General features: G+C 50.8%; 53 protein-coding genes and 3 tRNA genes (1 of these 56 running past the window's edge). 41 read left to right on the top strand and 15 right to left on the bottom strand.

Annotation, left to right across the window (positions count from 1 at the left end):
• Positions 1–429, top strand: partial view of a phosphoenolpyruvate carboxykinase (ATP) gene (gene pckA / locus CFK45_RS00290; protein ID WP_096084869.1) — the 3' end only. It extends 1,188 nt beyond the left edge of the window; only the last 429 of its 1,617 coding nucleotides appear in the window; its start codon lies beyond the left edge, outside the window; it ends in the stop codon at positions 427–429.
• Positions 430–608: 179 nt separating this feature from the next.
• Positions 609–1,727, top strand: a complete 1,119-nt coding sequence (locus tag CFK45_RS00285) for a class I SAM-dependent RNA methyltransferase (RefSeq protein WP_143247435.1) — start codon at positions 609–611, stop codon at positions 1,725–1,727.
• Positions 1,728–1,758: 31 nt separating this feature from the next.
• Here the strand turns inward: CFK45_RS00285 and CFK45_RS00280 are convergent, their stop codons facing one another.
• Positions 1,759–2,079, bottom strand: coding sequence for a hypothetical protein (locus CFK45_RS00280; protein WP_239923483.1), 321 nt, complete (start codon positions 2,077–2,079; stop codon positions 1,759–1,761).
• Between the two features lie 3 nt (positions 2,080–2,082).
• Positions 2,083–3,453: an SLC13 family permease gene (locus tag CFK45_RS00275; RefSeq protein ID WP_096084408.1), complete on the bottom strand. Its 1,371-nt coding sequence runs from the start codon at positions 3,451–3,453 to the stop codon at positions 2,083–2,085.
• Positions 3,454–3,690: 237 nt separating this feature from the next.
• Between CFK45_RS00275 and CFK45_RS00270 the strand changes: the two genes are divergently transcribed.
• The gene (locus CFK45_RS00270; protein WP_096084407.1) at positions 3,691–4,293 is read left to right on the top strand and encodes an IMPACT family protein; all 603 of its coding nucleotides are present in this window, start codon (positions 3,691–3,693) and stop codon (positions 4,291–4,293) included.
• Positions 4,294–4,396: 103 nt separating this feature from the next.
• The gene (locus CFK45_RS00265; protein ID WP_096084406.1) at positions 4,397–4,969 is read left to right on the top strand and encodes a hypothetical protein; all 573 of its coding nucleotides are present in this window, start codon (positions 4,397–4,399) and stop codon (positions 4,967–4,969) included.
• A gap of 211 nt (positions 4,970–5,180) precedes the next feature.
• On the opposite strand, the gene CFK45_RS00260 is transcribed toward CFK45_RS00265, so the two are convergent.
• Entirely contained in the window at positions 5,181–6,284 is a 1,104-nt protein-coding gene (locus CFK45_RS00260; protein ID WP_096084405.1) for a phosphoribosylaminoimidazolesuccinocarboxamide synthase, read from the bottom strand.
• Positions 6,285–6,477: 193 nt separating this feature from the next.
• Between CFK45_RS00260 and CFK45_RS00255 the strand changes: the two genes are divergently transcribed.
• Entirely contained in the window at positions 6,478–7,491 is a 1,014-nt protein-coding gene (locus CFK45_RS00255) for a lytic murein transglycosylase (protein ID WP_158224557.1), read from the top strand.
• Between the two features lie 303 nt (positions 7,492–7,794).
• Here CFK45_RS00255 and gltA read toward each other — a convergent pair whose 3' ends face one another.
• Positions 7,795–9,108, bottom strand: coding sequence for a citrate synthase (gene gltA, locus CFK45_RS00250; protein WP_096084403.1), 1,314 nt, complete (start codon positions 9,106–9,108; stop codon positions 7,795–7,797).
• A 476-nt stretch (positions 9,109–9,584) separates the two neighbouring features.
• Here gltA and sdhC point away from each other — a divergent pair, with 476 nt between their 5' ends.
• From sdhC to sucD, 9 genes are all read left to right on the top strand, one after another.
• Positions 9,585–10,094, top strand: a complete 510-nt coding sequence (gene sdhC, locus CFK45_RS00245) for a succinate dehydrogenase, cytochrome b556 subunit (protein ID WP_349677391.1) — start codon at positions 9,585–9,587, stop codon at positions 10,092–10,094.
• Positions 10,088–10,456 carry a succinate dehydrogenase, hydrophobic membrane anchor protein gene (gene sdhD, locus CFK45_RS00240; protein WP_096084402.1) on the top strand — a complete coding sequence of 123 codons (369 nt, stop codon included), beginning with the start codon at positions 10,088–10,090 and terminating at the stop codon, positions 10,454–10,456. Before sdhC ends, sdhD begins: the two co-directional genes overlap by 7 nt.
• Positions 10,457–10,459: 3 nt before the next feature.
• Positions 10,460–12,232: a succinate dehydrogenase flavoprotein subunit gene (gene sdhA, locus CFK45_RS00235; protein WP_096084401.1), complete on the top strand. Its 1,773-nt coding sequence runs from the start codon at positions 10,460–10,462 to the stop codon at positions 12,230–12,232.
• A 20-nt stretch (positions 12,233–12,252) separates the two neighbouring features.
• Positions 12,253–12,957 (top strand): succinate dehydrogenase iron-sulfur subunit, encoded by a 705-nt coding sequence (locus CFK45_RS00230; protein WP_096084400.1) that lies wholly within the window; start codon positions 12,253–12,255, stop codon positions 12,955–12,957.
• Between the two features lie 383 nt (positions 12,958–13,340).
• Positions 13,341–16,181 carry a 2-oxoglutarate dehydrogenase E1 component gene (locus CFK45_RS00225; RefSeq protein WP_096084399.1) on the top strand — a complete coding sequence of 947 codons (2,841 nt, stop codon included), beginning with the start codon at positions 13,341–13,343 and terminating at the stop codon, positions 16,179–16,181.
• Between the two features lie 53 nt (positions 16,182–16,234).
• Positions 16,235–17,470 carry a 2-oxoglutarate dehydrogenase complex dihydrolipoyllysine-residue succinyltransferase gene (odhB, locus tag CFK45_RS00220; RefSeq protein ID WP_096084398.1) on the top strand — a complete coding sequence of 412 codons (1,236 nt, stop codon included), beginning with the start codon at positions 16,235–16,237 and terminating at the stop codon, positions 17,468–17,470.
• 47 nt (positions 17,471–17,517) lie between these two features.
• Complete coding sequence (lpdA, locus tag CFK45_RS00215; RefSeq protein ID WP_096084397.1) at positions 17,518–18,969, top strand: dihydrolipoyl dehydrogenase; 1,452 nt, start codon at positions 17,518–17,520, stop codon at positions 18,967–18,969.
• Between the two features lie 231 nt (positions 18,970–19,200).
• The gene (gene sucC / locus CFK45_RS00210; protein WP_096084396.1) at positions 19,201–20,364 is read left to right on the top strand and encodes an ADP-forming succinate--CoA ligase subunit beta; all 1,164 of its coding nucleotides are present in this window, start codon (positions 19,201–19,203) and stop codon (positions 20,362–20,364) included.
• A gap of 2 nt (positions 20,365–20,366) precedes the next feature.
• Positions 20,367–21,239: a succinate--CoA ligase subunit alpha gene (gene sucD / locus CFK45_RS00205; protein WP_096084395.1), complete on the top strand. Its 873-nt coding sequence runs from the start codon at positions 20,367–20,369 to the stop codon at positions 21,237–21,239.
• Between the two features lie 127 nt (positions 21,240–21,366).
• On the opposite strand, the gene CFK45_RS00200 is transcribed toward sucD, so the two are convergent.
• From CFK45_RS00200 to CFK45_RS00180, 4 genes are all read right to left on the bottom strand, one after another.
• The gene (locus CFK45_RS00200) at positions 21,367–21,693 is read right to left on the bottom strand and encodes a hypothetical protein (RefSeq protein ID WP_096084394.1); all 327 of its coding nucleotides are present in this window, start codon (positions 21,691–21,693) and stop codon (positions 21,367–21,369) included.
• 280 nt (positions 21,694–21,973) lie between these two features.
• Positions 21,974–22,049 (bottom strand) — tRNA-Asn (locus CFK45_RS00190).
• 123 nt (positions 22,050–22,172) lie between these two features.
• A tRNA-Val gene (locus CFK45_RS00185) sits at positions 22,173–22,249 on the bottom strand.
• 78 nt (positions 22,250–22,327) lie between these two features.
• Positions 22,328–24,835, bottom strand: a complete 2,508-nt coding sequence (locus tag CFK45_RS00180; RefSeq protein WP_239923482.1) for an SLBB domain-containing protein — start codon at positions 24,833–24,835, stop codon at positions 22,328–22,330.
• A 235-nt stretch (positions 24,836–25,070) separates the two neighbouring features.
• Here CFK45_RS00180 and thrS point away from each other — a divergent pair, with 235 nt between their 5' ends.
• The 10 genes from thrS (at position 25,071) to CFK45_RS00125 (ending at position 34,066) form a co-directional block, all read left to right on the top strand.
• On the top strand, positions 25,071–27,008 hold the full coding sequence (gene thrS, locus CFK45_RS00175; RefSeq protein ID WP_096084391.1) for a threonine--tRNA ligase: 1,938 nt from the start codon (positions 25,071–25,073) through the stop codon (positions 27,006–27,008).
• Positions 27,009–27,056: 48 nt separating this feature from the next.
• A complete protein-coding gene (gene infC, locus CFK45_RS00170) occupies positions 27,057–27,629 on the top strand; it encodes a translation initiation factor IF-3 (RefSeq protein ID WP_479686145.1) in 573 nt (190 codons plus the stop codon).
• Positions 27,630–27,787: 158 nt separating this feature from the next.
• Complete coding sequence (gene rpmI, locus CFK45_RS00165) at positions 27,788–27,985, top strand: 50S ribosomal protein L35 (protein WP_096084389.1); 198 nt, start codon at positions 27,788–27,790, stop codon at positions 27,983–27,985.
• Between the two features lie 32 nt (positions 27,986–28,017).
• Positions 28,018–28,377, top strand: a complete 360-nt coding sequence (gene rplT / locus CFK45_RS00160) for a 50S ribosomal protein L20 (RefSeq protein ID WP_096084388.1) — start codon at positions 28,018–28,020, stop codon at positions 28,375–28,377.
• Between the two features lie 126 nt (positions 28,378–28,503).
• Complete coding sequence (pheS, locus tag CFK45_RS00155) at positions 28,504–29,517, top strand: phenylalanine--tRNA ligase subunit alpha (protein ID WP_096084387.1); 1,014 nt, start codon at positions 28,504–28,506, stop codon at positions 29,515–29,517.
• Positions 29,518–29,579: 62 nt separating this feature from the next.
• Positions 29,580–31,955, top strand: a complete 2,376-nt coding sequence (gene pheT, locus CFK45_RS00150; RefSeq protein WP_096084386.1) for a phenylalanine--tRNA ligase subunit beta — start codon at positions 29,580–29,582, stop codon at positions 31,953–31,955.
• Positions 31,939–32,265 carry an integration host factor subunit alpha gene (gene ihfA / locus CFK45_RS00145; RefSeq protein WP_096084385.1) on the top strand — a complete coding sequence of 109 codons (327 nt, stop codon included), beginning with the start codon at positions 31,939–31,941 and terminating at the stop codon, positions 32,263–32,265. The genes pheT and ihfA overlap by 17 nt, the downstream gene beginning before the upstream one ends.
• Positions 32,246–32,602, top strand: a complete 357-nt coding sequence (locus CFK45_RS00140) for a MerR family transcriptional regulator (RefSeq protein WP_096084384.1) — start codon at positions 32,246–32,248, stop codon at positions 32,600–32,602. Before ihfA ends, CFK45_RS00140 begins: the two co-directional genes overlap by 20 nt.
• Positions 32,603–32,673: 71 nt before the next feature.
• Positions 32,674–32,750 (top strand) — tRNA-Pro (locus CFK45_RS00135).
• Between the two features lie 932 nt (positions 32,751–33,682).
• Positions 33,683–34,066, top strand: a complete 384-nt coding sequence (locus CFK45_RS00125) for a DUF2195 family protein (RefSeq protein WP_096084383.1) — start codon at positions 33,683–33,685, stop codon at positions 34,064–34,066.
• A gap of 114 nt (positions 34,067–34,180) precedes the next feature.
• Here the strand turns inward: CFK45_RS00125 and CFK45_RS00120 are convergent, their stop codons facing one another.
• Positions 34,181–35,806, bottom strand: coding sequence for a methyl-accepting chemotaxis protein (locus CFK45_RS00120; protein ID WP_096084382.1), 1,626 nt, complete (start codon positions 35,804–35,806; stop codon positions 34,181–34,183).
• A 213-nt stretch (positions 35,807–36,019) separates the two neighbouring features.
• Between CFK45_RS00120 and CFK45_RS00115 the strand changes: the two genes are divergently transcribed.
• Positions 36,020–36,529, top strand: a complete 510-nt coding sequence (locus CFK45_RS00115) for a VF530 family protein (protein WP_096084381.1) — start codon at positions 36,020–36,022, stop codon at positions 36,527–36,529.
• 85 nt (positions 36,530–36,614) lie between these two features.
• On the opposite strand, the gene CFK45_RS00110 is transcribed toward CFK45_RS00115, so the two are convergent.
• The 4 genes from CFK45_RS00110 to CFK45_RS00095 form a co-directional block, all read right to left on the bottom strand.
• A complete protein-coding gene (locus CFK45_RS00110; RefSeq protein WP_096084380.1) occupies positions 36,615–38,183 on the bottom strand; it encodes a hypothetical protein in 1,569 nt (522 codons plus the stop codon).
• A gap of 21 nt (positions 38,184–38,204) precedes the next feature.
• Positions 38,205–39,809 (bottom strand): hypothetical protein, encoded by a 1,605-nt coding sequence (locus CFK45_RS00105; protein WP_096084379.1) that lies wholly within the window; start codon positions 39,807–39,809, stop codon positions 38,205–38,207.
• A 115-nt stretch (positions 39,810–39,924) separates the two neighbouring features.
• Positions 39,925–40,887 (bottom strand): LysR family transcriptional regulator, encoded by a 963-nt coding sequence (locus CFK45_RS00100; protein WP_096084378.1) that lies wholly within the window; start codon positions 40,885–40,887, stop codon positions 39,925–39,927.
• A 217-nt stretch (positions 40,888–41,104) separates the two neighbouring features.
• The gene (locus tag CFK45_RS00095) at positions 41,105–41,428 is read right to left on the bottom strand and encodes a hypothetical protein (RefSeq protein ID WP_096084377.1); all 324 of its coding nucleotides are present in this window, start codon (positions 41,426–41,428) and stop codon (positions 41,105–41,107) included.
• 172 nt (positions 41,429–41,600) lie between these two features.
• On the opposite strand from CFK45_RS00095, the gene CFK45_RS00090 reads away from it, so the two are divergent.
• The 15 genes from CFK45_RS00090 to CFK45_RS00020 all read left to right on the top strand — a co-directional run bounded on the left by CFK45_RS00090 (position 41,601) and on the right by CFK45_RS00020 (position 54,735).
• Positions 41,601–42,356 carry a hypothetical protein gene (locus tag CFK45_RS00090; RefSeq protein ID WP_096084376.1) on the top strand — a complete coding sequence of 252 codons (756 nt, stop codon included), beginning with the start codon at positions 41,601–41,603 and terminating at the stop codon, positions 42,354–42,356.
• Positions 42,357–42,460: 104 nt separating this feature from the next.
• Complete coding sequence (locus CFK45_RS00085; protein ID WP_096084375.1) at positions 42,461–43,324, top strand: protein-tyrosine phosphatase family protein; 864 nt, start codon at positions 42,461–42,463, stop codon at positions 43,322–43,324.
• Between the two features lie 67 nt (positions 43,325–43,391).
• Positions 43,392–43,601, top strand: coding sequence for a hypothetical protein (locus CFK45_RS00080; protein WP_143247434.1), 210 nt, complete (start codon positions 43,392–43,394; stop codon positions 43,599–43,601).
• A 501-nt stretch (positions 43,602–44,102) separates the two neighbouring features.
• Positions 44,103–44,594 carry an Hcp family type VI secretion system effector gene (locus tag CFK45_RS00075; protein WP_096084373.1) on the top strand — a complete coding sequence of 164 codons (492 nt, stop codon included), beginning with the start codon at positions 44,103–44,105 and terminating at the stop codon, positions 44,592–44,594.
• Between the two features lie 134 nt (positions 44,595–44,728).
• The gene (locus CFK45_RS00070) at positions 44,729–46,732 is read left to right on the top strand and encodes a type VI secretion system Vgr family protein (protein WP_096084372.1); all 2,004 of its coding nucleotides are present in this window, start codon (positions 44,729–44,731) and stop codon (positions 46,730–46,732) included.
• A complete protein-coding gene (locus tag CFK45_RS00065) occupies positions 46,732–47,253 on the top strand; it encodes a DUF6484 domain-containing protein (protein WP_096084371.1) in 522 nt (173 codons plus the stop codon). Before CFK45_RS00070 ends, CFK45_RS00065 begins: the two co-directional genes overlap by 1 nt.
• Positions 47,254–47,282: 29 nt before the next feature.
• A complete protein-coding gene (locus CFK45_RS00060) occupies positions 47,283–48,260 on the top strand; it encodes a DUF2169 family type VI secretion system accessory protein (RefSeq protein ID WP_096084370.1) in 978 nt (325 codons plus the stop codon).
• The gene (locus tag CFK45_RS00055) at positions 48,254–49,267 is read left to right on the top strand and encodes a hypothetical protein (protein WP_143247433.1); all 1,014 of its coding nucleotides are present in this window, start codon (positions 48,254–48,256) and stop codon (positions 49,265–49,267) included. Before CFK45_RS00060 ends, CFK45_RS00055 begins: the two co-directional genes overlap by 7 nt.
• A gap of 51 nt (positions 49,268–49,318) precedes the next feature.
• Entirely contained in the window at positions 49,319–50,557 is a 1,239-nt protein-coding gene (locus tag CFK45_RS00050) for a TIGR02270 family protein (protein ID WP_143247432.1), read from the top strand.
• A gap of 313 nt (positions 50,558–50,870) precedes the next feature.
• The gene (locus tag CFK45_RS00045; protein ID WP_096084367.1) at positions 50,871–51,164 is read left to right on the top strand and encodes a hypothetical protein; all 294 of its coding nucleotides are present in this window, start codon (positions 50,871–50,873) and stop codon (positions 51,162–51,164) included.
• A complete protein-coding gene (locus CFK45_RS00040; protein ID WP_096084366.1) occupies positions 51,136–51,405 on the top strand; it encodes a BrnA antitoxin family protein in 270 nt (89 codons plus the stop codon). Before CFK45_RS00045 ends, CFK45_RS00040 begins: the two co-directional genes overlap by 29 nt.
• A gap of 94 nt (positions 51,406–51,499) precedes the next feature.
• Positions 51,500–51,736 carry a hypothetical protein gene (locus CFK45_RS00035; RefSeq protein WP_143247431.1) on the top strand — a complete coding sequence of 79 codons (237 nt, stop codon included), beginning with the start codon at positions 51,500–51,502 and terminating at the stop codon, positions 51,734–51,736.
• On the top strand, positions 51,733–52,707 hold the full coding sequence (locus CFK45_RS00030; protein WP_096084364.1) for an HlyD family secretion protein: 975 nt from the start codon (positions 51,733–51,735) through the stop codon (positions 52,705–52,707). The genes CFK45_RS00035 and CFK45_RS00030 overlap by 4 nt, the downstream gene beginning before the upstream one ends.
• Positions 52,697–53,623, top strand: coding sequence for an ABC transporter ATP-binding protein (locus tag CFK45_RS00025; protein ID WP_239923481.1), 927 nt, complete (start codon positions 52,697–52,699; stop codon positions 53,621–53,623). The genes CFK45_RS00030 and CFK45_RS00025 overlap by 11 nt, the downstream gene beginning before the upstream one ends.
• Positions 53,620–54,735: an ABC transporter permease gene (locus CFK45_RS00020; RefSeq protein WP_239923479.1), complete on the top strand. Its 1,116-nt coding sequence runs from the start codon at positions 53,620–53,622 to the stop codon at positions 54,733–54,735. Before CFK45_RS00025 ends, CFK45_RS00020 begins: the two co-directional genes overlap by 4 nt.
• 55 nt (positions 54,736–54,790) lie before the next feature.
• Here the strand turns inward: CFK45_RS00020 and CFK45_RS00015 are convergent, their stop codons facing one another.
• Positions 54,791–55,681 (bottom strand): U32 family peptidase, encoded by an 891-nt coding sequence (locus tag CFK45_RS00015; protein WP_096084362.1) that lies wholly within the window; start codon positions 55,679–55,681, stop codon positions 54,791–54,793.
• Positions 55,678–56,673, bottom strand: coding sequence for a ubiquinone anaerobic biosynthesis protein UbiU (ubiU, locus tag CFK45_RS00010; RefSeq protein ID WP_096084361.1), 996 nt, complete (start codon positions 56,671–56,673; stop codon positions 55,678–55,680). Before ubiU ends, CFK45_RS00015 begins: the two co-directional genes overlap by 4 nt.
• Before the next feature lie 114 nt (positions 56,674–56,787).
• On the opposite strand from ubiU, the gene ubiT reads away from it, so the two are divergent.
• A complete protein-coding gene (gene ubiT, locus CFK45_RS00005) occupies positions 56,788–57,405 on the top strand; it encodes a ubiquinone anaerobic biosynthesis accessory factor UbiT (RefSeq protein WP_096084360.1) in 618 nt (205 codons plus the stop codon).
• Positions 57,406–57,671 lie beyond the last annotated feature (266 nt).

Below are 57,671 nucleotides of genomic sequence, written 5' to 3'. Positions count from 1 at the left end.
CCCGTACCGACTTTTTCTGCGTGTTTTGGCAAAGCGTTTTTGACCTTACACCCGGTGAAATATGGCGACGAGCTGGTTGCGCGTATGGATGCTGTCGGCGCCCAGGCGTATTTGGTCAACACCGGCTGGAACGGCACGGGTAAGCGCATTTCAATCAAACAGACACGGGCAATTATCGATGCAATCTTAAACGGCGATATTGAGCGCGCCGACTGTGAGCGCCTGCCGGTGTTTGGGCTTGAATTCCCGCGCAGTTTACCAGGCTGTGATTCCGAGTTGCTCGATCCGCGCGCCACGTACAGCAGCGATGCTAAGTGGCAGGAAAAGGCCGAAGACTTAGCTGCGCGTTTTATTGAGAACTTTGAAAAGTTTTGCGATAACGACGAAGGTCGCGCGCTGCGCGAGGCGGGGCCTAAGTTGCAGCGCTAAGTTTTTTTGTTTAGATCGGCAAGCACAGCGGCGTGGCCTCGCTCGCGGCTGTGCTTGTTATCGAAACTCTGCCCCATTAAAAGTCTGAAATTCTGAGCTCAAGTCGCTATTATGGCCGCTTTTTCCTGCGGAGCTGAAGCTTGAAAGTCGGTGAGTTATTTGAGGCACAAGTTAGAGATATGACTTCTGCCGGTCAGGGGGTTGTGGCCCACCCAAGTGGGGCAACGGTGTTTGCAGCCGGTGTTTGGCTGAGCGAACAGGCTGTTTTCCGTATTACCCGCATTAAAGGTCGCGTCGGTTTCGCCGAGCTGGTTGAGCTTAAGCGCGCGTGCGAGAGCCGCCGTCAGGCCCCGTGTTCGTACCACGGCCACCAGCGCGGTGCCTGTGGTGCTTGCCCCTGGATGTTTGTCGATTACGACGCTCAATTGCTGGCCAAGCAGCGCCGTGTAGAAAACAATATACAGCGCATTGCTCCGGAACTAACGGTTTCGACGATTTGGCCATCGGCGGATGAATTTGGTTGGCGCAACCGGGTGCAGTTCAAAACGGATGGCAAAAAGCTTGGTTTTGTCAGTGCCAGCAGTCAAACCCTGGTGGATGTTGATCGCTGCCCGGTGCTCACCGAAGCCAACCAGCAAACGCTGTTGAAGCTGCGCGCAATGTTGCCAAATTCGAACTGGAAAGCGCCGTCCAGAAAACAGCCGTGGAGCACCATCGATGTCGAGCAGCGCGGGGGGCTAGACGGCGCCTCGCTGAATCAGCGCCTGCCGTTTCAGCAGGCCAATAGTCAACAAAATACGGCGATGCGAGCGTGGTTGCACAATAAAATTGCAGCGATGCGTGAGCGGGGGCAGGCCGACAGTGCGCTGGAATTGTTTTGTGGCAGCGGCAACTTTACCGAGGCAATTGCGGCGGCGGGCGTGGCCAATATTCACGCGCTTGAAGCTTCAGAGCAGGCGGTGGCCGAACTCAGCCAGAAAAATATTCCCGGCGTGCAAGCTGAGGTGGCGGATTTGTTCAGCGAGCAGAGCTTTGAGTCATTGATGAAAAAGCACAAACAAACCGACATGCTTGTGCTCGACCCACCGCGCGATGGTTTGAAACAAAAACAGGGCCTATTTGATAAGCGGGCGCGCTTTAAAGCCGTTTTTTATATCAGTTGTGACCTGGCGACGTTCTGTCGCGACGCGCGAGCTTTTGTCGCGGCCGGCTACCAGCTGCAGGAGCTGCAGCCTGTCGATCAATTCCCGCAAACGCCCCACGTTGAGTTGCTGGCTCACTTTGTTGCAAGGCGTTAGCGCAACAATAAAATACCTGGCATGTGCTTGTTTAGGGTAAGCCGCCTTGGTATTTTTCCTTAAGCGGTTGCTGCAGCTCGGCAAATTCTTCGACGGTGCCGTCTTCGGCCTGGTGGAATTGCTCGTCGACATTGCGCGCGCTGGTTAGACCGCCGTCGCGCTCTATCGAGCGCAAAAAGCTTTCAAAACCTTTGCCTGCGTGAAAGTAACCGCCCGGTGTTAGTATGTAGCGGGCGACCAGCGCATCGCAGTCGCGGCACTGAACAAAAACCTTTTGTTTTTCATCGCGAACAAGAATATTGCGCAGGTTGCGGCTTTTGCACTGTTGGCATTTTTGAATGTGGATTTCCATAATTTACGCTCCTATTAACGCAACCCAATAGGGGCGGCCAAATAAAATGACGGCGGCTACCCCAACGACGGTCATAATTCCGCCAGCGAGCATCATATCCTTGCCGCGCACCGCTTGTGAACTAAAAGCGATCGCGTTTGGTGGGGTAGTGACCGGCAGTGCCATAGCCATTGAGCAGGTCATAGCCAGGGACACGACCAGAGCAACGATCAGGCCGGTGCTAATATCCAGCGACATCACCAGCGGGATGACCAGGCCTGCGGTTGCGGTATTGCTCATCACCGTCGACATAACGGCTGCGAGCAAAACACCGACAAGCATAATCGTAACCGGCTCGGAGGGCAGGCTGCTGACAATCACACTGTCGAGCCCGCTTGATTTGAGCGCAATGCCCAGCGCCAGGCCGCCACTGATGATATAAAGAATGTCCCACGGCAGTTTGCGAAAGTCCGCGGTGTCGAGCAGGCCAAACCAAAAACAGACAACAACTGGAAACAGGGCAACGGTGCCGGTGCTTAAACCAAGCTGTTTGCCAAAAAACCAGCCCAGCGCGGTCACAACAAAGACGGCCAGTGCTGCGCCGTGCTTCACGCTAAATTCGTCCTCGTGGCGACTTTCAATACTTAATACAAGGCCTTTTGCCGGGTAGAGCCTGGCCAATAGCTGCCACAAAAACACCAGGAAAAACACCAGAAACGGCATCGTTAACATCATCCACTGGGCAAAACTTAAGCTGATATCGAGTTGCGCGAGATAACTTAAGGCAATGGCATTTGGCGGGGTGCCGATCGGCGTGCCGATGCCGCCGATATTGCATGCAAACGGAATGCTAAGTACCAGGGCGATACGAAAAGGGTGTTCACTGGGAATGCGTTTGATCAGTGGGAAAACGATGGTTAGCATCATGGCTGTTGTGGCCGTATTACTAATCCACATCGACAAAAAAGCGCACGCGAGAATAATGCCGAGCAGGGTCAGGTTGGCGTGGCCGCCGGTGCGTTTGAGTATGGCTTGGGCAAATTTTAAATCGAGCCCGTATTTCTGCATCAGCGAACTCAATACAAAACCGCCGAGAAAAAGCAGAATAATGTCGGAGAAAAACGCGCTGTAGAAAATAGTATTGCTGGTGGCTAATTCCAGGCTTTTTAAACTCGGTAGCAACCAGACAATCTCGAGCGCGAGAATCAGGAAACTGACAACAAACAGCGGCACCCATTCGCTGATCCACAATACGGCGGCAATAATCAAAATTGCGGCGGTAATTTCCTGGGCTCGCGTCAGCTCAAAGCCGGGGATGCCGATCAGCTCAACCAGCATAATGACCAGCGCAACAAATGCTGCGGCCATTATCTTTTGATTTGTGTTAAGGCGCATCGTGGCTCCTACGCGGTTGCTTGTTTTAGGGGCTGCCGGCTAGGTGTGCCAGAGTTGGCCGCGAGCTCGGCGAGTTTTTCAAAACCAGAATACTAGGCGCTGGCCTCGGTCTTGTCGATGTTACACTTGCGCTTTTTAACCGGTTGCAGCGTATTGTTCCACATTGATGCCAAGTGGCGTTGATGCATGTCAGTTGCGCTTCTTGGCAAGTTTGAGCAGGAGTAGGAGTGGCCCGGTGTGAGTAAGTTGTTTAAGCAACCGGCAAATGCCGGCGAGTTTGAATTGGAAGTAAAAAAAAGCCGTTTTTTGGTGCGCTGGCAGGCGATTTGTGAAAAAGGTGAATTTGCTCCGTTTTTACAGCACTGGCGCCAGCGTTACCCGGATGCACGCCACCACTGCTGGGCGTATTGCATTGGCCACCCGCAAAATTCGCTGACTCAGTCTTGTGGTGACGATAGTGAGCCTTCGGGTACGGCCGGGCGGCCGATGTTGTCGGCGCTTGTCAATAAAGGGGTTGGCAATATTGCCGTGGTTGTGATTCGTTATTTTGGCGGCACCAAGCTTGGCGCCGGCGGTTTGATTCGCGCGTATTCCGGGGCGGTGAGTCAGGCGATGGACCGTGCAGAGTTTATTGAGATAAAACCGCGTCAACGCGTTGTTGTCTGCGGCGATTATGCCCTCGAGCAGCCCTTAAGACACTGGTTGTCGTTAAACGAAGGGCAAATGCTTGATGTCAGTTATGCCGCGCGGGTTGCCTATCATATCGAATTAAACGAAGGCCCAAATGATGCCTTAGAGGCTTGGCTGGGTGGGCGAGCGGCACACTTAAAGCGTATTTAATGTATTTAAGCCTGGCGCTTATGTATATTCTCAGATAATTTAGCTGAGTATGCCTTTGCCCTTTATTGGGGTGTTTCTTCTTTTGCCAAGATAAGGACCTGTCATGGCCGTGCAACAAGCGCGCTTAGTCTTTAATGCCTTTTCTGTTGATCAAAACAAAGAGTGGGCCACTGAATGTGGGAAAAACTTGCTTGCAAGCATTGTTTGTTGGCACATTCCATTGCTGCACGCTGATACGGCGGCAAACGCGGCTCGTGTTCCTGCTAAAAAAAATACTTTAGTTCAGCGCCTAAACGTCACAGAAAATACCAAGATGCTAAGTTGCGTCGAGCTTGGCAAACACTTGGATATAGAAAAGCGCAGCGAAGTTGGAAAAATCCTATTTTTAAAAGGGCTAAACGATAAATTGCCTGATCGTATTTATATTAATGCGCAGACAGGTCGGCAAACCGTACATATGTACACTCGCTACACTGCGTTTGAGCGTTATCTTGCGCTGTTGTGTGGCGGTGTGAATACCAGCTTGTTGTTTGTTGGCCAGGTTCCGAAATTTGGCATGGGCGAGGGTGAGGCCTCGCTGTTTAGTGCGCTCGATGGTGTCGACGACAACAATGTACCGTATGTGTTGGATAACTCGAGTGAACAACCGCGCACAGCAGCCGCAGCCTTAGTTTAGCTGCGGCACTTATTGTTTTGGGGGGTTTACTTATTGCCAGTTTTTGCTGCCGGTTTTTGTTGCTAGTTATTCGCTGCGCGCATTTTTTGTGAGCACTTAAAATCAGCTTACCTAGTTGCTGGTACAAAGCGGCATGTACAATGCGACATGTACAACGCGACATGTACCAAGTTATTTGCACACAGTTTCTTACACGCAGCTTCTTGCACGGCTACTTGGCGATAATGCCGTACTCTCTGTCGAGAATGTCTATGATTTCGGCTTTGGGTTCGGCAGATTGCAGTAGTTTTTGACCGGTGATTTTTTCAGCGATATCGGTGTAGGTTTTACTTATGTCGAGCATCACGGCTTCGGGTAGCTCGTTGTTCTCGGCGAGTGCGTAGCGCTCTGCCATTCGGTCCTTGTTGGTCAGGATGTCGGCGTCAAAGCGATCGAGCAAAATTTGTCGAAACTTTTCTTTGGACTTTTCTAGCACTACGCCCGACCTCAGCGCTTCGCCGTCCCAGATGCGAGACGAGTCGGGGGTGCCGACCTCATCCATATAAATCATTTTTTGTTGGCCGCTGGCATCTTTGACATAACCAAATTCAAATTTGGTATCGACGAAAATTTGATCGAGCTTGGCAAGCTCATCACTGATCACCGTAAAACCCTGGCGCAAGAGCTGCTCGTAACACTGAATGTCTTCAACCGAATTAAAATTAAAGGCGGCGTAGTTATTTTCAATATCGCTGCGGCTGATATTGACATCGTCGACTTCGGGCACGCCGGGCACACCAGTAATAATGCCTTTGGTTGACGGCGTAATCAGTAATTCGGGCAACTTTTGATCTTTGTTTAAACCTTCGGCTAAACGCTCGCCGCAGAATTCGCGTTCACCTTTGTTATAGGCGCGCCACATCGAGCCGGTGATGTAGTTGCGGGCGATGGCTTCGATCATCACCGGTTTGGCTTTTTGTACGATCCACACCAGCGGATGAGGCACGTCGAGAATATGGCTGTCAGCGAGGCCCTTTTCTTTAAATAACTGGAACCAGTGTGCACTGATGGCATTCAGTGCCGCACCTTTACCCGGTATGCCGTCGAGGCCGTTTTCACCGCGCCAAAGGCACTCAAAAGCACTGATTCTGTCGCTGATGACCATAACAGCAAGTTCGGCGTCGGCGGCGACATCGTAGTTTTTTTCTTTGATTAGGCGGGCGCTATCGGCCTGGTTGAGCCAGTACACTGAGCGCACCTTGCCATTGTGCACAGTTTTATTTGTACGAACAGGGAGGTCGTTATTACTTGTTAATACACCTAAGGAGTGGCTCATAGTCTTTCCTAAAACACAAATGGCTGGTGGGCCGATTCACGGGCAACACTGCGGCGCAGCGCCGCGCCTTGCAGTTTTGTGAAAAACGGCGAATTTTAACAGTTTCACCCAGGAATGGCATTATTTGGCCTTTCTGCAGCCCCCGTCAAAAGCTAATATAAGCGCTGGATTAACCAAAGAGATGGACTCGTTTGTGAAGCGCACCGTTATGCTGCTTGTACTGCTGTTGTCGAGCGTCGGATTGCAGGCCGATGGCAATCAAGAATTTGAAGACTGGTTAGTAGCCTTAAGGGCCGAAGCCTCGGCTAAGGGCATCAGCCAAAATACCATTGATCTTGCTTTAAGTGACGTGCAGTACAAAAAACGCGTGGTGAAATCAGATCGAAAGCAGGCTGAATTTGTTGAAAGCTATCACGACTATATTGAAAAGCGTGTCAGTGCCCAGCGGGTATCGATGGGGCAGGCCTACCTTGTAAAACACGCCGAAGCGCTCGCCAAAGTGGCCGATGCCTACGGCGTGCCGGCGCGCTTTATTGTTGCGATTATTGGTGTTGAAACAAATTATGGCAGCTATAAATTACAGCACCGCTTGTTTGATGTGCTGTGCACCCTGGCCTTTGATAAGCGCCGCGCAGCGTATTTTCGCAAAGAGGTGTTTGCAGCACTGGAAATTCTCGATCAGGGTTATGGCGAACACGAACAGTTGCGCAGCTCATGGGCAGGCGCGCTGGGCACGCCTCAGTTTATGCCGTCAACGTATTTGCAGTACGCCGTTGACTTTGATGGGGATGGCAAAAAAGATATTTGGCGCGACGGCCTCGACCTTTACGCTTCGGTTGCCAATTATTTAAGTCGCTACGGTTGGAATGAGCGCCAGGCCTGGGCGAGAAAGGTGATTGTGCCACCGGCTAAGCAAGCTCAATTTAAAAGTGAAAAAGCAGATGTGGTTGCGCCGGCAAAAAGTTGTGAGCGTTACGCTAAGCATTTTGCTGCCTGGCGAACGTTAGAGCAGTGGGACAAGCAAGGCTTGAGGCGTATGACTGGCGCACATTTGCCCAATGTCGATATGCCGGCTGCGTTATTGATTAGCAATCCTGAGCTCAGTCACGGCTACCTTGTGTACCACAATTTTTGTGTGCTGATGCGCTACAACCCTTCGTTTAAATACGCGCTGTCTGTCGGCGTGTTGGCCGATAGGATTCAATAAACTGCTTGCAGGTCTTTTATTGCTGAGCGTTTTATTGTGAGGTGTTTTGTTGCGGGGCCGGTTCAAAACCTTAAGGTCTTTTTTCGGTGATTTGACTTAAGTGCTGTGAGCCGAGTGCTGTAAGCGGAGTATTTTGCGAAGGGCGTGTGTAAAACTTACCGTTTAGAGCAAAAAGCTCAAAGCGCTGCGATAAGCATCGGCAGCGCCCGGCAAAAATTAGTCGGCCGGAACAACAGATTTTAACTAGAGCTACGGTGTTTTCTAGTCTTTAGCTTGTCGTTCCGGCAAGCGCAATAAATTGAATTAAAACGCGTCTTTTGCGACAGAAGGGCGGCCTTCGCGGCTGCTGTAGTCGCGCGGTGTCGCGCCGGTGTAGAGCTGGCGTGGACGGCCGATTTTAACACTCTCGCCGAGCATTTCGTGCCAGTGGGCAATCCAGCCTACTGTGCGGCCCGTGGCAAAAATCACAGTGAACATATCGGTAGGAATACCGATCGCTTTCATGATAATACCAGAGTAGAAATCGACGTTCGGGTAGAGTTTCTTCTCGATAAAGTAGGGGTCTTCCAGAGCGATTTGCTCAAGGCGCTTGGCGATAGCGAGCAGTGGGTCGTTATCGAGGCCGAGCTCAGCCAGCACTTCGTCGCAGGTCTCTTTCATAACCTTGGCGCGCGGGTCAAAGTTTTTGTAGACGCGGTGGCCAAAACCCATCAGGCGGAACGGGTCGTTTTTATCTTTGGCCTTGGCTACATATGCATCGATATTGCTGACATCGCCAATTTCTTCGAGCATCTTCAGTACAGCTTCGTTGGCGCCGCCGTGTGCGGGGCCCCACAGTGTTGCAATACCTGAAGCGATACAGGCAAACGGGTTGGCACCGGAAGAGCCGGCCAGGCGCACGGTTGAGGTCGATGCGTTTTGCTCGTGATCGGCGTGCAAGAGGAAGATCTTGTCCATGGCGCGAGCCAATACAGGATTAACTTGCGGGTCGTCGCACGGGGTGCCGAACATCATGTGCAAAAAGTTTTCTGCATAGCCGAGCTTGTTATCCGGGTACATAAATGGCTGGCCCTGGCTGTGCTTGTAACACATCGCAGCGAGGGTGGGCATTTTGGCAATCAGGCGGTGGGCAGAAATGATGCGGTGGCGGGGGTCGGTGATGTCGAGTGAGTCGTGGTAGAAGGCGGAGAGCGCGCCAACGATGCCACACATCATTGCCATCGGGTGCGAGTCGTGATGGAAGCCGCGGAAGAAGCGGGAGATCGACTCGTGCACCATGGTGTGAGTCGTAATAATATCGACAAATTCTTTGTATTCGCTTTCGCTTGGCAGTTCACCGTGCAGTAGCAGGTAGCAGGTTTCGAGGTAGTCGCTGTTTTCAGCAAGTTGGTCGATGGGATAACCGCGGTGCAGTAATTGGCCTTTGCCGCCATCGATGTAGGTGATTTTAGACTCGCAAGATGCGGTGGATACGAAGCCTGGATCGTAAGTGAAGTAACCCTGCGAGGTGAGGCCGCGTACGTCGATTACATCTGGGCCCATGGTGCCAGCATAGGTCGGCAGTTCAATATTGGCGTCTAAGCCATCAACCGCCAAGGTTGCTTTCTTATCTGTCATTCTAGACTCCTATCATTAATATTCTGTCGCTTGCATGATGTGCATGGCACAGTGCAAGCTGCTAGGTGTTATTGCGCTCGGTAGTAGAGGACCCATCGAAGCAGATCGACATCCCGTTTGGATTTGCTTTGATTTATTTGGGTGTGCTTTGGCGCGTTTTGTGACGCAGCCGCAATTTGCCAGGGCGGGATTATAGTGCGCATTGCCCCTGCTTTTGAATACGCATTTTGTTTATCCGCTGAAAAATCTACGCGCCTGGTTAATGATTAAACAGTGCTGCTTTGATTTGGTGCGTATGCCTGGGGCGTGCTTTCATAAAATGCACCAAATTGGGCGTTATCTTGCTCTAAGTGTGCGCCTTTTTATGAATGTTTGTAATTTGTTAGGCGCGTAAATATAATTCGTGCGCGCCATTTGGGGGCCGTCATTTGTTGATGGTTTTTTTGTGCGAAATGACGCCTTGATCAACATTCATTGTGTGGCCGGAGAAAAGTTTTTGCTTTGATCCGTTTCTAATAATAAGTAGTACCTTTGTTGTTCAATTAGCGCGTGGAACGTCGACTATTGTTTGGGTTGTCGTTTTTTCTTCATTATTAAAAGGGTGTGGCACTGTCGTGGATAAAAGACCAGTAAACCTCGATCTCTCTACGGTTAAGTTCCCAGTCACAGCAATTGCGTCGATTTTGCACCGGGTGACCGGTGTGGTGTTGTTGGCGGGAGTGCTGATTTTACTGTGGGCTTTAGATCAAAGTTTATCCTCGCAAGAGGGTTTTGATTTTATAAAAGAATTATTGGCGAACGTATTAGTTAAGTTGGTGGTATGGGCCATTTTGGCCGCTGTTATTTACCATTTTGTTGCAGGCGTGCGCCATTTGTTTATGGATCTTGGTTTTTGGGAAGAACTTGAAAGCGGCAAGGCCAGCGCCACCGTGACCATCGCTCTTTCCGTTGTATTGATTGCGTTAGCGGGGGTTTGGTTATGGTAACGGCAGCTACAAGTTTTAGTCGCAGCGGGCTATCGGATTGGATTTTACAGCGCTTTACAGCGGTCGTTCTCGCAGCGTACACCGTTTTTATCGTTGGCTATTTAGTTTTAAATCCGAATTTGGATTACGCCACGTGGAGCGAATTATTTTCGTGTTTGTGGGTGCGCATATTTAGCCTGCTGACTCTCGTATCTATTGTTGCCCACGGCTGGATTGGTTTGTGGGTGGTGTTGACCGATTACGTGACGTCGCGCTTTATGGGTAAAGCCGCGTTTGCTATTCGTGTGATAGTCCTTTCCGTTTACGCCGTTGTGAATGTGGTGTTTTTGGTTTGCGGCGTTGAAATTTTCTGGGGGATCTAATCGATGGCGAATATGCGTACTATGACCTTTGACGGTATCGTCATCGGCGGCGGCGGTGCAGGTATGCGCGCTGCATTGCAGCTGGCTCAAAGTGGCTTTAAAACTGCAGTAATCACAAAAGTATTTCCAACCCGCTCGCACACGGTAAGTGCGCAGGGCGGTATTACCTGTGCGATTGCCTCGGCTGACCCGCAGGACGACTGGCGCTGGCACATGTACGACACCGTAAAAGGTTCGGACTACATCGGTGACCAGGATGCAATCGAATATATGTGCGCAACCGGCCCAGAGGCGGTATTTGAACTCGAACACATGGGTTTGCCGTTTTCGCGTACGGAAGAGGGGCGTATTTATCAGCGTCCTTTTGGTGGCCAGAGTAAAGATTTTGGCAAGGGCGGTCAGGCTGCTCGTACTTGTGCTGCGGCTGACCGTACCGGTCACGCGCTGCTTCACACGCTTTATCAAAACAATGTTAAAAACAACACCGTTTTCTTAAACGAGTGGTTTGCTGTCGACATCGTTAAAAACCAAGACGGTGCGGTTGTTGGTGTGATGGCCATCAATATGGAAGATGGCGAAGTTGTTTACATCAAATCAAAAGCGACCGTGTTTGCTACCGGCGGTGCCGGTCGAATTTACGCATCTACTACCAACGCTCATATTAATACCGGTGACGGTGTCGGCATGGCGCTGCGCGCTGGTTTCCCGGTGCAAGATATCGAAATGTGGCAGTTCCACCCAACTGGCATTGCCGGCGCAGGGGTACTGGTAACCGAAGGTTGTCGCGGCGAAGGTGGTTATCTTGTCAATAAAGACGGCGAGCGCTTTATGGAGCGTTACGCGCCAAATGCCAAAGACCTCGCTGGTCGCGATGTTGTCGCCCGCTCAATGGTGCTCGAGATTCTTGAGGGCCGCGGCTGTGGTGAAAATGGCGATCACGTTTTCTTGAAATTGGATCACTTAGGTGCTGAAACGTTAAATGCGCGCCTGCCCGGTATTCTTGAATTGAGCCGAACGTTTGCTCACGCCGACCCAATTAAAGAGCCCATTCCTGTTGTGCCAACTTGCCACTATATGATGGGTGGTATTCCAACCAATGTTGATGGTCAAGCGCTGACGCAAGACGCCGGCGGTAACGACCAGGTGATCGATGGTTTTTACGCCTGTGGTGAGGTTGCCTGTGTATCGGTGCACGGTGCAAACCGCTTGGGTGGTAACTCTCTGTTAGATCTTGTGGTCTTTGGTCGCGCGTCAGGTCTGTTTATTGAGAAAAGTCTGCGCGAGGGTGTTGAGCTTCGCGATGCGAGTGATTCGGATTTTGAAGCGGCGCTCAGTCGTTTAGATAAGCTCAACAGCAATACCGGTGGAGAACAGGCAGCTGTGGTGCGCAAAGACTTGCAAAATATCATGCAGAACCACTTCGGTGTATTCCGCAAGGGCGAGTTTATGCAAGAGGGCATTAAAAAGCTCGACGAGCTGCGCGGTCGCGTTGAAAACCTTGAGCTCGCCGATAAGACCATGTCTTATAACACCGCTCGCATTGAAGCGCTCGAGGTTCAGAATTTGTTTGAAGTCGCCGAGGCGACAGCTATTGCCGCGGAAGAGCGAAAAGAAAGTCGCGGTGCGCACGCGCGTGAAGACTTTCAGGAGCGCGACGATGAAAACTGGTTGTGTCACAGTATTTACGACCCGAACAATAAAAAGGTCAGCAAGCGCGATGTGAACTTTGCACCGAAGACCGTCGATAAGTTCGAACCGAAAGTTCGTACTTATTAATAGCGATAGGAGTGAATCAAATGTTGAAAGTTGAAGTGTATCGCTATAACCCGGACACGGATAAAGCGCCACGCATGCAAAGCTATGAGGTCGATACCCAGGGCAAAGACCTGATGGTGCTCGACGTGCTTGAACTGCTCAAAGAGCAAGACCCGTCGCTGGCTTATCGGCGCAGTTGCCGCGAGGGTGTCTGCGGTTCCGACGGCATGAATATCAGTGGCAAAAATGGCCTGGCCTGTATTACACCGCTTTCCGAGTGTGTCAAAAACAACAAGTTGGTTCTGCGGCCGCTTCCTGGCTTGCCGATTATTCGCGACTTGGTTATCGATATGGCGCAGTTTTATGCGCAGTACGAAAAGATCGAGCCGTTTTTGCAGAACAGTACGCCAGCACCGGCGATTGAGCGCAAGCAAAGCCCCGAAGATCGCGCCAAGCTTGACGGTTTGTACGAGTGCATACTCTGTGCGTGTTGCTCAACAAGCTGTCCGTCGTTCTGGTGGAATCCGGATAAGTTTATCGGTCCGGCCGGTTTGCTTCAGGCTTATCGCTTTTTGGCAGATAGTCGCGATACCGCGACCGATGACAGATTGGCGAGCTTGGATGACCCCTATAGTGTGGTACGCTGTCACGGCATTATGAACTGTGTTGATGTCTGCCCGAAAGGTTTGAACCCAACCAAGGCAATCAGCAGCATTCGCAACATGATGTTGCAGCGCGCAACCTAAGTGCATGTTGGGCTGAATTTATTTTTAACTTGGCTTTATGTACTCAGCGCTCTGCCAGCGGTTTTTTGTGCTGTTGGCGGGGCCGCTTGAAGTGGGTTTAGGGTGGGGCTTGGGTTTTTTAGAAGCGAGCCAGGCGCAACAAGATAGTTATATATTTGGTGTCGCAGTTTTTGCTAAGTGGCCTGTTCAAGCTTAAGCCGCGAAAACTGTGTGGAATAATAGTGGAAGCCCAAAAGGCTTTGTGGATAATGTGCTGGCGGTAGCGGCAAAGGGCTCGGGGCAGCTGCCTGAACTATACTCTACAGTCGCGTCGCAAACTGACATTGTCTGATATCAATTATCGTTGATTACGTAGTACAAGGTCCGTATTTACGGGGATAAAAATGCAAGAAAGTTTAATGGAGCTGCTCTGGAGTACCTCTCATTTTTCGGGCGGTAATGCTCCATATGTTGAAGAACTCTACGAGTCATATTTAAAAGATCCTAATTCCGTGCCCGAGAGCTGGCGCGAGACCTTTGATAAGTTGCCCCGTGTTGAAGGCAACGTCGCCAGCGACGTTCCTCACTCTGAAATTATCGATTATTTTGAGCAGCTCGGCCGCTCAAATGTACGCTTTAGTGCCAAGCCGGGCGAAGGCGGTGGTGCCAGTGTCGCCCATGAGCGCAAGCAGGTTGAAGTGGTTCAGCTTGTTAATGCCTATCGTTTAAGTGGCCACCAGCGCTCCAATATCGACCCGCTGGGTTTGCAGGCCAAGAAAAATGCACCCGATCTTGATTTATCGTTTCACGGCTTAAATACGGCTGATCTCGATTCTGTCTTCCAGACTGGCGATCTTAGTTTTGGTTATGCTGAAGGCCTGTTAAAAGATATTATCGGTGACTTGGAAAAAACCTACTGCGGCAATATCGGCGCAGAGGTCATGCATATCACCAATTATGAAGAGCGCCGCTGGTTGTTGCAGCGCTTGGAGAGCAGTCGCTGTCAGCCGAGCTTTGACAACGAAGCAAAAGAAAGCATTTTAAAGCGCATGACTGCAGCCGAGGGTTTGGAGCGTCACCTGGATTCCAAATACCCCGGTACGAAGCGTTTTGGCCTGGAAGGCGGTGAAGCTTTTATCCCTTTAATTGATGCCACCATTCGTCGCACTGGTTCTTACGGTGCCAAAGAGATGGTTATCGGCATGGCCCACCGCGGCCGCTTAAACACTCTCGTCAACGTATTGGGTAAAAATCCGGCTGACCTGTTTGATGAGTTTGAAGGCAAAAAACTGGTCGATACTTCCGGCGATGTAAAATACCACCAGGGTTTCTCATCGAATGTGATGACACCCGGCGGTGAAATGCACCTGGCTTTGGCGTTTAACCCGAGCCACCTAGAGATCGTATCACCGGTGGTGGAAGGTTCTGTGCGCGCGCGCCAAGATCGCCGTGAAGATAGTGACGGTCACAAAGTTATTCCTGTGGTTATTCACGGGGATGCGGCCTTTGCCGGCCAGGGTGTGGTTATGGAAACCTTCCAGATGAGCCAGACCCGCGCTTATAAAACCGGCGGCACCATTCATATTGTTATCAATAACCAGGTCGGTTTCACCACTAACAAGCAAGAAGATGCGCGCTCGACGGATTACTGTACCGACGTGGCGAAAATGATCGAGACACCGATTTTCCACGTCAATGGTGACGATCCTGAAGCTGTTGTCTTTATCGCCAATCTGGCCGCCGACTACCGCAACGAATTTAAAAAAGATGTGGTCATTGATCTGGTTTGTTATCGCCGTCGCGGTCACAACGAGACCGATGAGCCGAGCGCGACTCAGCCGCTGATGTACAAAGCCATTCGCGCCCACAAAACGACGCGTACCATTTATGCCGATAAGTTGGTTGCTGAAGGTGTCTTGAGCCAGCAGGCGGCCGATGATATGGCCAAGGCTTATCGCGATATGCTCGATCGCGGTGAGGCTGTCGCGCGCGGTTTGGTGAGTGAGCCGGACAAGAGCCTGTTTGTTGACTGGAGCCCATATATTGGCCACGACTGGCAGACACCAGCTCAGACCGGCGTTGAATTGCCAGCGCTGCAAGAAGTGGCTGAGAAAATCTGCCACGTGCCCGACGGTGTTCAAGTGCAGCGTCAGGTGGCCAAAATTTACGACGACCGCCGCAAGATGGCCGGCGGCGCGCTGCCGATCAACTGGGGCATGGCTGAAACCCTGGCCTATGCAACCTTGCTTGAAGAGGGGTATCAGCTTCGCCTGACCGGGCAGGATGTTGGTCGCGGTACCTTTTCTCACCGTCACGCGGTGGTGCACAACCAAAAAGACGGCGAGAGTTATATCCCGTTGCAAAACCTCAAAGAAGGGCAGCCGGACTTCGATATTTACGATTCATTGCTGTCTGAAGAAGCCGTGCTTGCATTTGAGTACGGTTACGCAACCACGGCGCCAAAAGGTTTGGTGGTTTGGGAGGCGCAGTTTGGTGATTTTGCCAATGGTGCGCAGGTCGTTATTGATCAGTTTATTACCTCGGGTGAACACAAGTGGGGCCGCCTGTGTGGCCTGACCATGCTGTTGCCCCACGGTTACGAAGGGCAGGGCCCCGAACACAGCTCCGCCCGCCTCGAGCGTTTTATGCAGCTGTGTGCTGAGCACAATATTCAAGTCTGCATTCCGACTACGCCGGCTCAGGTTTTCCATATGCTGCGTCGCCAGGCCATTCGCCCAATGCGCCGCCCGCTGGTTGTGATGAGTCCAAAGTGGATCTTGCGTCACAAGCTTGCTACCTCAAGCCTCGAGGAGCTCAGTGAAGGTAAATTCTACCCTGTGCTGGGCGAAAAACAGCTCGAAGCCGCTAAGGTCAAACGAGTCGTGCTCTGCAGCGGTAAGGTTTATTATCACTTGCTCGAAGCGCGCGAAGAGCGCGAGCAGGACAATGTCGCACTGGTGCGCATTGAGCAGCTGTATCCCTTCCCCGAAGAGGATTTGCGTCTAGCGCTTGAGCCATTTGCCCATGTTAAAGACGTGGTGTGGGTTCAGGAAGAGCCGATGAACCAGGGTGCTTGGTACAGCAGTCAGCACCGTATGCGCCGTGTGGTTGAGCGCGTCAATAGCGATGCCTATTTGCGTTACGCAGGGCGCGCAGCGTCATCCGCACCGGCAGCGGGTTATATGTCACTACACCTTGAAGAGCAGCATAAGTTTGTTGATGCCGCTCTGGATCTGGATGTTTAAATTAGATATTTATTGAGCCTTTTAATCGAGCCAAAAAACGGAAAAACCAAGAAATGACCACTGAAATCAAAGCGCCTACTTTTCCGGAATCCGTCCAAGACGGCACCATTGTCACCTGGCACAAGCAAGTGGGTGAAGCGGTAAGCCGCGATGAGCTGCTTGTTGAAGTTGAAACGGACAAAGTTGTATTGGAAGTTGTTGCACCGGCCGATGGCACTGTCGCTGAAATTATTAAAGGCGAAGGTGACGTTGTTGAGAGCAATGAAGTGCTCGGTAAGATTAGCGAAGGTGCCGTTGCGGCGCCGGCGGCCGAGCCGAGCTCTGCGCCGGCAGCAACGAGCAGCAGTGTCGCTGCTGAAGATATTAAAGCCGCGCCGGCCGCGCGCAAGCTGGCTCAGGAAAAGGGCCTGGACTTGGCCAGTATTACGGGTACAGGCAAAGGTGGTTTAATTACTAAGGCGGATGTACAGGCGTTTGATGCGGCTCCGGCTGCTGCACCGAGTGCTCCGGCGCCGGCACCATCAGCGCCGTCTGCAAAAGCCCCCACACCGGCTGTTTCGGCGCCAGTTGAAGTAGCAGCAGGGGAGCGCGTTGAAAAGCGTGTGCCGATGACCCGCCTGCGCGCTCGCATTGCCGAGCGCCTGCTCGATGCAACTCAGAGCACCGCCATGTTGACAACCTTTAACGAGGTCAATATGGCGCCGGTGATGGCCCTGCGCTCAAAATACAAAGATCAGTTTGAAAAACACCACAACGGTACGCGCCTCGGTTTTATGGGCTTTTTTGTTAAAGCTGCGGTTGAAGCGCTGCGCCGTTTCCCGGCTGTAAACGCGTCCATTGATGGCAAAGATATCGTTTATCACGGTTATCAGGATGTCGGTGTTGCGGTCAGTACCGAAAAAGGTTTGGTTGTGCCGGTATTGCGCAATGCTGAGAATCTCGGCCTTGCCGACATTGAATCCGGTATTCGCGATTTTGGTTTGCGCGCGCGCGATGGCAAGCTCGGTATTGAAGAAATGACCGGCGGCACCTTTACCATTACCAATGGCGGTGTGTTTGGTTCGCTGTTGTCAACGCCTATTCTAAACCCACCTCAGTCTGCCATTCTCGGCATGCATAAAATCCAGGAGCGCCCGATGGCGGTCAACGGTGAGGTGAAAGTGCTGCCTATGATGTATCTGGCACTGTCTTACGACCACCGAATTATCGATGGTAAAGACGCTGTGCAATTTCTGGTTGCGATTAAAGACCTGTTGGAAGATCCGGCTCGCATCCTGCTGGAAATCTAAGCCGTATTATTCAAATTTAATTTACATATTTTTTAGGATTTTAATTTATGTCTAACAAATACGACGTAATTGTTATCGGTTCTGGCCCAGCAGGTTATGTTGCTGCAATTCGTGCAGCGCAACTAGGTTTAAAAACAGCCTGTGTTGAAAAGTGGCGCGATAAAGACGGCAAGGGCGTGAATGGCGGTACCTGTTTGAACGTCGGCTGTATTCCATCAAAAGCGCTGCTCGATAGTTCTCACAAATATCACGAAGCGCACGCAGCTTTCGGCGGTCACGGCATCAGTACTGGCGATGTACAAATTGATGTGCCGTCAATGATTAAGCGCAAAGATAAAATCGTTAAACAAATGAACAGCGGCATCAGCGGTTTGTTTAAGGCAAACAAAGTTGATTCGCTTTTTGGCTCGGGCAAATTGCTTGCCGGTAAAAAAGTTCAGGTTATTGATGCAGATGGCAACGAGAGCGTATATGAGGCGGAGAATGTTATTCTCGCTTCAGGTTCGGTGCCGGTTAATATTCCTCCTGCGCCGGTTGACGGTGAAGTTATTGTTGACTCTACCGGTGCACTTGAATTTCAAGAAGTACCTGAGCGTCTCGGTGTTATTGGCGCTGGTGTTATTGGTCTTGAGCTCGGCTCAGTCTGGGGTCGTCTCGGTTCTAAAGTTGTATGCCTTGAAGCGCTGGACAGTTTCCTTGCCATTATGGATCAGACCATTGCCAAAGAAGCGAAAAAAATCCTCACTAAGCAGGGTTTGGATATTCGTTTAAGCTGCCGTGTGACCGGTACCGAAGTGGTTGAGAAAGGCGGTAAAAAAGAAGTGGTGGTGACCTATACCGATCAAGATGGTAAGGATGCAACCGAAACCTTCGATAAATTAATTGTTTGTGTTGGTCGCCGTCCATTTACCGATGGCCTGCTGTCTGAAGATTGTGGTGTTAAGCTTGATGAGCGCGGCTCTATCTATGTAAATGACCTTTGTTCAACCAGTGCCCCAGGTGTTTGGGCGATTGGTGATGTTGTGCGCGGACCTATGCTTGCTCACAAAGGCTCGGAAGAGGGTGTTATGGTTGCCGAGCGTATCGCCGGTGAAAAAACCGTGATGAACTACGACATTATCCCGAATGTTATTTACACCCACCCGGAAATTGCCGCAGTCGGTAAAACCGAAGAGCAGCTCAAGGCCGACGGTGAAGAATATAAAGTGGGTACCTTTCCATTTATTGCGATTGGCCGCGCCGTGGCCGCCGATGAAGGCGAGGGCATGGTGAAAATGATCGCGCACGAAAAAACCGATCGTGTTCTCGGTTGTCATATTGTCGGCCCTAACGCCGCTGATTTGGTTCAGCAGGTTGCGATCGCAATGGAGTTTGGCTCAACAGCTGAAGATATTGGTTTAACTGTCTTTGGTCACCCGACCTTCTCTGAAGCTGTGAAAGAGGCTGCGCTGGCAGTGAATGGCCACGCGATTCATATGCCAAATCGTAAAAAACGTTAAGTTTTTGTTTTGATTGACTTTGAAATGGTCGCCCTAGGGCGGCCTTTTCTTTAACTGAAAATTATACAAAGCCGCCAAAGAGCGGTTTAAGCACACAGATGTGTGATCAGCCTGTGCCCAGGTAATGTGGTGCGTTTACCGTAGGCTGGCGTCCTGATCAGGATGAGGGTACTTGTCTAGTGTCGGCCACAAGCCGTTACATAACCGTCATTGATTTAATGGTAAATAAAAATGAACTTACACGAGTATCAAGGCAAACAATTGTTTGCAGAATACGGTCTGCCCGTATCTAAAGGTATCGTCGCTGAAACGCCTGCTGAAGCGGTTGCTGCAACAGCTGAGCTTGGCGGCGATACTTGGGTTGTTAAAGCTCAGGTTCACGCAGGTGGCCGCGGTAAGGCCGGCGGTGTGAAGCTGGCCAAGAGTAAAGGTGAAGTTGAAGAGTTTGCTCAGCACTGGCTGGGTAAAAATCTCGTAACCTATCAAACGGACGAAAATGGCCAGCCTGTTAATCGTATTTTGGTAGAAGACTTAACTGATATTGCGCAAGAGCTGTATCTCGGTGCAGTGGTTGATCGTTCTACCCGTCGTGTTGTGTTTATGGCCTCTACCGAAGGTGGGGTAGAGATTGAAAAGGTTGCTGAAGAGACGCCTGAAAAAATTCTCAAAGCGATTGTTGATCCGCTGACTGGCGCTCAGCCTTATCAAGGTCGTGAACTCGCGTTTCAGCTGGGCTTGGAAGGCAAGCAGGTTAAGCAGTTTACCCAGATCTTTTTAGGCCTTGCTAAAATGTTTGTCGAAAAAGATTTGGCTCTGCTTGAAATCAACCCGCTGGTTATTACCGGTGAGGGCGACCTCCATTGTCTGGATGCGAAAATTAATATCGACGGCAATGCCCTTTATCGCCACCCTGAATTAAAGGCGATGCACGATCCAACACAAGAAGACGAGCGCGAAGCGCACGCTGCCAAGTGGGAGCTGAATTACGTTGCCCTCGACGGCAATATCGGCTGTATGGTCAACGGTGCGGGTCTGGCGATGGGCACCATGGACATCGTTAAATTGCACGGCGGTCAGCCTGCCAATTTCCTCGATGTGGGTGGTGGTGCAACCAAAGAGCGCGTTGTTGAGGCGTTTAAGATTATTTTGTCGGATGACACGGTCTCTGCTGTGTTTATTAATATTTTCGGCGGTATCGTTCGCTGTGACCTGATTGCAGAAGGTGTAATCGGTGCGGTTGAAGAAGTGGGTGTAAAAGTACCTGTTGTGGTTCGCCTTGAAGGTAATAATGCCGAGCTTGGTGCCAAAGTACTTGCCGACTCCGGCCTGAATATTATTGCTGCGACCAGCCTGACGGATGCGGCGCAGAAAGTTGTAGAAGCAGCGGGGAACTAATCATGAGTGTATTAATTAATAAAGACACCAAGGTATTGTGCCAGGGTTTTACTGGATCCCAGGGCACGTTCCACTCCGAGCAGGCAATTGCGTACGGCACCAATATGGTCGGCGGTGTGACCCCGGGCAAAGGCGGTCAAACACACCTGGGTTTGCCGGTATTTAACACCATGACCGAAGCGGTCGCAGCGACTGGTGCGGATGCTTCTGTTATTTATGTGCCCGCTCCTTTTTGTAAGGATTCAATTCTTGAAGCTGCGCACAGTGGTGTGAAGTTGGTGGTATGTATTACCGAGGGCATCCCTACAATGGATATGCTCGAGGCGAAAGTAAAGTGTGATGAACTTGGTGTGCGCTTAATTGGCCCCAACTGTCCGGGTGTAATTACTCCGGGTGAGTGCAAAATCGGCATTATGCCGGGTCATATTCACCTGCCAGGTAAAGTCGGCATTGTAAGTCGTTCGGGCACCTTGACCTACGAAGCGGTCAAGCAAACAACAGATTTTGGTTTTGGTCAGTCTACCTGTGTTGGTATTGGCGGTGACCCGATTCCCGGTTCTAACTTTATCGACATCCTCGAGATGTTTGAAAAAGACGCGCAGACCGAAGCCATTGTTATGATTGGTGAAATTGGCGGTACCGCTGAAGAAGAAGCTGCAGCTTATATTAAAGAAAATGTCAGCAAGCCTGTTGTATCGTACATTGCCGGCGTGACTGCGCCTCCGGGTAAGCGTATGGGCCACGCGGGTGCGATTATTTCTGGTGGTAAGGGCACGGCTGACGATAAGTTTGCTGCGCTTGAAGCGGCCGGTGTGAAAACGGTTCGCAGTCTGGCGGATATTGGTAACGCTCTGAAAGAAGCGACTGGTTGGTAAATAAGTTTATTAATTTTGTCGCTAGCACAAAAAAGGCAGGCTTCGGTCTGCCTTTTTTATTGGTGTTCTGTTTGTTTCTTATTTGTCTTTAATACTTATTTGCCGGGACCATTTGGCTTTGCTGTGTTTACTCATCACTGCTTGCCGGCGTCACCACGGTCTCCATTTTACTGCAGCTCCAGCCCCAAGATTCTTGCTTGCCGACAAACTCCTGGGCTTTTTGTTCGCAATAACCTTCTTCGCTTTGCGCCTGCCATAAGATCTGGCTGCCTCCACTTTTTTCATAGCGTACTTCGCACGGCACTGTGTTGGCAGGGTCGTCGTAAATAACCTTAACTTCTCGGCTCTGATCGCCGTTTTCGCAGCGGTAGACAATGTCGGCTGTGGCAAGGCTTGAAAGCAGGCAGAGGCCTGTATAGAGGCCTGTGCAGAGCAGGGCGGGGGCGTATTTCATAACAAGCTCGATATTAATCAGTGGAACCTATCTGAGTATAACGGAATAAAAGCGTGGCTTGCGAGCCCTCCGCTTAATTGTGCTTTGCCTGCCCAAAGGCGGCCTGATTACGGAGCGGGGTATAGCCTATAAAAACACATAAGTTTTTTCTTGGCCCTGACTAAAAGCGAGTGCGGTGAGTAAAGGTTGTGTTAGTGGCTTTAAAGTAGCTATGCAGTGTTGCCTAAGTGTAATTGCAAGGCAAAAAAAAACCGCTGCATTGCTGCAACGGTTTTTAATTTGGCTCCGCCTGCTGGGCTCGAACCAGCGACCCAATGATTAACAGTCATTTGCTCTACCAACTGAGCTAAGGCGGAATATTTTGGGCTAGGCCCGAAAAGTGCGCGTATCTTAATGTGAGCAAAGCTCGCTGTCAACACTCAAAAAACACTTTTAACTTGTTGTTTTTTAACCAATTTTACTTTTTATTAAAGTGAAATTGGTAGGACCGAGCGGACTCGAACCGCTGACCCCTACCATGTCAAGGTAGTGCTCTAACCAGCTGAGCTACGGTCCTCCAACAAAGCTCTCTTAACGAGAGGGCGCGTATAGTAACACGCATTTTTTAAAGTGCAATCATTAATAATACTGATTTTTACAGTGCGCCAATTGCCGCAATACCGATGGCTGCCTGATACATAATTTGCGTTACGCTGGCCCAAACGGAAATCTTGTCGACGCGACGTGTATCGAGCGGAACAATAATTGTATCGCCGGGGCTAAGGCCGACTGAGCGCCCGCCAAACCAGCCATTTCCTTCAGGTAAAATCACCCGGCCATTGGCTTTAACAACATAAACACGCTTTTTGTCGGCATTGCGTTTAAAGCCGCCCGAGCGGTTCAGGTAGTCGTCAACATCGAGCCTGTCGTTGTAAAAATGCGAGGTTGGGAACTGCACTTCACCAAGCACGGTAACCGAAGGCTTAAAGCGCGGAATTTCGATAATGTCACCGCCGACCAACTGGAAATCGAGCTCGTCGGGGTAGGTTAAGATGCCGGGAAGATCAATCACCAAGCGCCCAAGCGGTTTGGTTGAGTTCAAGTTCTCCATAATTTGGTTGGCTTCTTCGCTGTCGATATCAGCGCTGGCCTTGGAGGCCTCAAGGCTGGCGGCCGCGAGATCGGCAGCAACTTGTTGCTTGAGCGATTCCAGGCGTTTGGCTTCGAGCTGGCGCAGCTCAAGCCGGGAAAAAACTGTGCCTTCGACATAGGCGTGCGGAGTTAGGCCACCGGCGCGGCGTATAACATCGTTGACAGTCTCGCCCGGCAGAATGGCGTACGTGCCGGGGTGGCGAAATTCGCCGACAAGCTCGACCGTTTCTTTGTCTTTCCACAGTGGGATTTGCTGAATGCGCAGAATATCACCGGCTTCGAGCACCGGATTGTCGGTCTCTAAGTCGGTCTCCAGGTGCACAACCATGCGCTCGTCTTGCTCGTTGAGCACGTAGCGTGTGATCTCGGCATCGCGATCGATGGCGCTTGCAGTAAAACCGCCGGCAAGCAAGGTCAGCTGGCGCGCGCTCATATTGACAGCGAGCGGGTATTCGCCGGGAAAGCGCACGCTGCCGTTAACAATGACCGTCAGCTCGCGCTGTTCTATATTGGCCTGTAGTTTTACCCGCTCTAACAGTTCGGCCAGTTGTTCGGTGCGGTCGTCAATAAAACCAAAAAAGTAGAGTTTGTCGCGGGCTTTTAGTTCTGGGTCCTGTGCGCTTCGTTTCTGGGCAAAAGCTTTGTTGGGTGAGAACGCGTGAACTTCAATCTCGCGTGAGCCTGGGATTTCGCGTTCAATCAAAGCGATATCGAGATCCGGCAGGGCCAGAAAGGCGTCTGAGTTTGGAATAATGTCGCTAAAGCGCAGGCCTTTTTGCCAGGCATAAGAGGTTTCGCGTTTCAGGTGGCCGCTGACTTCAACCACGTTGTTGAGCTCATTTAGGTTTTCGCCGACAAGTAGCAAGTCGCCGTCTTTGAGTTTAAAGCGCGAGGCCTGTTTAGCGCTTAAGTCGACTTTGCTTAAGGTGGTTTCACCGTCGTCGCTTTGGCGCTGGATTTTTGAGTCGGCGAGGTAAGCCTCGGCTCTTAAACCGCCGGCGAGCTTAAGCAGGTCGGCGGCGCTGCGTTCGCTGGCAAGTTCATAGATGGCCGGGCGCTTTACCGCGCCGTCGATACCGGCGCGTCGGCCCACAGGCGGAACAAAAATAACATCACCCGGCAATAGGCGGCTGTCTTTGCTGGTGTCTCCGCGAAGCAATAGGTCGTAGAGATCGAGCGTGGTGATGAGCTTGCCGCCGCGCTTAAGCTGAATATTGCGCAAAGAGCCGTATTCGCTGATGCCGCCGCTTGAAAATAGGGCGTTGGTCATTGTCGATAGAGAGCCGACTACATAGCTGCCCGGAATATTGACATCGCCGAGGATAAACACGCGGATGCTGCGAAGTGGCCCCATCGACACTGATGCATTAATACCTATCATTTGCTCGGCCACAACTTCTTCAATTTTTGCCGAGGCTTGAGCGAAGGTCAGCCCGGCAAACGGAACGGGGCCGATGCGAGGGAAGTCAATGGTACCATCGCGGGTAATCAGCAATTCGTGTTTGGAGCTTTCTTTGCCGTAGAGCTGCACAAATAGCGTGTCGCCGGGGCCGAGCACGTATTCGGCCGGTATCGGAATGTCTTCAGCCGGGCTAAAGGTATCGGCGCCATAGTCAAATAGTTTGTAGCCAAAAGGCTGAAGCTCCTCTTCGTGCTCTAAATAGTCGGTGCCTTCTTGCCCAGTAAGTCCCAGACCCATGGGATCATATGCGGGGTTCATGGTTTCAGCTTCCACGCCGGGCGCACCGGTTGGGTTGCTTGCACTGCGCGGGCCGCTGACCGGGGCGACCATGGGGCGCTGGCTGCCACCGCTTTTGACATTGCCGTCGATAAAACTGTTGACGTCGTCCATGTCGACGCCCATCGCAGCGGCGAGGGCTTTTTGCTCGGCCGGTGGCAGGTTTTTAAACTGCTGTATTTGAGCGGCGGTGGGGGTAAAAGCTTGGCTGAAAGAGCTAAAGGCTAATAGGGTGACAAAGCCGACAACGGCGCGGCACAAGGCAAAACGCATTCTGTGTTCCATGTAATCCAGTGGGGGAGTTAGCTTAGCCCGTGTTTTTGTTGTGATCTGGGGCCAGATTCATAAGCTTCAGCATCTTAAGGCCATTTCGTTTCCAGTCAATGACTTATGCCTCGAGCATTACACTTTGTGCGCGAAAGCTATATACTCGCGCGCTCTTCTTATATATAGCTTTTATAAATCACGTGGCCTTTCGTAGGGGCCACCACTGAATTGGATAATATTTATGCCAGTAATTACTCTTCCCGACGGTTCCCAGCGCAACTTTGATCAAGCCGTTAGTGTGCTAGAGGTCGCCGCCGCAATCGGCCCGGGCCTTGCCAAAAACACCCTCGGTGGCCGGGTTAACGGCCAGCGCGTCGATGCCTGTGACCTGATCGAGACCGACGCCGAGCTCACCATTTTTACGCCAAAAGATGAAGACGGCCTTGAGATTATTCGTCACAGCTGTGCACACCTTTTAGGGCACGCGCTGAAACAGTTGTGGCCCGATGCCAAAATGGCCATTGGCCCGACCATAGAAAACGGCTTTTATTACGACGTAGAGCTTGAGCACATGCTCAGCGAAGACGACATTGCCGCGCTTGAGAAACGTATGCTCGAGTTGGCCAAGAGCAACTACGAAGTCGTTAAGAAAAAAGCCACCTGGGAAGAGGCAGTCAGCTGTTTTGAGCAGCGCGCAGAGCCCTACAAACTCGAGATACTTGAGCAAGATATCGCCAAGAGCGACAAGCCCGGGCTCTATCACCACCAGGAATACGTCGACATGTGCCGCGGTCCGCACGTGCCGAATATGAAATTCTGTCACTACTTCAAACTGCTTCGTGTAAGCGGCGCGTACTGGCGCGGCAACAGCGACAATAAAATGTTGCAGCGTATTTACGGCACCGCCTTTGCCGATAAAAAAGCCCTGAAGCAGCACCTTAAGTTCCTCGAGGAAGCGGCAAAGCGTGACCACCGCAAAATCGGTAAAAAGCTCGATCTGTTTCATATACAAGAAGAAGCACCGGGCATGGTCTTTTGGCACCCCGAAGGCTGGAGCATATACACCACGGTTGAAGCTTATATGCGCCGTGTGCAGGAACTCAACGGCTATAAAGAGATCAAAACACCGCAGGTGGTCGACAAAACCCTGTGGGAGAAAAGCGGCCACTGGGACAAGTTCCGCGAGAACATGTTTACCGTTGAAAGTGAAGCGCGCGATTACGCGGTCAAACCGATGAACTGCCCCTGTCATGTGCAGGTCTTTAATCAGGGCTTAAAAAGCTACCGCGATTTGCCGCTGCGTTTGGCTGAGTTCGGCAGTTGCCACCGCAATGAGGCTTCGGGCACCTTGCAAGGCTTGATGCGTGTGCGCGGTTTTACTCAGGATGACGCCCATATCTTCTGTGAAGAAAGTGCGATCCAGCACGAGGTGAGCCAGTTCACTGATCTGTTGTTTGAGGTTTATAAGGACTTTGGCTTTGAGGATGTGCTGATTCGCTTGTCGACCCGTCCCGAGCAGCGCGTAGGCTCCGACGAGGTTTGGGATAAGGCCGAACAGGCCCTTGCCGATGCCCTTGAAAGCAAAGGCCTTGAATACAAGCTCTTGCCAGGTGAAGGTGCGTTTTACGGGCCAAAAATTGAGTTTTCTCTGCGCGACTGCCTCGGCAGGGTTTGGCAGTGCGGCACGATTCAGGTCGATTTTTCGATGCCCGGCCGCCTCGGTGCGCAGTATGTGGCCGAAGACGGTTCGCGCCAGGTGCCGGTGATGTTACACCGCGCGATACTCGGTTCGTTTGAGCGTTTTATTGGAATTTTGATTGAGCACTACGAAGGTGCTTTCCCCGCGTGGCTGGCACCGACGCAGGCGGTTTTGTTAAATATTACCGACGCCCAGGCCGAGTATGTGAAAAAAGTCGAACTTTCCTTGCAAAACAAGGGCTTCCGGGTCATTTCTGACTTGAGAAATGAGAAGATCGGCTTTAAAATCCGCGAGCACACTCTGCAGAAGATTCCTTACCTGCTTGTGGTAGGGGATAAAGAAGTGGAAACCGGCACTGTTACTGTACGCCAGCGCAATGGCGAGGATCTCGGATCGATGACCATCGCAGCCTTTGAGCAATTGCTTGAAAGTGCCGTCGCTAAGCGCGGCCGCATAGAGGCTGAAGCGAGCGAGGCTTAATCGGTTTCTTCTACGTAAAAGCCGCTATAAGCGGCTTTTTGTCGTAAACTGCAGGTATTATCCATTAAGGAGACTTATACAATTAATAATCGCAATGCCAAAGGCCAGTCCAAGAAGCCGGCCATTAATGATCAAATCAAAGCCAGCCAAGTTCGCTTAATCGGGGCGGACGGTTCGCAAAAAGGTATCGTAAGCTTGGACGAAGCGCTCAGTGAAGCGCGCTCCCAGAGCATGGATCTGGTAGCAATGGCCGCAGACGCCGACCCGGTTGTCTGTAAAATTATGGATTACGGCAAGCATCTGTTTGAAGCCAAGAAGGCCAAGGCTGCCGCTAAGAAAAAACAGAAGCAGCAGCAGATTAAAGAGATGAAGTTTCGCCCCGGTACTGAAGAGGGCGATTATCAAATTAAACTGCGCAATATCACCAAGTTTATTGAGAACGGTGATAAAGCAAAATGCAGCTTGCGCTATCGCGGTCGCGAGATGGCTCACCAGGAACTCGGTATGGAGATGCTCAAGCGCATTGAGACCGACCTGGAAGAGATAGCAACCGTTGAGCAATACCCGAAAATGGAAGGTCGCCAGCTGATTATGGTGTTGGCACCGAAGAAGAAAAAATAGTTTCTTTCTTGCACTTTGTTGGTGGCTACCCGGCCGCAAAAACTGCCTCGGCAGCTTAAACGGGTAGGGGTGATGAGAGTCACTCTCGTGGGTCGCCGGGCTTTTAGCTGCCTGAGGGGACTCAACTTTAATCATGATGAACTTCTGGAGTACAAATCATGGCTTCAAAAGCTAAAGTACACAGTGGCGCCGCCAAGCGCTTCAAAAAAACTGCGAAAGGTCTTAAGCGTAAAAGCGCTTACAAGAGCCACATCCTGACCAAAATGACTACTAAGCGTAAGCGCCAGCTGCGTGGTACTAGCCAAGTTAACGCGGCTGATGTACCAAACGTAAAGCGCATGCTGCGTGACGTGTAATCAAGTAATCATTTAGTTAATAGGAGAGTTCAATGGCTCGAGTAAAACGTGGTGTTGTCGCCCGTCGTCGACACAAAAAAGTTCTTAAGGCTGCTAAAGGTTACTACGGTGCACGTTCACGTGTATTTCGCGTAGCTAAGCAGGCAGTAATTAAAGCTGGTCAATACGCTTACCGTGACCGTCGTGTTAAAAAACGCAACTTCCGCGCTCTGTGGATCACGCGTATTAACGCTCAGTCTCGTAACGAAGGCTTAAGCTATAGCCGTCTTATTGCCGGTCTGAAAAAAGCCGACATCGCTTTGGATCGTCGTGTTCTTGCAGATCTGGCTATTCATGACAAAGCAGCATTTGCCGCGGTTGTGAGCAAGGCTAAAGAAGCACTCGCCGCTTAATTGCGCCTGTGTTTCAACCTTAAAAAAGGGAAGGGCCGTTGGCGCTTCCCTTTTTTATTGCCCGATAACAAAAGGGCAGGATTCGTTTGATATTGTTTTAACGCAGCCCCACTAACGGGAATATCTATGGAAAACTTACAGGCGCTGACCGAAGAGGCGCTCGCAAAAATTGAGCAAAGTAACGACCTTGCCGCGCTCGATCAGATTCGTGTTGAATACCTCGGTAAAAAAGGCTCGATTTCAGCGTTGTTAAAAACGCTGGGCAAACTGAGCCCCGAAGAGCGCCCCAAGGCCGGCGAACAAATTAATATCGCCAAAGGCACCGTTGCCCAAGCAATATCAGCAAAAAAAGAAGCGATGGAGCAGGCTTTAATCGCCGCCAAGCTCGCTTCTGAAACCATTGATGTCAGCCTCGACGGCCGTCGCGCTGAGCGCGGTGGCCTGCACCCGGTAACTCGAACCTTGCGCCGTATTGAAGCGATCTTTAGCGCCGCCGGTTACGGCGTCGCCGAAGGGCCGGAAATTGAAGACGACTTCCACAACTTTGAGGCGCTGAATATCCCGGCTCACCATCCGGCGCGTGCAATGCACGATACGTTTTATATCAGCCCGAGTGAGGTTTTGCGCACTCATACCTCGCCTGTGCAAATTCGCACGATGGAAACCCAGGAACCGCCGATTCGTGTTATTTGCCCCGGCCGCGTTTATCGCTGTGATTCCGACTTAACCCATACGCCGATGTTCCATCAGGTTGAAGGTTTAGCGATCGACAAAAAAATGAGTTTTGCCGATCTTAAAGGTACGGTTGATCAGTTTTTAAAGGCGTTTTTTGAGGCTGACGTGCCTGTGCGTTTTCGCCCGTCGTATTTCCCGTTTACCGAACCGTCAGCGGAAGTTGATATTCAGTGCACCCACTGCGGTGGCGAAGGTTGTCGTATCTGTAAAAACACCGGCTGGTTAGAGGTGATGGGTTGCGGCATGGTGCACCCAAATGTATTTAACAGCTGCGGCATCGATACCGAAAAATACAGCGGTTTTGCTTTTGGTATGGGCGTCGAACGCCTGGCGATGTTGCGTTATGGTGTTAACGACCTGCGCCTGTTTTTTGAAAATGACCTGGACTTCTTGCAGCAGTTTTAGCCTGCCGCTTTTTCTCGCAAGAAAGTATTTAACCTCCAGAAAAATTTAGACAGTGAAGCGATATGAAATTCAGTGAGTCCTGGTTAAGAGAGTGGGTTCAGCCTCAAGTAGAAACAGCCGAGTTGGTCGAGCAATTGACCATGGCTGGCCTCGAAGTCGATGCAGTAGAGAGTGTGGCCGGCGAATTTAGTGGCGTGGTTGTTGGTTTAATTAAAGAAGCCGAACAGCACCCGGATGCAGATAAGTTGCGTGTTTGCCAAGTTGAAGGCCCGAATGGCGAAAGCTTTCAGGTTGTCTGCGGTGCGCCAAATGCGCGCGTGGGTTTAAAAGCGCCTTTTGCGATGATTGGTGCTGTACTTCCCGGCAACTTTAAAATTAAAAAAGCCAAACTGCGCGGTGTGGAAAGCTTTGGCATGCTCTGCGGTCAAACCGAGCTTGAAGCCGGCGACGACGACAGCGGTTTGTGGGAATTGGCAGCCGATGCGCCGGTCGGCGAAGACCTACGCGCTTATCTAAGTCTGGACGACAAAATTATCGAAGTTGATTTGACGCCCAATCGCGCAGATTGTCTTGGCCTTAAAGGTATCGCGCGCGAAGTCGGCGTGCTCAATCGCTGCGATGTCAGTGCGCCGCAAATCGAAACAGTTGCGCCTGCTACTGACAGTAAAATAGCAGTCACTCTGAAGGCGCCTCAAGCGTGCCCTCGTTACCTCGGCCGCGTTGTTGAAGGTGTGGATCTAAGCAAGCCAAGCCCGCTTTGGCTGCAAGAAAAACTGCGCCGCAGTGATGTTAGGCCCATCGACGCAGTGGTAGATGTCACCAACTATGTCCTGCTTGAGCTCGGCCAGCCGATGCACGCCTTCGATTTAAATAAAATCAGCGGTGGCATTCAGGTTCGTATGGCGGAGCAGGGTGAAGCCTTGACGCTGCTCGATGAGCAAGAAATTAAACTGAACGACGATACCCTGGTTATTGCCGATGACAAACAGGCTCTGGCCGCTGCGGGCATTATGGGGGGCTTAAGTTCTTCAGTAACAGCTGGGACTCAGAATCTGTTGTTGGAAGCGGCGTATTTTGATCCGATCGCTATTGCCGGTCGCGCTCGCAACTACGGTCTGCACACCGATAGTTCCCACCGTTTTGAACGAGGCGTAGATTACAATCTTGCCGCGCAAGCGATGGAGCGAGCAACCGGGCTCATTATTGAAATCTGCGGCGGTCAGGCCGGCCCCGTTGTTGTCGCTGAAGATCAAGCTAACTTGCCAACACAAAGCACAGTCACTCTGCGCAAAAAGCGCATTGAAAGTGGCCTCGGTTTTGCTATCCCCGATGCCGACGTGATTGAGATCTTAAATCGTTTAGGTCTTGAGCAGCTCGATTGCGATGAGCAGGGCTGGACGTTTAAGGCACCTAGTTACCGTTTTGATATTGCTATTGAGGAAGATCTGCTTGAAGAGCTTGCGCGTATCTACGGTTACAACAAGCTGCCGACGACAACAAACTTTGTGCCTCAAAAGCTGCCGAGCAAGAGTGAAAGCCAAAAGAGTATTGATGAGCTCAGCGCTCAGCTGGTGGCTCGCGATTACCGCGAAGTGATTACATACAGCTTTATTGACCCGGCTTTGCAGCAGCGCTTTTTTGCCGATGACGCCGCGGTAAATTTACTCAATCCAATTAGTGCCGATTTGAGTGTGATGCGCACAAGCTTGATACCGGGCTTGGTGCAAACCTGTGCCAACAACTTGAAGCGCCAGCACAGCCGTATTCGCCTGTTTGAACGCGGCCTGCGTTTTGTACCCGGCGACCAGGGTTTGGCTCAGGTCGATGGCCTAGCCGGGCTTATTTGCGGTGAGCGCTACAACGCCAGTTGGCACGGCGGCAAAGAGCCGGTCGATTTTTATGATATTAAAGGCGACCTTGAAAGCCTGCTTGCTGTCAGTGAGCTTAGCTTTGGCTTTGAAGCCGAGCAGGGTTTAAAGCACATGCATCCGGGGCAGTGCGCATCGATTCTTAGCGGCGGTGAAAAAATTGGTTATGTTGGCGCTTTACACCCCGAGCTTGCCAAGGCCGTTGGCCTGAAAAAGGCAGCGTTTGTGTTTGAGCTCGACCTGAAGCCGGTATTGCAGTCTAAAGTACCAGCTTATCAAAATATCTCGCGCTACCCGGAAGTCGAGCGCGATTTGGCCTTCTTGGCACCGGTGCAGACGCCTGCTTCAACAATGCTGGCGGCTATTCAAACAGTCGCTGGTGAGAACTTGAAGCAGTTAAAGGTTTTTGACATCTATAGCGGCGAAGGTATTGATTCTGAAAGAAAAAGTATCGCTTTCAACTTGACCTTTCAGCATTCATCGCGCACCCTTAACGAGGATGAAGTAAATGCCGCTGTGGATGCGGTCATTTCCAAACTCGAAGGGGAATTTGATGCCACTCTCCGATAGTGATGCACCGGAATCGTTAACCAAAGCCGATTTGGCCGAGCGCCTGTACGAGGAGCTCGGCTTTAACAAGCGCGAAGCAAAAGAGCTTGTAGAGCTGTTTTTTAATGAAATTCGCGACTCGCTCGTTGATAACGAACAGGTCAAGTTGTCGGGTTTTGGCAACTTTGAACTTCGCGAGAAAAAAGAGCGGCCCGGGCGCAACCCAAAAACCGGTGAAGAGATACCCATTACCGCTCGCCGCGTGGTAACCTTTAGGCCAGGACAGAAACTTAAGGTAAGAGTGGAAGCTTATGCTGGAACCGAGCCATAACGCCGAGCTCCCCCAGATCCCTGGGAAGCGCTACTTCACCATTGGTGAAGTCAGCGAGCTCTGCTCGGTCAAGCCCCACGTGCTTCGTTATTGGGAGCAGGAATTCCCCCAGCTCAAACCGGTAAAACGCCGGGGCAATCGCCGTTATTACCAGCGCGAAGATGTGCTCACCATCCGCCAGATTCGCACCTTGCTTTACGACCAGGGTTACACTATAGGCGGCGCCCGCCAGCAAATGACCGCTGAAGAAGAGGGCGGTGAAGAGCAGGGTGTGCAACAAGTTGTACCCAAAATGATCAAGGAGCTCGAGTCTCTGCTCGAACTGCTGAAAAGCTAAAAACTCCCCCAATTGGCGCTTGCAATATCGTCTTCAAACGGTAATATGGCGCCCTCTCGAAAGAGAAGCATCGGAACGTAGCGCAGTCTGGTAGCGCACCACACTGGGGGTGTGGTGGTCGTGGGTTCGAATCCCGCCGTTCCGACCAAATACAAAAAAGGCTCGCCAAAGGCGGGCCTTTTTTGTATTTGGCTGCACAGCAGACTCGAACATTTAACCGGTTCGAAAAATCGGCAGGAAAGCCGATTTAGACGCCTGAAAGGCGCCCCGAAAGGGGTAAGCGCCAAGGAGGGCGCTTATCAATCCCGCCGTTCCGACCAATAACGACGCGGCCTGTAGGCCGATCAGCAAAAAGCGGTTGTTCCTCGTTGTTCCCGATTGTGGTGGCGATGGAGCAGCCGCTTTTTTGTATTTTGCGCTCCTTTTCTCACAGCTTGTTAGTCAGCCTCCTAAAGCCCAATATTCCTGCAGTTGACTCGGTGCAGTCCTTTAACGTGTCTATGTACGCTTCAAAGATACTTGTAAATACATTATTCATATCTTGGATTGGCTCGTTTACTGAGTGGTCAAATGCTTGTCCTCCTAGAATTGCAGTTTGGCGGAATGAATGGAGCACCTCTGGAGGTAGGTTGCGTTGAGAAAAGTTATTCGATAGACAGAAGCAACCTAATTCGGTTTTTCTAGAGTTGGGTGCTGTTGAAATCAATGCGGCTAGAGAGAGTTACGGGATATAGCGGGGTGACATGACTGGCGGGAGAATCTGTATGCCAAAGTATCGGTAAACGTTATTATCTTTTTGATAGTGCATCCTAGTGAATATTTTAGCTTGACTAAGGAGCTTGCCTATCTGGCTTTCGTCATTTTGTACTCTGTGAGGGCGCTCTCCCATATAGTTAGCTATCAGTGTTGATATCGGAGAAGCTCGAGGTGGCTTCTACCTACACGACTCGACTAAGGGTTTTAGTCACGGATGTATTGAGGTAGATACGAAGATATTTCCTTTACTCCACGATTACCGAAAGAAGACAAAGAAACAATATGCGTTACTTAAAGTTCAATATGTAAAAGGAAGATCGACGAATGGTGGTACCAAAATCTAGTATTCTTTGGTTCCTTTTTACCTCTGGATGTGCTTTCGGTGGTCAGGACTATGAGATTTTCGTAGACAATTACCTGGAGCAGTGTGTCAATTTTGATCTGCAGGCTGTTGAAATAAATGAAAGCGGCGTTTATGTCCCGGTAGTAGCAAAGACGATTAGATCGACAGCTGCATGTGGCTGTCGATCTATGGTTAATCAATACCGCGTTTCAATGGAACATGCGCACGGCAGTTCAGCGTTAATGCAAGGTTTGTTTATTATTCGCGAAAATTCAGCAATGAAGCTGCCCTTGACTATGAGTGAACGGCTCATTGGCGACGGGGCAACGATCACAGTCGTTTTTTCTTGTGGTTCTTCCGCCTAAGACAACATAAACGTAACGCTGAGTTTTTCAGAAAACGGTGGCAGCGCGCTTCTACCAGCATTAGGGCAACATAAAAACCAAAGCCGTTATATAAGCGCTAAACCAGCCCAGCCACTAACACTTAAACACCCGCGATACGCTATCCAAACGATGCGCAAGATCGGCGAGTTGGTCTGACGAGTGGCGGGTCTCGCGTGTGCTGGCGCTAACACTTTCCGATACGGCATTGATTTGATCAATGCGGTCGCGCATCGCGCTGGCGTCGTTTTTGGTGATTTGCGCCTGCTCGGATAAAAGCTCATTTTCATGGCTGAGTTCAATCACGGTTTTTTCAATTAAGTCGAGCGAGCTAACCGTGGTTTCGGCAAGTTCGACGGTGGCGCTGGCGCGTTCGCTGTTGTTGGCCATTTGCTCGACGGTATTGGCAATGGAGGAGACGATGGATTCGAGTATGGTGTTGATTTCGTGTGTGGATTCGTGGGTACGCGAGGCCAGTGTACGCACCTCATCGGCGACCACCGCAAAGCCCCGGCCGCTTTCTCCGGCGCGCGCAGCTTCAATCGCGGCATTGAGGGCGAGTAAATTGGTCTGTTCGGCGATATCGGCAATGGCCTTAACGACGGAGGAGACTTGATCGCCGGCGTTTTGTAGGGCAACAAGTTCTTCGCGCGACTTTTCAATATTGTTGGTCAGTTCAACAACACTGCTGGAGGTGTTGCGCACGTTTTCAGCGCCGGATTTCACTTGCGCGGCGCCGTTCTTGGCGGCCTCGGCGACGGTCATTGAGCGGGTCGCGCTTTCGTCAATATTGTGTTCGAGCGCGGTAATGGTCTCCAGGATCTGCTGCAGGTAGGTGGTCAGTTTTGAGACATCACTATCACTCGAGCCCGCCGAGTCGTTTAATACCGTAACGCTGCCTAACAGGGTGCTGGCAGCGGTTCGAATTTCCCGGGCACCATCGCTAAACGCGGCAATCAGTTCGTTAACACTTTTTGCTGCGAGCCCGACTTCATCGCCGGTATCTATGTTTATGTTTTTGCTTAGGTCTTTGTGCTCGGCCATGTCGTCCAGGGTTGCTGAAAGGCCCTGAACGGGCTTGGCGATTGACATGCGTGAATAAAAGTAAGCGCCGATGGTGATTGCGCCGACAAGCAATAAAAATAATGGCACCGAACTTTGCATGCCCGAAATTTGTTTGGCGATGTGCTCAGCTCGGTGTTTGGCGTCATCGGCAATGGCCAGGTTGAGCTTGTCTATCTGAGCCAACAGCGCGTTGGCGCCACTTTGCATATCGCTCAGCTGGCCGCGAGCTCTATCCCAATCGACAGTGCTTGCTGCCATCGTTGTCGCCAGGGCGTCGATGGCGCCGATAAATATGTTGGCATTGTTGCTCGTGCTGTTAGTCGTGTTGTTTGTATTGCTTCTGGTATTGCTGCTTAACTGGCGAAGTTCGCCCAGGGCTTGATTGAGCGCAGCGCGTTTGCTGCTAAAGCGGGCCTGAAAACTGTTTGAGTCGAGCGTGGTGCCGTAAAGTGCAAAAGCGTCTATTTGTAGTTCGTTGATTTGCTTGATTAGTTGCTCGCTTGCTTGCTGGGCCGGCAAGGTTGTCTGCATTAGCACCGAATTTTGGCTGTGCACCGAGCGCAGCTGGCCAAAGAGCCACAGTGCAAAAACCAGAAGCACAATAAAAATGACAACATAACCAAGCATGTTCTTTTTGCTAATGGAGTTCAAAAACATAGGCTGTTTGCCTTGTCGAGCGTGTTTTGTGGGCAGGTACACCTAAATATAGCCCCCGGCAATAAAACAGCAAAACATTGAAGAGCCTGCTTCTAACCACCGTTGCTCTTTCTTGCCTTTGCGGCAACAGAGGGTGTCAATCGCAGCAGTCTTTGCCCATATACTCAAATCAAATGGGGTAAAATAGCCCGCGAACAGTAAACGGAGCCCGGTGTGACAGACGATATCAACTACAAAAATAACCCTTTACACGGTTTAAGCTTGAAAAACATGCTCATTGAGCTTGTTGATCACTACGGCTACGACATTTTGCATGCGTACTTAAATCTGAATTGTTTTTCCAAAAACCCAGATATTGCATCGAGCGTGAAGTTTCTTAAAAAGACCGATTGGGCTAGAGAAAAGGTCGAGAGCTTCTATTTATACCAATATAAGAGTTTGCCGCGCTGCTCGGATGAGCAGTTTGCCTTGTCTCCTCGTGATCGCATTGTTCCCGATGGTCAACAGCCCGGTGAGCCCGCCGAACTCAGTTTGGAAGATGCCGAGCGCTTGAAGCAAAAGCGCGAGCGCAAAGCCGAGCAGCGCCGGGGCGGAGGTGCAAGCAGAGCTTATGATGGTGCTCACCGCGGCGGCGCTAAGCACAGCGCCGAAAGCAAAGGCGGTGATGAATCAAGTTCAAGCTCAGATCCGTGGGCGCGTGCCCGCGCCAAACACAAAAGCTGAGCTTATAGACTGCGAAGCAGTGTTAACGTTTTGTTGGCCTACTGATATTGCCGGGTGCAGATTTTACCATTGTGTGTGCAAGCTTTTAGAGTTTTATGTTGGCAAGGTCGGGGTAGTCGCGCTGCTCTTTGTCATTTCCATAGAGGCAGCCGCCGGGAAATTGCCAGCGCTCGTTATCGCAATATTTGCAGTTTCCGCTTACCCGGCTGAGCTGGCCGGTATTGTGATCCAATGACAGATAACCATCGCGATATTCAGCAGCCAACGCTTTCGCCATTGCGCTATATGGGTCAACATAAAATGCCTCGAGCACTTGGCGGGCCGCAACACTTAGTGCGTTTGCTTTAGTAACATCGATCGGAATAAAACCGTTCCAGCTGGTCTGCCCAATAAGTTTTTGTTGTTCGAGCGCTTTATAGTCGGCGGGGAAGTCGGCCTTAAATGCGTCCCAGCTTTTTGCAGATAATCGACTGTGACTGCGGTAGTTATCGTCGTAGGAAAAGTGGGGCACAACAATGACCCGCGCTTCGTAGGCAAAATTGCCTGTTTGAATGCGCAGCATACAGCGGCGCTCTGTGGTTTCTTTCATCAACTGAAAGGTGTCTTTTATCGAGCTCTCATCGTTGTGATCATTGAGGTAGGCAAAATCTAAATATTTGCCGAGGTTCTTGGCAAACATAGACAAGGTGCTGCCACCAACAATAAAAATAACTTTGGGCTGGCTCTGTAAGAGTTGTTTTGCCAGGTAGGCGCGTTCATCGACGCAGTGGCGGGTGATATTTTCAGTTGGAATATCGTAAGCGGAGCTCCAGCCCGGGCTGGCACAGTGAATAATGTCGTGCTGGCTGACATCTTCGCCAACGCTTAGGTTGGCGTTTTCCAGCTCGGAGCCAACCAGCTGTTTGAACTGTTCAAGTACCGGTATAAAGCGCTGATAATATTTGACGGTATTTTTATAGATGGTCACTTTTTCATCTTTTTGCGCGCGAATACGCGCGACGATTTTATCGCCTTTGTTAAATGAAAAGCGGCTTGAGCCTGCGCGTGAGCGGCCTACCATTACACAGGCTTTTTCTTCAAGTGACCAAGATGTTTCAAAAACTCGCACCTTATCTTCGTTTTCGTACTGATAGCGAATTTCCAGCCAGCGGTGATCTGAGCTTCGTTTGGCATCCAGTAGCCACCCGCGTTTATTGGCAATAAGTTCCTGCTCGGGGCTTGCATCGTCAATTGCCCACTTTTCCAGGTCTTTTTTATCTAGGCTTTCTTGATAAATGGTTTGATAGCGATAGTAATAAGCGTATTGTTCGGCTGAAGAAAAATGTGGGTAAGCCCATTCAGAACCGCTTTCAGATGCAAAGTAGCTGGTCATATTGGGGTTGATGCCAATAGTCATAATGGGCGCTTTACGGCAGCCGTGCATAACGGCGGGGTCGATCTGGGCTGGGTCGGTTGTTATGCCGTTGATCCAAGGCTCGCGGCGGCGCCCCTGGCTTTGTTTTTCTCTTTGTTTAATTGTTTCGGGGTAGGCTTCTTGCCACTGCCAGCTTAAGTGTGGGCCATAGGGTGGGATGTCTGCCCAGAACCAGCGGCAATCCCGGCAGTTTTTGATTTCATCAACCAGTGTGACTTCGATAAGGTCGCTGTTGCTCATCCGTTTTACCTCTAGCTATCACTACACTTGTTTGAGTTTAAAGTTAAAAAAACTGACTTTATTCCAGGAGGGCGCGGGGTTGTTTTTTTTCCAGTGTTTGGCGGCGAGCCGAATAAACACATCGTTATTTAAGTTCTGCACCAGAGCTGTGCCCGAACAAACCCACTCGGGATTGTCAGCATCTTTGTAGTAGGCGCTAAAAATGTGCTGATGCCTAACGAGGCGTAAACTGCCTGTTGCGCCGGCGGTGATGCTTGCGCCGACATCGCGGCTGTATTTGTTGTACATATTAACCGAGGAGGCGGCCCAAGGGTTGTTGTGTATGCCGCTATCACTGATTTCAAGCTCGCCTATTTTGCTTAGGTTAAAACCATTGTTCCAACCGATGCGGTGGCCATCGTTTTCGTCGCACTCACTCGAAGCGTAGGGCGGAGCGCCGTGTACATCGAAGGTTAAATTCACTCTGCGGCCGTTCAATTGGCTGTTGTCTATATGGAAATAACCGGGGTCGATAGCGATGGCCGCCATTTCAAAGGTGCTTCCCTGTTGGGGGTTGGCCACCGAGTAATTGACTTCAGCGTCAAAGTCGCCGTGGATGGGAATGCTTGTTACTGCAGCGGCGCCAGAGTACGAACCACCGTCTTTAATATGTATGTGTAAGCCGTCGTCTTGAAATATTTCTGTATCTCTGTTTGTGTGCGAATAACCTGCGCTCCACTGACTGCGATCAATATGCTTACCGCTAAAACTGTCGCTAAATATTTGTGCGCGAGGCCGCAGTGCTTCAACATCGCTTAAAACCGCAGAAGATACATAATTGAGCGTGCCAGTGTTGCCAGGTAAAGCATTTGCAAGTGCGGATAGTGTCTCGTTTAGATTGCGCCTGTATTTCGCGGACACAGTTGTAGGCGAGGTCAAAAATAATCTGGTTTTGTGTTTGGCCAGCTGTTTGTATAAAAGCTGCTGAGTTTGAAGTTCGCGGTGATTTGTAGTGGTACTAAATACTGAGCTTGAGCAATATATGGCGCAAGCGTGTTCGAGCGCATTTTGCTCAGAGAGCTCGTAAAGCTGGCTGTCGCTGAGATCTAAACCAAGTAAGGGCTTATTTTTTTCTTGCAGCAATATGTCAAAAGACTCATCTGGACAAAATACCACACAGCGTTGACTCAAGCCGTATTGCGCTAACAGAGAAAAAAGTTTTTGGTAGCTGGCGAGTTGTTGGCAACCGGGCAATAAACTAAACGCGAGCTGTGTCCGCCTGCTGAATGTTTGCAGTAGCTTGTTTAGTTGCATAAAGCGCAGGTGACGGCCTTTATTTTGTTGCCATGGTTGGCCGCTGCCGCCGGGGCTATTCCAAGTGGCCCCGGCATCGAAACTTTCTAGTTCGCGATTGCTGAGCTCGGTTGTGGCGGCGTTTTTGCCCCCGCCGGGGGCGGCTGTAATGGGCGCAGGCATATCGCCGCCAAGGCAATAAAATTCCCCATCGCTGCTAAGTGTGAGTGTGATAAATAAACCATCTGCGCCGCCACCGAGCGCCGCCCAGAGGCTCGCATCGGTGCCTGCCGGAGCGACACTGTTGTCACCACTGAGCCCCCAGATTTGCGTATGCTCAAGTTGCATCTTCATAGTTGCGCCTTTTGTTTTAGTTACGTCCTGTTTTAGTCGTGTTCTACTTTAGTCGCGCCCTGGCAGAGTCGCGCTCGGTATTGTCGAGCGACGCCGGTATGAAATTGAACAGTGATCAGGCGCTGGCGCGTTGCTGCGCGCGCTGATTTTCGTATTCGGGGTGCATGTCAAAAAACCAATCAATCACTACTTGAACGCGGCGGGGTAATTCCGGGCTTTTGCGTTTGACGATGTGGATGGCGTTCATAAGTGGCGCTGTCTCACCTTGATCGGCTTCAAACAGCAAAGCTTGGTCGAGGTACTCTTGCACACAGTGCCTTGGGAATACTGCAATGCCAAGGCCGCCAAGAACCATTTTTATTGCGCCATCAATTGAGTTGATATCACCTGCGTGATGTAAGGAACGGTGGCTGATCCTTTTTTCGCCAGGGAAAAAATGGTTCTTCCACAGGTTAAAATAGTGCCCCATGCCCGGGTAGTTAATAAATTTGGTTTCAATTAAAGCTTTGGCGTTGCTGGCTTTTACACTGTCTTTGCTGTTGCCTACAAGAATATATTCCTCTTCGCAAAATACTTCGTAGCTCAGTGCCGGGTGCGAGATTTCTTCGGTGACAAAACCAAAATCAAAGGTTCGGTCTTCGACTTTCTCCAAGACTTCATCCGAGGGTATGGCTTCAACGGTCAGCTCAAGCTCGGGGTGGCTGTGGCGTTTTTCGAGTAGCATTGGAAAGTGGGGGCTAAACAGGCACGAGGGCGGCAGGGCGTAGCGGACCATGCCGGAGAGCTTCGATGCATTGGCTTCAATCTGGAATTTAAACTCTTCAGACATCGCCTCGAGCTTTTTGATAAAAAATTGAAGCTCTAAGCCTGCGTCAGTGAGTTCATAAAGCAGGCCGCGCTTAACAAACAGCTCTTGCCCGACCTGCTCTTTTAGCCGTTGTAGGTGCTCTGAAATGGCGGTGTTGCTCATTGCCGCTTTATCGGCGGCTTCGTTATAGCTGCCATACTCGGCAACCGCCATAAAGGCCTTAAAGCATTTTGTATCTAGGGAGAAAAACTTTTTATTTGCAAAGTTCATGGCTGTGCAGCTTGTGATCTGATTTTTACTTTCCCTAAGTACGAATATCCCTTTAGCGCTGATCTTACGGTAAAAACGAGAGCCTGTTAACTGCAATTTTATTGCACTTATAGATAGGGGCTTTGCTGGCGCATGGCCTGTAGAGAATAAAAAAGCGAAAGCAAGCGTTTTTCTAACAGAGCCGTGCCGAGTGTGCTTAAGCTCGCTGATAACAGTGTTATTTAGGCAGTACTCTTAAGGTTTCGTCAGCAACAATACAAAAAGCATCGTTGTGGTTGAGCATTAAATCAGCAGGACTCCCTGTGTAGCGGGTCCAGCGTTCAAAACTCATTTGATCTTGTTCGGATTGCAATGAAACTTTAATGCCGTTGAGGTAGGGCTGCCTGAGGCTGCCGAAAGATACTTGCTCTTCCTGGCCTGGAGCGATTACGGTAATTCTACTTCCGTGAGGTGTCAGTAAATCGTGTTCGGCGCTTGCTATATAGAGGGTGAGCTCGACTTGCTCAGTGGTCATATTTCTGAAAGATTTAACTTGCTCCATAATCTTTGCTGCTGCCTTACATCGTTTTTGTTCAGTGTGTGCACAATATCAGTGCTTATTTTTAAGGCAAACGCAAAATCCGATATCGGCTCACGGAATTCCCGTTTGGGTTCTCAGCGGCTCAGTTTTACTATGGCGCTTAAGTTAACACTTTGGTTTTTTTTGACGAACGATGAAAACGTATCCTTACGGTGCAAGAGTATGGGTTGGCTACCGGCACGCTCAATTTAAGCAGCGTCGTTCGCGCTTTATAGAAAGCCTCGGGTCGATTTTTATTCCGGCGACGGTGCAGCAGATGAAACATCTTAATCTGTGTGCGTACTTTCCGTTGATTTTGGCTGACACAAACTTTCGTCTACCCGATGAAATAGCCTTGGTGGTTTATCCGTCTCCGGCAATATACGAGTCAGTTACGCGTGGCACGACAGCGGGGCGCGCCTATGGTGCACTGCACGGTAACTATTTTAATTTTGATAATGCTGACGGTTTGCCGGCGAGTTATTCGGGTTTTCCCGGGCCTTGGCAAGGCGAGCTTGAAATTGGCAAGCCCGTTGCACTTATCGATCACAGTGTCGATTGGTTATTAGGCGCTACCACTGTATTGCTCGGAGCTAGGCCGGAGGGTGTTGACCCGGCACTTTTTCTCGACAGTGCAAAACAACTGGCAATTCAGTTAGCTCAATCGCCGCCCGAAAATACGGATAACATATTGCTGGTGGTTGATGAAGATTTTTTAATTGTTTGGGAGCACACCCAGACTCAGCGCGGAGCAACTGCAGCGGTTGATTTATTTGAAAGCATAGTTGATCGGGATGCTGTGCGCAGTCGAGCACGGGTTTGCAGAGTGAAGCCTGTGTTTTCATTAAATGATCCGGGCATTGACCCGTTCGAAGGGGAGCTTTTTGATATAAGAGAAGAGACGGTATGATTGTGTGATGACAATGACTCGGATCAAGGTATACACTCCGTTGAATATCTGACAAGGCAGATTTTACTCGCGAACGGACATGAGGTTACCTGGATAAGTAAAGCATGGATTCTCACAATGGATTATTGCCCCAAGCTCACCAATTGTTACAAAAAGGTGATGTCTTGGAAGGTGCACTGGTCAGTTCTACGCCTTTAATTTACATGGGGGGCGAGCGCTTTTCGCTAGATGGAACTGAGTTTGTTTCGTTAGCGCAAGCGATGCAGCACCTACTCTCTCTTAAAACTCTTCCAACGATACACAGTAGTTATCGCTTTTGGCGTACTTGGTCTTCGGCGTTTCGAAAAAAAGTTGCGCTGATTGAGCTGGCTGAGGCGCACGTTAACAGCACTGAACGCAACGGCACTGAGTGTGCAGCGGCCAAACCTTACGCGCCTTTATGTATTCAGGCCGATGGGCTCGGCAAGATTTTACTGGCCCCTTGCCCCGGTAGCCGGGTGATAGATAAAGGTGGTTACGCTGTCGTTCGCGATTTTGATGATGACTTGGCGGTTATGAAAGGCTGGGGGGCGAGCTACTTATTAAGTGTGCTTGAACCGACGGAATATACTTATTTAGGTCTTGCGGCGAAGCCAAACTTTACCGCTGCACTGGGATATTGCGACCACCTGGTGCTGCCGGTAAAGCAGCAGCAAAAATTGGCCCAAGGCCTAAATACTTTGTGGGAGCGAGTGTCCCGGCGCTTGCTCGTTAGTTTGGTGCAGGGGCAAGACATTGTTATTCACTGCTCTAATACCATGGGGCGGGCCGCTTATATTGCTGCAAAGCTGTTAGTGCGCCACGGCGTGCCCGCGGCCGATGCGATCAACATGGTCTATGCCGCTCATCCTTTTGGTATTGAGTCGTTTGAACAAGAGGCCGACATATTGGCCGATAGTTTAGGTTTGAATTTGCCCAGTCCTTACTAGCTTACTGCTGAGGCTAGGAGGCTGGCCGTAAACAGTAGTAATAGAAAATGAATACTAGGAGGAGACTGTGATGATCTGTTGGGAAATGCAAGCTGACAAAACGGTGCGGCATTCACAGGGCTACACCATTACCTTAAATCGCGGAACCTGGAGCGAACCCTACGACATTTCTGTCGACTTCCCTCGAGAGCTTGAGGGCAAGCACTTTGCAAAGTTGGTTCGCGAAGGTATGGCTTTTGCCGGGCAGCGTGCTTTTGACGGCGCGGTCTTGCGTTAACGTCCTTATTATTTCAGCTGAGTGAGCACAGTGATGTCACGACGTGCATATGCGCCCGTATGCATAGTGTTGCAATCGCGTACGCCATTTGCTGGTTTTGGGTATTAGTTTGGTATGAGTGTTGGCTTAGTAACTTAGGCTGATGCTGGCGCGAATTTTATAGCTAAAAGTAGAGCGCTATTCGATTGCTGGCACTTATCTGAACCGTCTGCTTATCAGTATTGCTTTGAATAGGCTCGCTTATTAGTATGTTTGGTTCTAAAGTATGGTTGTGGCGTCGTTTTCATCTATAAATGTACGCCAGGTTGAAAAATATTCGAACTGCTACACTTTTCAACTGTGGTTATTCGGTAAAACATACCGTAGAATCCACCTCGAACAAGGCTAGGGACGGCTTCTAACCCCGTCATAAATTTGCTTTGTGCGAAACAACTTAATGTTTGGCTCGTCCTTTAAGGGCAAGCGTCTAATGTGCAATCTAAGGACCTAGGAGAGAAATAGATGCAAATTTATGTTCTTCACGACGGAATCAAAGGCAACGTTACTGCTGACGGTTTCAAAGACCACTATAAAGCAGAGAGCTTCAACTTCGGTGTAAGCCGTGCCCTGAGCATGACTACCGGTAGCACTGCCAACCGCGAATCTGACAACCCAACGCTGAGCGAAGTTACTCTGACCAAGCTGGCCGACAACTCTGCTACTGAGCTCTTTAAAGACTCTGTTGGCGGTGGTAAAGGCGCTCAAGGTAAAGACGTTGTTATCAAGTTTGTTCAGACCGGTTCCAAAGGCGATGAAGTTTTCATGGAATACACCCTGAAAAACTCTATGGTAAGCAGCTACAACGTAAGTGCTCACGGCACTGAGCCTGCTATCGAGACTTTCACCCTGAACTACACTGAAATCATGATCAGCTTCAGCGATTACGATTCAGGTAACGCTCAGGCGTCTCCGCAGCGCGTTGGCTACAACGTAGAAAAAACCACTGTACTGTAATAGTTGGTGGTTTGTGATCTGCGGGGTTTGCGCCCTGCAGATCAACGCCATATTTATATGGCTCCTCTCACGATCAATCGATACCAAGGCTGAGATGCTGCTGCAACGGTAGCCAAGGGCAAGGAACAAGGTGCATGGGTCGACTCTCTCAAGATAATCGCTTCCTTACAATTACAGATTTTGGTTTAGGTGAAGACACCTTTCTTGTATCTGGCTTTAATGGCAGTGAATTTGTCTCTGACCTATATGAATTTCAGGTCGATTTAATATCTGAAAACCTCGACGTTAGTGCAGACAAAGTAGTTGGTAAAACCGCAACACTGACGATTAACAGTGAGGCGGGGCGTTGTTTTCACGGTTATGTCAGCAGTTTTAGTCGCGGTGCAACCCTAGATCACGATAAGCGCCGTTACCGTGTGACACTGGTTCCCTGGTTGTGGTTTTTATCTAAAACTAACAATCACCGTATTTTTCAGGAAAAAAATTCCAAGCAAATCGTCAGCGAAGTATTTCAAGAGCTCGGTTTTAACGATTTTGACTACCGCGCCGAGGCAGGCTCCGTACGCGAGTACTGCGTACAGCACAATGAAAGTGATTTGAATTTTATATCCCGCCTGCTTGAAGAGGACGGTGTTGCCTATTATTTCAAGCATGCGGATGACAAGCACCAGCTAGTACTTGTCGATAAGAAAAATGCTTATGAAAGCTGCACTGAAGAACAGGTGCGCTATTTTTCCGGAAGCCTTAGTGAAACTCATGTGAGTGAATGGCAGCGTTCGCACAATTACAAAAAAGGTGCGTGGGCGATAGGCGATTACAACTTCAAAGAGCCTAATAAAAAGCTGCGCTCTGAGCAAAAAAGCCGGGGCAATTTTGCGATGAACTCGAAGTTTGAACACTACGAGTTCCCGGATATGTATAACTTCAAAGATGGCGATAAGCTGGTCAAAATGCGGCTCGATGCGGAAGAAGTTGAGCGAGAATCTATTGAAGCGCGCAGCGACTGCGCAAGCTTTTTTGCCGGTGGCAAGTTTAAATTAAAGGATCATGAAGTCAGCGCTGAAAATGGCGCCTATGTGCTTTTGGCTGTGCATCACCACGGTGTCGATGATTTTCATTTCGACGGTGAGCGCAGCGTTGAATACGGCAACGAATTTATTTGTATTCCCGAAGCTGTTCAGTATCGGCCAGCGCGTATCCATCAGAAACCAATGGTATACGGCCCTCAGAGTGCGGTGGTTGTCGGCCCCTCTGGGGAAGAAATATACACTGATGACTACGGCCGTATAAAGGTTCAGTTTCATTGGGATAGGCTCGGAAAAAATGACGAAAACAGCTCGTGTTTTTTGCGTGTTGCCCAGAGTTGGGCCGGCGCGCAATGGGGCGCGTCATTTATTCCTCGCATCGGTCATGAAGTTATTGTCAGTTTTTTAAATGGTGACCCGGACAGACCGCTGGTTACTGGCTCTGTTTACAACGAAAAAAATAAACCTGTTTTCAGCTCTAAAACCCAGAGCGGAATTAAGACACGCTCAACCAAAGGCGGCGACAGTTCAGCGTTTAACGAGCTGCGTTTTGATGATAAAAAAGATGCCGAGCAGATCTATGTGCACGCGCAGCGCAACCTCGATACACAAGTCGAGAACGATGAAACGCATACGGTTGACAACGACCGTCAGCACCACGTTAAGCACGATGAAAACTTGAGTATCGACAACGACAGAAATAAAGTCGTTGGACAAAATCAGGCCGAGGATGTCGGCAAAGACAAAAGTATTTCTGTCGGTCAGAATCACAGCGAAGACATCGGTAAAAATATGACCTTGAGTGTCGGCGCAGATATTAGTGTCGATATCGCTGCTAACCACACCGAGCAAGTCGGCAAGGCCATGAGTGTTAAAATTGGTACTGATTTAAGCGAACAGGTTGGTGGCAGCTACAGTGAAAAAGTCAGCAAAGATTACAGCCTCAAAGCAGATAAAGTATTGATCGAAGCCAGTAAAGAAATCACTCTGAAAACGGGTGGGGCGCAGATTGTCATGAAGAGCAACGGTGATATTCAAATTAAAGGCAAGAATATTAACGTTAAAGGCTCCGGTAAAGTTGCTGTGAAAGGCAGTTCGGTGGCGGTTAATTAATGCCGGAGTGTGAACAAAAAAATCTCGCTAGAGCTGATGAATTATCGCCTGCTGAGCTCTTTGCTGATTTATTGCCGGCCCAGGGGCAGTTGATTCTGGCCCAGCTGCACAGTGTTGACGCTGTTGGTGCGGCAACGGTGTCTTTTGAGCTCGGCGGCAAATCTTTTGTTATGCCGGCGCTGTCATCGGTTGCGCTCGAAGCCAATCAGCAGGGGCGCCAAGTGGTGTTGAGCTTTGTTCGCAGTACCGATATTCAACCTGTTATTCTCGGCCTTTTACACAACCCACTTGATGCGGTTTTGGCGTCGACAGTTGATTTGCAGAACGAGAGCGCCGGCCTGGAAATGCACGCAGATGGCAGGCGTATTGCGTTTGAGGCCAGTGAAGAGCTCTGTTTAAAATGTGGCGATGCAAGTATTACTCTAAAAAAGAATGGTAAAATCGCCATCCGTGGAAAATATGTGCTGTCTCGCTCTACCGGTGTCAACCGCGTGCTTGGCGGCAGTGTTCAAATCAACTAATAACGTATTAATTACTAACCACTGCACCGATGATAGAGCTTGAAAACCTCACGCCATTTAAGGCGCACGGTACTTTGCTTGCCGACGGTGTCGGTGCCACTGAGCTACACGTTTTTTTAAAGGCGAGCTTTCAGTATACAAGTGCTTTGCAACTTGCCAGTGAGCAAGATGAGCTGTTGCTCGAAGACGAATACTACGGCGAACCAGAGTCGTCATCACTTAAAGACTGCGCTGATGTTCAGCCTGTTAAACCCGCGAGTGATATTTTAGTTAGTGGTCATGCCTGCGCATTAAACAACCAAGCCTGTTATCAAATGGATGTTGCGGTGCTGGTTGGCAGTGTCAATAAACAACTGCGCGTTGTCGGTAACCGCCAGTGGTCAAGTGGCTTAGCCACGCAAGCCGAATCGTTTGTGCGCATGCCAGTTATTTATGAGCGCGCGTTTTCTGATCGCTCCGGCAAGCGAGTTGCAAGCAACCCCGTTGGCAGTAACTACAGTGCCAAAGATCACGAAGGTAAAGCCCTTCCAAATATTGAGCTGGCTGAGGCGATGATCCAAAGTCCCGCCGATACGCCGGCGCCGGCCGGTTTTGCGCCGCTTGCTCCAATTTGGCCCGCGCGCGCGCAGCACGCGGGCAGTTATGACGAGCACTGGGCTCAGAATAGGGCGCCGTATTTGCCAGAGGATTTTAACCCCGCTTTTTACAATTGCGCGTCACCGGGTTTAATTTACCCCGGTTATTTGAGCGGTGGCGAGTTGGTACGTGTACTGGGCATGCACGCAGATGGTGAATGGCGTTTTAACTTGCCTTCTGTTTCACCGCAGCTGCAGCTGCCCGAGCTTCGGCAAACTGCCGCACTGCACTGTGAAACGTTGCGCCTGTTTCCGAACGAGCGGCGTTTTTCAATGTGTTGGCACGCTGTGATTGCGCAGCCACAAAAACAGCAAAAAGTGCTCAAAGCTCGAATCAGCTTAGCTGGCGCAGCGGGAGAGAGTGCATGCTAACGATGTCCGAACTGACCGTTGTCAGCGCGCTCGGCAATGCCAAGCAGTGCCACGCCGGCCTTGAAGCGGGTATGAGCGCCTACGAATTACAGGCGCAAGCTGACGATGAGGCGAACAACTATCGTATTGCCCCAGTGCCCTCAGAGCTTATTGAAGCGCAGCTTGAGTTGTTAGCGGCCTTGCAAGGTAGACGCCAGCGCATCATTGCGCTCGCGCGTTCGGCCCTAATTGAGCAAGTACAGCGTATGCCCGAAGCCAAAAAAGCGGTACCGCTGCTACTGTGCGCGCCGGAAAAACTACCCGAACAGCGCACACTTATCGACGATAGGTATCTGGCGCTTGTTTATAAAGGTATGGAAGCACATATTGATGTCGCCAATAGCTACGTGTTCCCCTATGGCAGGGCGGCTTTAGCTCGTGCCTTAGATGCGGCTCAAATGCTTTTACAGCAGGGCCATGAGCAGGTTCTGCTCGGTGGCGCCGATAGTTTTATTGATGCCGAGAGCCTGCAGTACTTTGGCGAGCGCTTGTTAAGTGATGAAAACAGCGATGGTTTTGCCGCCGGGGAAGCCGCGGTTTTTATCTCTTTGCGAGCGGCACAGGCGGGGGATAACGCCTGTATTCGTGCCTGGAGCGCTGCCGACGAGAAACAGCACCGCTACAGCCCGGGTTCAGAGCCGGGGCCGGTTCTGGGGCAGGTGCTTGGCGAACTCTCGGCCTCGCTTAGCACGCCCGCGTCGGCTTGTTTCAGTGCCTTAAACGGTGAAAGCTGGCTGGCCAAAGAACTCTACCTTGCGCAGCTTAGAAATCGACAGAGCTTTGTGCCGCAGTTTGAACAAAAAATACCCGCGCTTGGTCTCGGTGAGCTCGGTGCGGCGCTTGGGCCCTTGAGCTTGGTGTTGGCCAAGGCACAAACAGCGAGCCGAGCTGAGCCGAGCCTGTTATGTCTGAGCTCAGATACCAGTGCGCGAGCGGCGGTATTGATTGGAGGCGCCAGTGCTGTTTAAGCTGCTCAAAGCCCGTATCACTGCTGTCTCAGTTTGCATGAAGGAAGTACTGTGAGTTTAGCCGTCAGTGCCGAGCATCCGTTTTATTCCATGTATGAGCGCTATGTCGATGACGCGGCGTTTTTATGGTTATTGCGCCAGCTTGCGCAAAAGCAGCCGCACTACGATGTGCCCGCGCTAGTTGAGCTTGAGCAGCGCTTAAACAGGCAGATTGAAGCCATACTCAGCGATGCCGAGCTCGCTTGGCTGGCCTGTGAAGCTCTATTAGAGCACCGCGACGCAGGAGAGTTTTTTGTGGCGGCTGTGGTTGCGTTAAGAACTGCGGGCGAGGAGCGCTTTGACGCGCTTATCGAGCTTGCCGGTGGCGACGAAACTCTCGAATTTGCCCTTGCAAGCGCCTGTGCTTGGCTGCATCAGGCGTTAGCCAAGCCGGTGGTTGAGCGCTTGTTTAAACGCCCGGAAGCCGGGTTTCGACGTATTGCCTTGCACGTGTGCAGGCTGAAGTCCTGGTCGCCACTGGCGGCGTTGAACGCGGTGCTCACCGATGCCGATGCCCGCGCAGACGACAAGCTCTATTGTCTTGCGCTGCGCTGTGTTGGTGAATTTAAAGCGCAGGCACTAAAAGCGCTGCTGCTTGTCGCTTTGCAAGATGAGCGAAACGCCGTGCAGTTTGAAGCCATCGCCGCGTCGATATTACTGGGGCAGTACAGCTTGGCAGAAAAGCTCAGGCCCTGGGTTTTTGCTGAGCAATACCACGAGCGCGCGGTCAACCTGGCGTTTTGTAGTTTGCCGGCGGAGCTGGCGCGCCAGTGGGTGGCCGAGCTTGCAAAAATGGATAACTGCCAGAGCGCGCTTATTCAGGCCATTGCCTGCCTTGGTGACCCGCAAGCAGTGCCGTGGCTGCTTGCGCAAATGCGCGACGCGCTTTGGTCAAGACGCTCAGGTTTAGTCTTTAGCAGTATTACCGGCATAGACCTTGAGCAACACGAGCTTGTCAACGACATCCCCGATCTCGATGACAGCTTCGGCGATGAGCATCAGCCTTTGCAGTTTGACGACGACGAATCGCTGCCGTTTCCCGATGCTGATAAAGTCGCAGCGCTTTGGCAAAAATACGGCCGCAATTTTGTTTCTGGCAAACGCTATATGGTCGGCCGTCAGCTCTCTAGTGAAAGCCTGCAGCAACTGTGGCAGCAGGGGCCCGCCTATTTGCGCGCCCGCGCAGCGCTGCTCTTAGCACTGCAGAACCCTAGTCAGCCTCTGTTAAATGCGTGTGCACCCATCGCCTAAGCTATTCATTGCCAACGCAGTTAATTTCTTTTGTTTTCATCCGCTACCACCTTGCTTGTTTTAATAAACCAAGTGCTTAGCCGTGGCGTAGATAATGAGGTCAGGGAACTCTTTTAAGTTTTGGTTAATCAAAGCTGTGCAAGTGGCGTGAATATGTTGTGGCCATAAAGCTACTCGACATGAGTTGCCGGCAAAAAACGCGCTCTGCTTAGTGGTGTGGCCGTGTTGTTAAAATGTTGGCGTGGCGAGACAAAAGCTCGTTTGACGTTTGCGGCACACTTAAGCTGTTAGCTTTGATAAAGGTGGGTAAACGATGAATACCTATGTACAGCATCCGACCTTCTGTGTGAGTTGGTCAAATAAAGACAAGCGTTATATTGGGCTCTGCGTCGAGTATCCTGAGCTGCAGTGGATGGATGAAATTCCAGAAGTTGCACTCGCTGGTATTCGCTGCCTGGTGGCCGAGCAGAAAAACCAGGATGCAGTAGCGAAACTTTATCAAATGCAAACAGTCCTAGATGATGAACTCTTTGAATTTAAACCGGTACATGGATTTGCCCAACTGATGGCTAGTCTCAATGAACAAAAGTCAAAAAGTGCGCGGTAAACAAAAAGAACCTGTGAAAATATCGATCACCATTCGTTTGGATGCAGATTTAGTTGAGCTGCTGCGCGGCTCTGGTCGAGGTTGGCAGACACGCGTCAATGCTGCGTTGCGCCAGCATTACCTCTGCAACCATACTGTATTCCCAAGCAGTGGCGGTATTCTCGCAACGCCCATTAACTCAAAATCTACGGCTTCCCCGGCAAAGCTGAATTTTTTTGCTGGCGAAAGTCGCAGCGCATAGCTGCATATAACTGTAAGCGGCCCTGGCGAGCTTGGCAGGGCTGTTTTTTCATGTTTAGATGCAGGTGTTTTTCGGCAATATAGGATGTATTTCCGTGAGAGCTGCACTCGTTTTTATTTTCCTGCCCTTTTTTTTGCTACTGGCTGCGTGTACAAAACAGCAGTGGTATGGCGGCGCGCAAAGTAATCAGCGTCAACAGTGTTTGGCTGAGCCCGACTATAAATACGATACCTGTATGCAGCGGGCAAATATTGACTATCAAGAATATCAGCGCTTGCGCGCATCGTTATACGAAGACGATGACAGCGCCTTTGAACAAGAGGCGCAATGATGCGCAATCAAGTTACCTTCAGTTTTATTTTCCTTTTATTGCTTTCAGCGTGTAGCCAAGAACCGGGGCGGGCGCTCGGTACTCTCGAACGCGACCGGGTGGTATTAAAAGCTACGGCCTCGGAACTCATTGTTGAGCAACCCGTGCGCGAGGGCAGTTTTGTTGAAAAAGGCACCTTGCTTGTACGCCTTGACGATAGGCGTCAAAAAGCTGAAGTGGCCAAAGCAAAAGCCGATTTGGCTAATGCTCAAGCACTGTGGGAGGAGCGTCGCAACGGTGCCCGTATTGAGGATATTGACAATGAGCGGGCAAAAGTTGAAGGCGCAAACGCCGAGCTCACCGTTGCCGAAAAAAATTACCGGCGCGCGCTTGAGCTGCGCCAGAAAAAACTCAACACCCAGGCCGAGTTGGATAGTGCAACCGCACGGCGCGACTCGGCGCTGGCCAGTTTGCGCAGTGCAGAAAAACAACTGTTGGTGCTGACCAATGGCACGCGCAAAGAAGAGCTCGATCAGGCCGAAGCCCAGGTTGAAGCGGCTAAGGCTCAGCTTGAGCTCGAACAGATTTTGCTCGATGAGCTTAGCATTGTCGCCAGCCGCGCCGGGCGCTTAGATAATTTACCGTGGAATGAGGGCGAGCGTGTACTCAGCGGTACGACGGTTGCGGTGCTGTTAGCGGAAAGTGCACCGTTTGCACGTGTTTATGTGCCCGAGCCCAAACGCGCTTTACTCAAAGTTGGCGCGCGGGCGACGGTTTTGGTCGACGGCATCGACAAAAAAATTGACGCAAAACTGCGCTGGATTTCTTCCGACCCGGCTTTTACCCCGTATTACGCCCTGAATGAGCGCGATCGCGAACGCCTGGTTTATCTGGCAGAGTTCACCTTGCTTGAGCAGCAGGAATTGCAAAGCGGCACACCCGTTGAGGTCATTTTGCCCGAGCCCGCCACTGCGGACGCCAATGATGGCTGAACAGGCGATTGTCACTCGAGCACTCGGCAAGGCCTTCGCGGAGTTTAAGGCTGTGCACTCGCTGGATTTAAATGTCGACAGGGCGACAATCTACGGTTTTTTGGGCCCAAACGGCTGCGGTAAAACAACAACCATACGTATGTTATGCGGTTTGTTAACACCGAGCTCGGGCAGTGCGGAGGTGCTCGGTCTTAGTTTGCCTAAGCAGGCCGAAGCGCTGCGTCGGCGCATTGGTTATATGACACAAAAGTTCTCGCTTTACGAAGAATTGAGCGTTGAAGAGAATCTCCACTTTGTTGCGCGTATTTATGGCCTTGGCAGCTCAGAGCGCAAACAGCGAGTGGAAGAGCTGCTGCTGCAGTTTGGCTTAAAAGATCTGCGCACCCGCCGCTCCGGTGCTATGAGCGGCGGTCAGCGTCAGCGCCTGGCACTTGCAGCCTCGACCGTACATCACCCCGAGTTGCTATTTCTCGATGAGCCTACCGCATCGGTGGACCCTGAAAACCGCCGTGTTTTTTGGAGTCTGTTGTTTGAGCTGGTTGATGCCGGCACCACTATTTTAGTTGCGACCCACTATATGGATGAGGCCGAGCGCTGTCATCGTTTAGCGGTGCTCGAAGCCGGGCGTTTAAAAACCGAAGGCCAGCCTGAGGTGCTAATGCAACAGCTCGACGGCAAGGTATTTAGTGTGTTTGGCCGGGCCCTGGATAAACTTAAGCCGCGTATATCTGAGCTTGCCGGTGTTAAAAGTGTTAGCCAGCACGGTGCACAACTTCGAATTTTACTGGCCGAGGCCGGTGCGCCCGCGCTCAAGTCGCTGCAAAACATGGTTGCAGGCAGCGATGCCCATATCGAAAAAGCGCGGCCGAGTTTAGAAGATGTATTTGTCGCGGTGACAGATGGGGAGCGGCAGTGAAACTCAGTTTTTCTCGTTTTAGTGCCATTGTTGTCAAAGAGTTTGCCCAGCTCAGTCGTGATCACATGACCTTTGCGATGGTGCTGATGATACCCATCGTTCAGTTGCTGTTGTTTGGCTACGCAATTAATACCGACGTTCGCAATATACCCGTCGGTGTTGTTAATCAGAGCCAAAATAAAGCGGCCCAAATTATTGAGCAGGCCGTAGAGGCGACTCAGGTTGTCGATGTAAAACACTATTATTTGACGACGGACGAAGCCGAGGATGCGATTGTTCGTGGCGAAGTTCGCGCAGTGTTGGTTTTTCCTCCAGATCTTGGCCGGCGTATCGCGTCAGATCAGGTTGTCGCGCAGTGGATGGTCGATGCCTCTGATACCATGTTAGGTGCGGCGATTTTACAGCTGCGCTCTATGCCGCTCAATCAGTTGTTCCAAGACCCCGCGCTTGCACAAAATCGCAGTGAGCCCAGTTTTGAAGTGGCCCTATTTTTTAACCCAACCCGGCGCTCTGCTGTCAATATTGTTCCCGGTTTGGTTGCGGTCATACTGACCATGACCATGACCATGGTCATGTTCACGGCCACGGCAATTGTTCGCGAGCGTGAACGCGGTAATTTGGAGTTTTTAATCACCACGCCGATTCACCCTTTAGAATTAATGGCGGGGAAAATTGTTCCATTTATTTTTATAGGCCTGTTTCAGGTTAGTTTGATTTTAGGTCTGGGCCACTATTTGATGCAGGTGCCCATTGTTGGCTCTTTACTGGATGTGTATTTGGCCACGCTTTTATTTATCGGCGCGAGCCTAATTCTAGGGCTGATTATTTCAACGCTTGCAAAAACTCAGCTACAAGCGATGCAAATGACGGTGTTTATTTTATTGCCGTCGATACTGTTAAGCGGCTTTATGTTTCCGTATGAGGCGATGCCCAAAGCGGCCCAGTACCTCGCGGAAGTGCTGCCCGCCACCCATTTTATGCGCATGATTCGCGCAACGGTATTGCGCGGCGCCGAAATTCATCAGCTGTTACCCGACGTATTTGCCCTGCTAATTATCAGTGGGGTTGGCATCTGCATTGCCGCTCTGCGCTTTAATAAAAGCCTCGACTAAAGCCAATAACTTGCGCACAGCACAAACTTAAAGTTTTTTTGCTGTGCGCAAAACCTCAGTTAAGTGCGGCAAGCTCGCTTAATTCGGTTGCCATGCCCTCGCGGCCGTGCCAGTAGCCGTTGCAATAGTTGTCACACACGCTTTCTACGTGTTCGCCATCGATGGCGCGCTGATAGCTGTCGATAATGTCCGTCATATCAAAACAGCTCGGGCTCAGCCGTACACTATCGAGGCCGAGCTGTTTGAGCTCGGCTATTTTATCTACTAAATCCACTAGTTTGCCGCTTAAGGTTTGAATACCGTTGACGGTAAAAAGCCGCTGGCCTTCCTGAGAGTCAACGGCGATACCTTGGGGGTAGTCCAGGCATATTTTTTCGCAGCGATCTTTGGGTTTGTCGAGCGTACGTGCGGTAAAACAGCGCGCGGAAAGTGCCAGCGGTAAATAACCGTGGGCAAACAGCTCGGTTTGTATATCGAGCTTGTGCTCGTTAATGGCACTTGAAAATTGCTCGAGCTCTTTTTTTCCGAGTTCAACGGGTAGGGTCCAGCGCCTCAGGCCGTCTTGGTGGAGCAATTTTAAGCATTCAATATTGTAGATGTTGAGAAAGTGCCCGGCGCTAAATAGATGCTGTTGTTGATGGAAAATCTCAGCCGCGCCAAGGTCGTTGGCTTCCAGGCCAACGCCGTCGAGTGCCAGGCTTTTAATACTGTTGTATTCGGATTCCGATTCAATCAGCGCAAGCGAGCTAAGCGCCACGTCTTTGCCGCTTTTACTTAGGCGCAGCGCCAGATCTTTCCAGTCTTCTGTGCGCATTTCTCGGCGCTTGGAACAAATTGTTTCTCCGATCACGATACGCTCGACTGGCCACAGAGCGGCTTCTTCATAAAATGCAAGCACAGTGTCTTTGGGCCAAAAAAATGGAATAGGGGCGAGGGTCATCTTCATTGCCAGGCCCTCTCATAGGCGCCGATGGTGGTCTGTGTTCCTTCTGACAGCGCCGTTAAACTGTCGCGCCACAGGCTATGTACCGCAAAATCTTCCGGCGCCCTTTTGTAGTTGTCCAGCGCCTGGCGCCAGACATCAACCACTTTGGCAACGTAGGCGGGGCTGCGTTGGCGGCCTTCAATTTTTAGGGCTTTAATGCCGGCGCCGGCGAGCGCCGGTATAAGTTCTAAGGTATTTAAACTGGTGGGCTGCTCAAGTGAGTGGCCGCGCGCGCCCATGCTGTCAAAGCGGCCCTTACACAGCGTTGGATAACCGGCTTTTTCTTCGGGGCTATAGGAATCGATCAGGATATTGTTTAAGCGCGATTCCAGCTGCGCGCCGTTTTTTTGCCACTGCACGTATTTTGCCGGCGAGCAGGCGCCGACAGTATTGGGCGACTCGCCGCAAAGATAAGAGCTTAAATAACAGCGGCCTTCAGCCATCACACACAAGCTGCCAAAGGCAAAGACTTCAAGCGCAACGGGGCTGCTTTGGCTGAGACTGTGTACCTGCTTCATCGATAAAACGCGCGGCAAAACCGCACGCTTGATATTAAAGTGACGCTTAAAGAAATTTAATGCGCCGGCATTGGTGGCCGAGGCTTGCACACTTAAATGCAGGTTTTGCGCCGGGTGGCGCTTACTGCAATAGGACAGTACGGCCGGATCGGCGGCGATAATGGCGTCGGCGCCAAGCTCTGCGGCTTGATCTACGCTGTACTGCCACTGGCCAAAATTATCAAAGTTGGCGTAGGTGTTGATCGCAATGTACAGTTTGACGCCGCGCTCTCGGGCCAGTGCCAAAGCTCGGGCGGCGGCTTTGTTATTAAAATTCAGGCCTTCAAAGTGGCGTGCGTTGGTTTCGTCTTTAAAGCCAATGTAGACGGCGTCAGCGCCATTATCTACCGCGGCGCGAAACGCGTTGAGACTGCCCGCAGGGCATACCAGCTCCATAATTTCCCCTCGTATAACTAACTTGCGCAGTCTAATGCGGTGGCCCCCTGGCTTGTTGACGCTTGTCAAGCCAAGCCCACAGCGCTGCTTTAGACTGCTGTAAATGGAGGTTTTATGACAACAGCAATCACTACTAGCAACGCTGGGGCGGATAAGCAGCGCCCAGTGAACGAGCGCACCTGTGCCGAGAGCATCGACAATGCGTGTAGCACCGATGGTGGGGCGAATAGCCGCAGCGAAGCTTTAATGAGCAACTTGGCTAGGCGTTTTCAGCCTGTACAAAATGGCGCCCAGGTATTTGCTCGTGCATTGAGCCTTGCGCCAGCATCAGCGCAAGCCTTATTCATCAACAAACTATTGAAGCAGGCGTTTAGGGCTCAGCTTGAGCAGGGCGAGCTGGATTTTTTACAGCATCGAATTTGTAAGGTGCAGGTAGAGACGATCAATGTCAGCTGGCTGTTGACTTACGACGGTCAAAATTTAAGGCTTTGTGAAGAGCAAGCCGCAGCTGATGTGACGATTAGTGCGGGTGTCACAGCGTATTTGCGCCTGCTAAGTAAGGAGGTAGATCCTGATACCTTGTTTTTTGATCGCGAGCTGTTAATTGAAGGTGACACCGCGCTCGGCCTTCATATCAAGAACCTACTCGATGCGCTCGACGAACAGGATTTACAGCCTGCCATGCAGCGCCTGCTTGTGTATTTGCGCCACTTCTTGCGCCTGGAACTCTAGGGCCTGTTAACACTAATTAAATGCACTCTGTTGCGCCCCTCATTCTGCTATCAAGGCGTTTGGAGCGCAGTTTGGTTTGCTCCAAATAAGCGACAAACAACACAGAGAGCGGGATGAGGGGCACAACCCGAAGGGCTGGGCCTGAATATCCGCCCCGATGCGTTACTTATCGCTTATTTAGCTCGCTAAACTGCGCTCAAAGTGCCTTTCAGGTCGAATACTCAGGCTCCAGCAGAGCGTATTTAATTAGTGTTAACAGGCCCTAG

Source organism: Agaribacterium haliotis (genome assembly GCF_002312815.1).
Classification (GTDB): Bacteria; Pseudomonadota; Gammaproteobacteria; order Pseudomonadales; family Cellvibrionaceae; genus Agaribacterium; species Agaribacterium haliotis.
This window is presented reverse-complemented; position numbering and strand designations above follow the sequence as displayed.

Coding starts and splice junctions, on each gene's coding strand:
- CFK45_RS00285 (WP_143247435.1), top strand. CDS start 609: ATGACTTCTGCCGGTCAGGGGGTTGTGGCCCACCCAAGTGGGGCAACG.
- CFK45_RS00280 (WP_239923483.1), bottom strand. CDS start 2,079: ATGGAAATCCACATTCAAAAATGCCAACAGTGCAAAAGCCGCAACCTG.
- CFK45_RS00275 (WP_096084408.1), bottom strand. CDS start 3,453: ATGCGCCTTAACACAAATCAAAAGATAATGGCCGCAGCATTTGTTGCG.
- CFK45_RS00265 (WP_096084406.1), top strand. CDS start 4,397: ATGGCCGTGCAACAAGCGCGCTTAGTCTTTAATGCCTTTTCTGTTGAT.
- CFK45_RS00260 (WP_096084405.1), bottom strand. CDS start 6,284: ATGAGCCACTCCTTAGGTGTATTAACAAGTAATAACGACCTCCCTGTT.
- gltA (WP_096084403.1), bottom strand. CDS start 9,108: ATGACAGATAAGAAAGCAACCTTGGCGGTTGATGGCTTAGACGCCAAT.
- sdhD (WP_096084402.1), top strand. CDS start 10,088: ATGGTAACGGCAGCTACAAGTTTTAGTCGCAGCGGGCTATCGGATTGG.
- sdhA (WP_096084401.1), top strand. CDS start 10,460: ATGGCGAATATGCGTACTATGACCTTTGACGGTATCGTCATCGGCGGC.
- CFK45_RS00230 (WP_096084400.1), top strand. CDS start 12,253: ATGTTGAAAGTTGAAGTGTATCGCTATAACCCGGACACGGATAAAGCG.
- CFK45_RS00225 (WP_096084399.1), top strand. CDS start 13,341: ATGCAAGAAAGTTTAATGGAGCTGCTCTGGAGTACCTCTCATTTTTCG.
- odhB (WP_096084398.1), top strand. CDS start 16,235: ATGACCACTGAAATCAAAGCGCCTACTTTTCCGGAATCCGTCCAAGAC.
- lpdA (WP_096084397.1), top strand. CDS start 17,518: ATGTCTAACAAATACGACGTAATTGTTATCGGTTCTGGCCCAGCAGGT.
- sucC (WP_096084396.1), top strand. CDS start 19,201: ATGAACTTACACGAGTATCAAGGCAAACAATTGTTTGCAGAATACGGT.
- sucD (WP_096084395.1), top strand. CDS start 20,367: ATGAGTGTATTAATTAATAAAGACACCAAGGTATTGTGCCAGGGTTTT.
- CFK45_RS00200 (WP_096084394.1), bottom strand. CDS start 21,693: ATGAAATACGCCCCCGCCCTGCTCTGCACAGGCCTCTATACAGGCCTC.
- CFK45_RS00180 (WP_239923482.1), bottom strand. CDS start 24,835: ATGCGTTTTGCCTTGTGCCGCGCCGTTGTCGGCTTTGTCACCCTATTA.
- thrS (WP_096084391.1), top strand. CDS start 25,071: ATGCCAGTAATTACTCTTCCCGACGGTTCCCAGCGCAACTTTGATCAA.
- rpmI (WP_096084389.1), top strand. CDS start 27,788: ATGGCTTCAAAAGCTAAAGTACACAGTGGCGCCGCCAAGCGCTTCAAA.
- rplT (WP_096084388.1), top strand. CDS start 28,018: ATGGCTCGAGTAAAACGTGGTGTTGTCGCCCGTCGTCGACACAAAAAA.
- pheS (WP_096084387.1), top strand. CDS start 28,504: ATGGAAAACTTACAGGCGCTGACCGAAGAGGCGCTCGCAAAAATTGAG.
- pheT (WP_096084386.1), top strand. CDS start 29,580: ATGAAATTCAGTGAGTCCTGGTTAAGAGAGTGGGTTCAGCCTCAAGTA.
- ihfA (WP_096084385.1), top strand. CDS start 31,939: ATGCCACTCTCCGATAGTGATGCACCGGAATCGTTAACCAAAGCCGAT.
- CFK45_RS00140 (WP_096084384.1), top strand. CDS start 32,246: ATGCTGGAACCGAGCCATAACGCCGAGCTCCCCCAGATCCCTGGGAAG.
- CFK45_RS00125 (WP_096084383.1), top strand. CDS start 33,683: ATGGTGGTACCAAAATCTAGTATTCTTTGGTTCCTTTTTACCTCTGGA.
- CFK45_RS00120 (WP_096084382.1), bottom strand. CDS start 35,806: ATGTTTTTGAACTCCATTAGCAAAAAGAACATGCTTGGTTATGTTGTC.
- CFK45_RS00110 (WP_096084380.1), bottom strand. CDS start 38,183: ATGAGCAACAGCGACCTTATCGAAGTCACACTGGTTGATGAAATCAAA.
- CFK45_RS00105 (WP_096084379.1), bottom strand. CDS start 39,809: ATGAAGATGCAACTTGAGCATACGCAAATCTGGGGGCTCAGTGGTGAC.
- CFK45_RS00100 (WP_096084378.1), bottom strand. CDS start 40,887: ATGAACTTTGCAAATAAAAAGTTTTTCTCCCTAGATACAAAATGCTTT.
- CFK45_RS00095 (WP_096084377.1), bottom strand. CDS start 41,428: ATGGAGCAAGTTAAATCTTTCAGAAATATGACCACTGAGCAAGTCGAG.
- CFK45_RS00090 (WP_096084376.1), top strand. CDS start 41,601: ATGAAAACGTATCCTTACGGTGCAAGAGTATGGGTTGGCTACCGGCAC.
- CFK45_RS00085 (WP_096084375.1), top strand. CDS start 42,461: ATGGATTCTCACAATGGATTATTGCCCCAAGCTCACCAATTGTTACAA.
- CFK45_RS00075 (WP_096084373.1), top strand. CDS start 44,103: ATGCAAATTTATGTTCTTCACGACGGAATCAAAGGCAACGTTACTGCT.
- CFK45_RS00070 (WP_096084372.1), top strand. CDS start 44,729: ATGGGTCGACTCTCTCAAGATAATCGCTTCCTTACAATTACAGATTTT.
- CFK45_RS00065 (WP_096084371.1), top strand. CDS start 46,732: ATGCCGGAGTGTGAACAAAAAAATCTCGCTAGAGCTGATGAATTATCG.
- CFK45_RS00060 (WP_096084370.1), top strand. CDS start 47,283: ATGATAGAGCTTGAAAACCTCACGCCATTTAAGGCGCACGGTACTTTG.
- CFK45_RS00055 (WP_143247433.1), top strand. CDS start 48,254: ATGCTAACGATGTCCGAACTGACCGTTGTCAGCGCGCTCGGCAATGCC.
- CFK45_RS00045 (WP_096084367.1), top strand. CDS start 50,871: ATGAATACCTATGTACAGCATCCGACCTTCTGTGTGAGTTGGTCAAAT.
- CFK45_RS00040 (WP_096084366.1), top strand. CDS start 51,136: ATGAACAAAAGTCAAAAAGTGCGCGGTAAACAAAAAGAACCTGTGAAA.
- CFK45_RS00030 (WP_096084364.1), top strand. CDS start 51,733: ATGATGCGCAATCAAGTTACCTTCAGTTTTATTTTCCTTTTATTGCTT.
- CFK45_RS00025 (WP_239923481.1), top strand. CDS start 52,697: ATGATGGCTGAACAGGCGATTGTCACTCGAGCACTCGGCAAGGCCTTC.
- CFK45_RS00015 (WP_096084362.1), bottom strand. CDS start 55,681: ATGAAGATGACCCTCGCCCCTATTCCATTTTTTTGGCCCAAAGACACT.
- ubiU (WP_096084361.1), bottom strand. CDS start 56,673: ATGGAGCTGGTATGCCCTGCGGGCAGTCTCAACGCGTTTCGCGCCGCG.
- ubiT (WP_096084360.1), top strand. CDS start 56,788: ATGACAACAGCAATCACTACTAGCAACGCTGGGGCGGATAAGCAGCGC.